The sequence below is a fragment of the Ramlibacter sp. G4-7 genome, from assembly GCF_057784995.1.
Map to the genome: position 1 here is coordinate 1 of NZ_JBYNTT010000002.1, position 57,671 is coordinate 57,671.

Consider the following 57,671-nt stretch of genomic DNA (forward strand, 5'->3'; position numbering starts at 1 on the left):
GCGCTGAACACGGGTTGCCCCCCGCGGCGAGCGTTCGTCGCCAGCGACGCCCGTCGCCGTGGACAACCCTGCGCAGCGGCACGCCTACGCAGACGAATGTCAGGAGGGTAGTCCAGTGAGCGCCCCCCGTTTCGTCGCGGTCGGCGCCGGGCGCATGGGCCGCGGCATCGCGATCAGCTTCGCGTACGCCGGTCACCGCATCGCGCTGGTCGACCTGCGCCAGCGCACGCCCGAAGCCTGGCAGAAGCTGCGCGACGAGGCCTCGGCCGAGGTCCGCGGCGCGCTGCTGGGTCTGGCGAAGCTGGGAGCGATCGCGGAAGGGCAGATCCCCGCGATCGCCGCCCGCGTGGAGATGGTCGATGCCGCCGGCGCGGCTGACGCGCTCGCGGCCGCCGAGCTCGTGTTCGAAGGCGTGCCCGAGACCATGGAGGCCAAGCGGGAAGCCTTCGCCCAGATCAACCGCCACTGCCGGCCCGACGCGATCCTGACCTCGACGACCAGCAGCATCCTGGTGACGCAGCTGGCGGAGATCGTCGACAAGCCCGAGCGCTTCCTCAACATGCACTGGCTCAATCCCGCCTACGTGATCCCGGTGGTGGAGCTGAGCACGCACCCGGGCACCAGCGCGCAGGTGCTGGCGCGCACGCGCGCGCTGATGGAAGGCATAGGCAAGCTGCCCGTCGTGTGCGGGGCCGCCCCGGGCTACATCGTGCCGCGGCTGCAGGCGCTGGTCATGAACGAGGCCGCGCGCATGGTGGAAGAGGGCGTGGCGACGGCGGAAGAGATCGACAAGGCCACGCGCTACGGCATGGGCCTGCGCTTCGCCGCGCTGGGCGTTGTCGAATTCATCGACTTCGGCGGCTGCGACATCCTCCACCACGCGAGCCGGGAGATGGCCGGCAGCATCGACCCGCACCGCTACCAGGCGCCGGCGATCGTGGACCGCATGATGCAAGAGGGCAGGCTGGGCCTCAAGACCGGCAGCGGCTTCTACCAGTACGAAGGCCGCGACGTGGGCGCCTATCGCCTGGACGTGCTGTCGCGCACCCTGGGCATGCTCAAGCATGCTGGCTTGTGGAAGCCGCCGGCGGAGCGCACCCTCCCATGACGATCCGCCGCGCGTACGCGGAGCTGCCGCACGGGCAGGTGCACTATGCGGAATGCGGGCCACGCGACGCGCCGGCGGTGCTGCTGCTGCACCAGACCCCGCGCAGCTGGACCGAGTACCGCGAGGTGCTGCCGCTGCTGGGCGGGCGTTACCGCGCCATCGCCATGGACACGGCGGGCTTCGGTGCGTCCGATCCGCCCGCGGGCGCCGCTTCCATCGAAGCGTGGGCGGCAGTGGCGGCACAGCTGCTCGACCAGCTCGGTGTCGGCCGCGCACACGTCGTCGGCCACCACACCGGCGGCGTGATCGCCGTCGAACTGGCGGCGCGGCAGGGGGCGCGCGTGCGCTCGCTGGTCCTTTCGTCCACGCCCTACACCGACGCGGAGTTCCGCCGCGTGCGCGCGCAGCGGCCCCCGATCGATGCCGTCGACGCGAGCGAGGATGGCAGCCACCTGGCGGCGCTCTGGCGCAAGCGCCAGGGCTTCTATCCGGCCGGCCGGCCCGATCTCCTGCAGGCCTTCGTCGCGGATGCATTGAAGGTCAGCGGCGATGTCGAAGGCGGCCACCGCGCCGTCGCGTCCTACCGGATGGAGGAGTGCATCGCTTCGGTGACGCAGCCGGTGCTGGTGATCCGCGCCGGCGCCGATCCCTTCGCCGCACCGCACGCGCAGCAGTGGCTGCAGTTGCTGCCGCAAGCACAGCTCGCCGAGATCCCCGAAGGCATGGTGCCCTTGCCGGACCAGTTGCCCCAGGTCTTCGCGCAGGCCGTGCTGCGCTTTCTGGAGGCGCAGCGATGAGGGCGGTGCGCGTACACGCCTGGGGCGAGCCGCCCCGCGTCGAGGAACTGCCGCCGCCGCAGGGCGGGCCGGGCCGCACGCTGGTGCGCATGCATGCCGCCACCGTGGGCCACATCGATCGCACGGTGTGGAGCGGTGCCTTCCTGCGCCATCCGCCGCTGCCTTACGTGCCCGGCGTCGAGGCGGCCGGCGTGGTCGTGGCGGGTGATCGCTTCGCGCCCGGCACGCGCGTGTGGATGCGCGGCGCCGGCCTCGGCATCGCCCGGGACGGCACCTGGCGTGAGCTGATCGAGGTCGCCGACGACGCGCTGGGCGAACTGCCCGCGGGCGTGTCCTTCGCGCTTGGCTCTGCCTTCTTCTCGCCCTGCACCTCCGCCTGGGTGGCGCTGCACGAGGTCGCGAAGCTGCGCGCCGGCGAGCGCGTGCTGGTCAGCGGCGCTTCCGGTGCGGTCGGCTCCATCGCGGTGCAGCTCGCGCGCGAAGCCGGTGCGCAGGTGGAGGCTTTCGATGCCGCGCGGGAAACGAAACCCGAGGCGGACGTGCTGCTGGACATGGTGGGCGGCAGCGTGCTGCCGCAAGCCTTGCGCGGGGTGAAGCCCGGCGGGCGCGCCGTGCTGGTGGGTTATGCCGGCGGGACGCAGACGCTCCTGGACCTGCCCGAGCTCCTGCAGCGGGACATCGCCCTGCTGCCGCTGAACATCATCCGGCGCGAAGCTGCCGCGCGGGCGGCGGCGCCGCAGTTGCTGCAGCGGATTGCGGACGGGCGCTTGCAGCTGGCGGTGCGCGAGTTTGCGCTGGCGCAGGCGCACGAGGCGATGCAGTGGATCGCGACGCGCGGGCATGGCGGGCGGGCGGTGCTCGTCGCGTAGTCGAGGGGGCCAGCGGTGGGGTTCGCGTCGCTCACCTGCCGTCGCTGGCGCGACGCCACCCTACATTCCGATCAGCTGGAGCAAGGACTGCTTGAGCGCATTCGCGCGCTGCGCGCCGAACGGTGCCAGCACGCGCGCCTCGTGTTCGCGTGCCAGGGGAACGAGCTTGTCGGTGAGCGCCTGGCCGCGCGGCGTGATGGTGACCAAAGTGATGCGCCGGTCCCCGTCATGGGGCACGCGCTGCACTTGTCCGGTGGCTTCCATGCGATCGAGCAGGCGCGTGACGGTCGGCTGCTTCATCACGACGATGCGCGCGAGCTGCCCGATGCTGGTGGGTGTGCCGCCCGCCAGCGTGGCCAGCACCCGCCACTCGGAAGAGGTCAGCCCGTGCTGTGCGGCAATGGCGTGGAACTCGCTCGCGACCAGCTCGTGCGCCTGCGCCAGCAGGGCCGGCAGGTAGGCGTCGACGAAGGGTGCGGGCGCGCTTGCCGTGCTCGGCCGCGCACCCCGAACCGTCCTGCGCGTGCCGTGCAAATCCGGGTATTCCCTAGGCACAGAAACTGCATGACTTTTCATATGTTCCAGCTTAAACTAATCCGCAGACAAGTGCAGCTGGCGTGTCACGACGCCACGACACCGGAGACATAGATGGCCGAGAGATCGTTCGTCGAGGAAGTGAAGAAGTTGCGCCTGGGAGCGGGCGAGACATTCCGTGGTGAAGGCATCCTGGCCGTCACCAAGGCGCTGCTGGAATCCGGCGTCGCCTACGTGGCCGGCTACCAGGGCGCGCCCATCTCGCACCTGATGGACGTGCTGGCCGACGCGCAGGACATCCTGGCCGAGCAAGGCATCCGCTTCGAGAACAGCGCCAGCGAGGCCACCGCGGCCGCGACGCTCGCCGCCTCCGTCAACTACCCGCTGCGCGGGGCGGTGACCTTCAAGGCCACGGTCGGCACCAACGTCGCCTCGGATGCGCTCGCGAACCTGGCGTCCGGCGGCGTGACCGGCGGCGCGCTGGTCGTCGTCGGCGAGGACTACGGCGAGGGCTCCTCCATCATGCAGGAGCGCAGCCACGCCTTCGCGATGAAGTCGCAGATCTGGCTGCTGGACCCGCGGCCCAACCTGCCTTCCATCGTGCGGGCCGTCAAGGAAGGCTTCGAGCTTTCCGAGGCGAGCCACACGCCCGTGATGCTGCAGCTGCGCATCCGCGCCTGCCACGTGCACGGCGAGTTCACCGCCTCCGAGAACAAGCGCCCCGACTTCACCATCGGCCAGGCGCTGGACAATCCGCAGCGCGACGTCAGCCGCATCGTGCTGCCGCCGGCGAGCTTCGTGCACGAGCAGGAGAAGGTGCGCGAGCGCTGGCCGGCCGCCGTGAAGTTCATCGAGGAGCGCGGGCTCAACGAGTTCTTCGCCGAAGGCGCCGACGACATCGGCATCATCATCCAGGGCGGCAACTACAACACCGCGCTGCGCGTGCTGGAGCGCCTGGGCTTTGCCGACGTCTACGGCAACAGCCGCATCCCGCTCTACTGCATGAACGTGGCCTACCCGGTGGTGGACAACGAAGTGCTGCGCTTCTGCCGCGGCAAGCGGGCGGTGCTGATGGTGGAGGAGGGCCAGCCCAACTTCATCGAGCAGAACGTCGCCACCATCCTGCGCCGCGCGAACGTGGACACGGCACTGCACGGCAAGGACCTGCTGCCGGTGGCGGGCGAATACACGGCGGCCGAGACGCTCAAGGGCGTGCGAGCCTTCCTCGAGAAGGTCGGCCGCCTGCAGCCGGAGCCCGTGGCCGCCAGGCCGCCCAAGGTGATCCCGCTCAAGCCGCTGGCCGACAGCGTCGCCGCCCGCCCGCCGGGCTTTTGCACCGGCTGCCCGGAGCGCCCGATCTTCACGGCGATGAAGCTGGTCGAACGCGAGCTGGGCCCGCACCACGTCAGCGCTGACATCGGCTGCCACCTGTTCTCCATCCTGCCGCCTTTCAACCTCGGCAATACGACCATGGGCTACGGCCTGGGCAGCGCCGGCGCGGCGGCGCTCAACACCGAAGACGGCCACAAGCGCGCGATCAGCGTGATGGGCGACGGCGGCTTCTGGCACAACGGCCTGACCAGCGGCGTCGCCAACGCGGTGTTCAACCGCAGCGACAACCTGACCATCGTCGTCGACAACAGCTACACCTCGGCCACCGGCGGCCAGGACATCCTGTCGTCGACCGCCGAGAACAAGACGCGCAGCACCGGCCATGCGATCGAGAAGGCGGCGCGCGGCGTCGGCGTGAACTGGGTCAGGACGATCAGGAACACCTACGACCTCGCCGGCATGCGCGACGCGCTGCGCGAGGCCCTGACCACCAGGGAGAAGGGCCCCAAGGTGCTGGTGGCCCAGTCCGAGTGCATGTTGAACCGGCAGCGGCGCGAGAAGCCGCTGGCGCGCAAGGCCGTCGCCGAAGGCAAGCGCGTGGTGCGCGAGCGCTTCGGCATCGATGCCGACACCTGCACGGGCGACCACTCCTGCATCCGCCTGTCCGGCTGCCCCTCGCTGTCGATCAAGCCGAACCCGGACCCGCTGCGCAGCGACCCGATCGCCACGGTGCTCGATTCCTGCGTGGGCTGCGGCCTGTGCGGCGAGGTCTCGCATGCCGCCGTGCTGTGCCCCTCCTTCTACAAGGCGCAGATCGTCACCAACCCCAGCCGCTGGGACCGCCTGCGCCAGCGCGTGAGCCGTACCGTGATCGCCGCGCTGCAGCGCCGCGATGCGCGCACCCGCGAACGCTACGCCTTCTGAGGAGCGCATGAACGCCAAGCAGCCGATCAAGATCGCCGTCCTCGCCATGGGCGGCGAAGGGGGCGGTGTCCTTGCCGACTGGATCGTGGACCTGGGCGAGGCCAACGGCTACATCGCCCAGACCACCTCCGTGCCGGGCGTGGCCCAGCGCACCGGCGCGACCATCTACTACGTCGAGATGTACCCGCGCGAGCAGGCCGACCGCGACGGCGGCCATCCGGTGCTGGCGCTGATGCCCCTGCCGGGCGACGTGGACGTCGTGCTCGCCTCCGAGCTGATGGAAGCCGGCCGCGCGGTGCAGCGCGGCCTGGTCACGCCGGACCGCACCACGCTGGTGGCCTCCACCCACCGTGTCTATGCCATCGCCGAGAAGATCGCCATGGGCGACGGCCGCACGGACAGCAAGAACCTGCTGGCCCACGCGCAGTCGGCCGCGCGCCGCTTCGTGCGCTTCGACATGGCGCAGGTGGCCGAGGAGAACGGCAGCGTGATCAGCGCCGTGCTGTTCGGCGCGCTCGCCGGCACCGGCGTGCTGCCCTTCAGCCGCGAGCAGTTCGAGGCGACCATCGAGCGCGGCGGCGTCGGCGTCAAGGCCAGCCTGCGCGCCTTCGCGGCCGGCTTCGTCCAGGCGGACGCACCGGTGCGCGAGGAGGCGAGCCCGCCGGCCGCACTCCGTCCGGCCGGCACGCCGCACGATCCGCAGGTGCGCGCACTGCTGGCGCGCATCGCCAGCGATTTTCCGCTTGCCGCCCAGCCGGTGCTGGTCGAAGGCACGCGCCGCCTGGTCGACTACCAGGATCCGGCCTATGCCGGCCTGTACCTCGATCGCCTGCAGCGCGTGCAGCAGCTGCCCGGCGGCGACCAGCAGTTGCTGCTGGACACGGCGCGCCATCTCGCGCTGTGGATGTCCTACGAGGACACGGTGCGCGTGGCCGAACTGAAGACCCGCGCCAGCCGTTTCGAGCGCGTCGGCAGCGAGGTGCGCGTGCAGGATGACCAGGTGCTGGCGATCAACGAATTCATGCACCCGCGCCTGCAGGAGATCTGCGACACGCTGCCGGCGGGCCTGGGCCGCTGGCTGGCCGGCTCCGGCTGGCCGCGCGCGCTGGTGGAGCGCGCCACGCGCAAGGGCAGGGTGGTGCAGACCAGTTCGCTCGGCGGCTTCCTGCTGCTGTACACGCTGGCCGGGTTGAAACGGTGGCGGCGCGGCAGCCTGCGCTACCAAGTGGAGAACCGCCGCATCGAGGACTGGCTGGAGCGCATCGCCGCGGCCGCCGCCATCAATCCGCAGCTCGCCGCGGAAGTCGCCCAGTGCCAGCGCCTGGTCAAGGGCTACGGCGACACCCACGAGCGCGGCGTGAGCAACTACGAGACGCTGATGGACGTCGTGCGCCGCGCCGGTGCCCGCCTGGCCCCCGCCACCTTGCGGGAGTTGCGCGACGCGGCCCTCGCGGACGAGGCGGGCACGCAACTGGGCGCGGCGCTGGTGCGCCTGTCGCTGGGTGGCCCGTTGAAGGAGGCCGCATGACCCTCGCGCTGCGTGTCGTCGAGGCCCGCGACCTCAACCCGCTGATCCGTCTGTTGCGCCTGCGTGCCGACGACGGCGCGGTGCTGCCCGGCTACGACGCCGGCGCCCACGTGCGCGTGCAGGTCACGCTGGCCGGGGGTGCGACGGACTGGCGCCACTATTCGCTGGTGAACCTGCAGGCCGGTGCGGACCTGGGCGCGCCCCGCGACTACGTGATCGCGATCCGGCGCGAGGACAGCGGCCGCGGCGGCTCTCGCTTCATGCACAAGGTGCAGGCCGGCGACCTGCTCACGATCGAGCCGCCGAAGAACGACTTCCCCCTGGGCGCCGGCCGGGCCGTGCTGGTGGCCGGCGGCATCGGCATCACGCCGCTGGCCAGCATGGCCGTGCAATGCCGCGCGACCGGCCAGCCGGTGCGCCTGCACTACGCCGGCCGCAGCCGCGCGCTGCTGGCCTTCCTGCCGCAACTGCAGGACCTGCTGCGCGAGGACCTGCGCGTGCATGCCGACGACGAGGCCGGCGCGCCGCTGGACGTCGGCGCGCTGCTGGACGCCTGCGCCTGGAACGACACGCTGTACGTGTGCGGACCGCAGCTGCTGCTGGACGCGGTGCTGGCCGGCGCCCAGGCGCGCGGCTGGCCGCGCGAGCGCGTGCATTTCGAGCTGTTCTCCGCGCCGCCCGCTTCCGAGGGCGAGCCGGGCTACGAGGTGGTGCTGTCGCAGTCCGGCCGGACCCTGCAGGTCGCGGCAGGCCAGAGCCTGCTGGAATGCCTGGAGCAGAACGGCTGCGACCCGATGTTCGACTGCCGGCGCGGCGAATGCGGCGTCTGCAGCGTGGCGGTGCTGGAAGGTGAGGTCACGCACCGCGACTACTTCCTGAGCGATGCCGAGAAGGCCTCGGGCAAGGTGATGCAGATCTGCGTGTCGCGCGCCCGCGGGCCGCGGCTGGTGCTGGACTTGTGAGGAGCGAGCTTCGATGACGACCACGAGCTACCGCGGCAACCCGGAGGCCTTGCGCGCCCTGGTGCAGCCGGATCGCGTGCACCGCGACCTGTACATCAGCCAGGAAGTGTTCGAGCTGGAGCAGGAACACTTCTTCGCCAACACCTGGAACTACGTCGGCCACGACAGCCAGCTGCCCAAACCGGGCGACTACATCACCAACGAGATCGGCGGCCGGCCGTTGATCGTCGTGCGCCACACCGACAACTCGGTGCGGGTGATGATGAACCGCTGCGCGCACAAAGGTTCGCGCCTGGTCAACGAGGGCTGCGGCAACACCGGCAAGTTCTTTCGCTGCCCCTACCACGCCTGGACCTTCAAGACCGACGGCTCGCTGCTGGCCATCCCGCTGAAGAACGGCTACGAAGGCACGAAGCTGTCCGAGTGCGAGTCGGCCAAGGGCCTGGTGGCGGTGAAGAACGTGCGCGTCTACCGCGGCTTCATCTTCGTGAAGCTCAACGAAGCTGGCCCGGAGTTCGAGGAGTACTTCGGCGAGTCGCTGAGCTCCATCGACAACATGGCCGACCGTTCGCCCGAAGGCGAGCTGGAGATCGCCGGCGGGTGCCTGCGCTTCGTGCACCAGTGCAACTGGAAGATGTTCATCGAGAACCTCAACGACACCATGCACCCCATGGTGGCGCACGAGTCCTCGGCGGGCACGGCCAAGAAGATGTGGGCGGACAAGCCGGCCGATGCGCCCAAGCCGATGGCGATCGAGCAGTTCGTGCCCTTCATGTCCGACTACAAGTTCTTCGAGGACATGGGCGTGCGCGTGTACGACAACGGGCACAGCTTCTCGGGCGTCAACTTCAGCATCCACAGCAAGTACTCCGGCATCCCGGCGTACGAGGAGGCCATGCACAAGGCCTACGGGGAGGAGAAGGCGCACGCGATCCTGGGCCTCACGCGGCACAACACCGTGTACTACCCGAACCTCACCATCAAGGGCGCGATCCAGGCGATCCGCGTGGTCAAGCCGATCGCCGCCGACAAGTGCCTGGTGGAGAGCTGGACCTTCCGCCTGAAGGGGGCGCCGCCGGAGCTGCTGCAGCGCACGACCATGTACAGCCGCCTGATCAATTCGCCCTTCTCGGTGGTGGGCCACGACGACCTGCAGGCCTACCGCGGGATCCAGGCCGGCCTGCACGGCAGCGGCAACGAATGGGTCAGCCTGCACCGCAATTTCCACGAGAACGAGATCGGCAAGCGCGAGCTGACGGCCAACGGCACCAGCGAGATCTCCATGCGCAACCAGTACCGCGCCTGGGCGAAGTACATGACGCTGACCATGGGAGGCGAGGCATGAGCGACCCGACCCGCCAGGACCTGATCGACTTCGTCGTGCGCGAGGCGCGCCTTCTCGACGAGAAGAAGTACGAGGAGTGGAACCGCCTGTTCACGGACGACGCCTTCTACTGGGTGCCGCTGGTGCCTGACCAGGAGGACGGCATCAACCACACCTCGCACATGTACGAGGACAAGCTGCTGCGCGAGCTGCGCATCGAGCGCCTGAAGAGCCCGCGCGCCTTTTCGCAGCAGCCGCGCAGCCGCTCGCACCACCTGCTGCAGACGCCCACGGTGGAGACCTTCGAGCCGCACGCCAACCGTTATGTCGTGCGCACGGAGTTCCACTACACCGAGTCGCAGGGCGACGAGCTGCAGTTCTACGTGGGCCACTTCCTGCACCACCTCACGGTGCAGGAAGGCGCGCTGCGCATGACGCTCAAGCGCGTGAACCTGCTCAATCCCGACGCCGCCCTGCCGGCCGTGCAGCTGTTCATCTGAACATGATGATGGTCTCCACCGTCCACCAGCGCTTCGCCGCCACGGCCGCCCGCGCGCCGGGCAACGAATTCCTGTACCTCGACGCCGTCACCGCGCAGGTCTACGGTATCCCGGCGCAGCCCGTGAGCTGGGCCCAGGCCACGCAGGAGGTGGAACGCCTGCGCCAGGCCTATGCGGCCGCCGGCTACGGCCACGGACACCGCGTCGGCCTCCTGCTGGAGAACCGCCCGGCTTTCCTGTTCCACTGGTTCGCGCTCAATGCCCTGGGCGCCAGCGTGGTGCCGGTCAACGCGGAGATGCGCTCGGCCGAACTGCAATACCTCATCGGCCACAGCGAGATCGTTCTCGCGGTGACCTTGCCGCAACGCGCGGCCGACCTGCGCGCCGCCGCGGCGGCCGCCGGCGTGCGCATGCGCGTCTGGGACCCGGCGGCCGAGGGCAGCGTGCCCGCAGCGCCAGCGCCCGCTCCGCAGGCGGCGGACGCCCCGGGCCTCGCGACCGAGTGCGCCTTGCTGTACACCTCCGGCACGACCGGCCGTCCCAAGGGCTGCCGCCTGTCCAACGCGTACTTCCTGCGCGCCGGCGACTGGTACGCGGGCCTGGACGGCGTGTGCTCCGTGCGTCCCGACACGGAACGCATCATCACGCCGCTGCCGCTGAACCACGTGAACGCCATGGCCTTCTCCACGATGGTGGTGGTCACGGCCGGCGGCTGCCTGATCCAGCTCGATCGCTTCCATCCGAAAAGCTGGTGGCAGAGCGTGCGCGACAGCCGCGCGAGCATCGTCCACTACCTGGGGGTCATGCCCGCCATGCTGCTGTCGGCGCCGGCCTCGCCGGCCGACCGCCAGCACCAGGTGCGCTGGGGTTTCGGCGCCGGCGTGGACAAGAAGAACCATGCGGTCTTCGAGGAGCGCTTCGGCTTCCCGCTGGTGGAAGCCTGGGCCATGACCGAGACCGGCGCGGCCGCCTGCATCATGGCCAACCACGAGCCGCGCCACGTGGGCACCAGCTGCTTCGGCCAGGTCGAGTCCTTCGTCGAGGTGCGGCTGGTGGACGACGAGGGGCAGGATGTTCCCGCGGGGGTGCCTGGCGAACTGCTGGTGCGCTCCAGCGGCCCCGATCCCCGCCGCTACTTCTTCGCCGGGTACCTCAAGGACCCGGAAGCGACCGATGAAGCGTGGGCCGGTGGCTGGTTCCACACGGGCGACATGGTCAGGCGCGACGAAGCCGGCCACATGTTCTTCATCGACCGCAAGAAGAACGTGATCCGCCGCAGCGGCGAGAACATCTCCGCGGTGGAAGTCGAAAGCGTGCTGAACCAGCATCCCGCCGTGAAGAGTTCCGCGGTGGCCGCCACTCCCGACGACGTGCGCGGCGACGAGGTGCTGGCCTGCATCATCGCGCGCGATCCCGTGCCCGCTGCCGAACGCGAAGCCATCGCCGCGAGCATCGTGCAGCACGCGCTCGCGCAGCTGGCCTACTACAAGGCGCCCGGCTACGTGGCCTTCGTCGACGAAGTGCCGCTGACGCCCTCGCAGAAGATCCAGCGCGGCCAGTTGCGCGAGCTGGCGCGTTCCTTGCCTGGCATGGCGTGTTGCATCGATACGCGCACCATGAAGAAAAGGCAGGAACGATGAGCCGTCGCATGTCCTACGAAGGCGTGGCGGTCGCCGTCCCGGTGACCGTGCCGTACGTGCGCTACTCCACGCACAACGCGCACTGGTTCATCGGCCAGGCGCTGCAGGCCCTGGTGCGCGAGTCCGGCATTGCCAAGGAGCAGATCGACGGCCTCACGGTCAGCAGCTTCTCGCTGTCGCCCGACACGGCGGTGGGCGTGACGCAGCACATGGGCGTGTCGCCGCGCTGGCTGGACCACATCCCCACGGGTGGCGCATCGGGCGTGATGTCGCTGCGGCGCGCCGCGCGTGCCGTGCAGGCCGGCGACGCGGACATCGTGGCCTGTGTCGCCGCCGACACCAACCACGTCGACTCCTTCCGCCTGACGCTGGGTGCCTTCAGCAACTTCGCGCGCGACGCCAGCTACCCGTACGGCTCGGGCGGCCCGAACTCGATCTTCGCGATGATCACCGCGAACTACATGCGCACCTACGGCGCGCGGCGCGAGGACTTCGGCCGCATCGCGGTGGACCAGCGCACCAACGCGCTGCGCAACCCGAACGCGCTGTTCAAGAAGTCGCTGACGCTGGACGAGTACATGGCGGCGCGGCCGATCTCCGACCCCATCCACCTGTTCGACTGCGTGATGCCTTGCGCCGGCGCCGAAGCCTTCCTCGTGATGCGCGAGGAGAAGGCACGGGAGCTGGGCCTGCAGCACGTGCTGGTGCGCGGCGCCATCGAGCGGCACAACGCCTACTCCGACGATCCCGTCATGGTGCGTGGCGGCTGGCGCATGGACCGCGACGATCTCTATGCCCAGGCCGGCGCGAAGCCCGCCGACGTGGACTTCGTGCAGACCTACGACGACTACCCGGTGATCGTGATGATCCAGTTCGAGGACCTGGGCTTCTGCGGCAAGGGCGAAGGCGCGGCCTTCGTGCGCGAGCACGGCACCACCTTCGACGGCAGCTTCCCCAACAACACCAGCGGCGGCCAGCTCTCGGTGGGCCAGGCGGGCGCCGCGGGCGGCTTCCTGGGCATGACCGAAAGCATCCGCCAGCTCACGGGCCAGGCCGGCGAGCGCGCCGTCAAGGATGCGCAGCTGGGCCTGGTCACCGGCTTCGGCATGGTCACCTACGACCGCTGCCTGTGCACGGGCGCCGTGCTGCTCGGGAGGTCCGCATGACGATGCCGCTGATGAAGCCCAAGCGCAAGAACCCCGTCCTGCGCACGCGGCAGATGAACCTGCCGCCCTGGGCGCGCGGGCGCGTCGCGTTGGGCATGACGGCCGCTGCAGCCGAAGGCCGCTTCGAGCTGCAGGTGTGCAAGGACTGCAGCGCGGTGCAGTACCCGCCGCGCGAGGCGTGCCACCAGTGCCTGTCGCCGCGGCTGCAGTGGAAGCCGCAAACCGGCCAGGGCACGCTGCTGGCCACCACAACGCTGCACCACAGCAACGACCTTTTCTTCCGCGAGCGCCTGCCCTGGCGCATGGGCCTGGTGCACCTGGATGCGGGCCCGTCGGTCATCGTGCACCTGCACGGTGAAGTGGGCGAGGCCCCCGCGCGGGTGCACGTGGGCGCGCGCCTCGACCGCGCGGGCCAGGCGGTGCTGATCGGTTTTCCCGAGCAGGGGAGTGAACACATGGCAGACGACAGGATGCTGAGAGAAATGACGAGCGACCCCAAGTTCCGCAAGATCCTGGTGACCGACGGCAAGACCGCGGTCGGCCAGGCCCTGGTGCAGGCGCTGGTGAAGGCCGGCGCCGAGATCGTCTGGGTGGGCCACGCCGAACCCTGGAAGAAGCTGCCCGGCTTCGAGGACATCTCGAAGATGAAGGAGGTCACCCTGGTGCCGCTGGACGTGACCAACGGCCGCTCGGTGACCGAGCTGGCCGGCGAGATCGGCGGCAAGGTCGACATCGTCGTCAACAACGCGGAGCTGCACCGCGCGTTCGGCATCGCCAACCGGCGCGGCACCGATGTCGCCAAGTCGGAGATGGAGATCAACTACTTCGGCCTGCTGCGCCTGGCGCAGGAGTTCGGTCCCGCGCTGCGCGCGCGCTCGGCCGACGGGGTGACGCATGCGGCGGCCTGGGTGAACCTGCTGTCGGTGTACGCGCTCTCGAACTTCCCGTCGCACGGAACGTTCTCCGCGTCCAAGGCGGCGGCGCTGTCGCTGGCGCAATGCCTGCGCGCCGAGATGCGCCCGGCCGGCATCCGGGTGCTGAACGTGTTCCCCGGGCCCATCGACGACGAGTGGAACCAGAACCTGCCGCCGCCCAAGCTCGCGCCCTCGGCGCTGGCCAGCAGCATCGTCAAGGCGCTCAAGGAGGGCATCGAGGACGTGTACCCCGGCGACGTGGCGCAGGAATGGCTGGAGCGCTGGCGCGACAACCCCAAGGTGCTCGAGCGCGAGCTCGCGGCGGGAGGTTCCTGATGGCCGACACTTCCGCACTCGCCAGCCTGGCGACCGCCCTGGTCTCCGGCCGCATCCGGGTCGTCGACCTCACGCAGACGCTGACGCCCGACTTCCCGCAGATCGCGCTGCCGCCCGAGATGGGCCAGTGCTGGCCCTTCCGCATCGAGGAGGTCTCGCACTACGACGAGCGTGGCCCGGGCTGGTACTGGAACAACTTCTCCTGCGGCGAGCACACCGGCACCCACTTCGACGCGCCGATCCACTGGATCTCGGGCAAGGACCTGCCGAACAACTCCGTCGACACCATCCCGGTGCAGGACTTCGTCGCGCCGGCCTTCGTGATCGACTGCTCGGAGCAGGTGAAGAAGGACCCGGACTACCTGCTGACCGTCGACGACATCGAGCGCTTCGAGCAGCAGCACGGCCGCATCACGGCCGGCGCCTGGGTCCTGATGCGCACCGACTGGTCCAAGCGCACCGACCCCGAGGCCTACCAGAACTTCGACGAGGCCGGCCAGCACACGCCTGGCCCGAGCTCGGAAGCGGTGCAGTTCCTGGTGGAGCAGCGCCAGGTGCTGGGCTTCGGCTCCGAGGCGATCGGCACCGACGCGGGGCAGGGCTACCACCTGCGCCCGCCGTATCCCTGCCACTACTTCATGCACGGCGCCGGCAAGTACGGCCTGCAGTGCCTGGCCAACCTGGACCTGCTGCCGCCCACCGGCTCCGTCCTGATCTGCCCGCCGCTGAAGATCCAGAAGGGCAGCGGCAGCCCCTTGCGCGTGCTGGCGCTGGTGGAGGACAGGCCATGAACCCGAACAAGGTCGCGGTCGTCACCGGCGGCAGCGCCGGCATCGGCAAGGCCATCTGCGAATCGCTGCTGGCCGACGGCTACGAAGTGATCTCGCTGGCGCGCCGCAAGAGCGGGATTGCGCACCCGAAGATGCACGACGTCGAGGTGGACCTGATGGACCGCGTGGCCACGGCCGCGGCGGCGAAGGACCTGGCCACGCGCTTCGAGGTCACCACGATCATCCACAACGCCGGCGTGATCCGCCCCGCGCTGCTGCCCGAAGTGCAGCTCACCGACGTCGACGCGCTGGTGAACCTGCACTGGGGCGCCGCCTTGCTGCTGGTGCAGGCCTGCCTGCCGGCCATGCGCGAGCGCAGGTTCGGCCGCATCCTGCTGATGTCCTCCCGCGCCGCCCTCGGTGCGCAGACCCGCACGGCCTATTCCGCGACCAAGTCGGGCATGCTGGGCCTGGCCCGCACCTGGGCGCTGGAACTGGCGCCGCACGGCATCACGGTCAACGTGGTCGCGCCCGGCCCCGTGCACACGGAGATGTTCTACGACGTGATCCCTTCGGGCAGCGAACGCGAGCAGAAGCTGGCCGCGTCCATCCCGGTGGGGCGCATCGGCGAATCGGCGGACGTGGCGCGCGCCGTGTCCTTCTTCATCCACCCCGATGCCGGCTTCATCACCGGCCAGTCGCTCTACGTCTGCGGCGGCGCCAGCATCGGCAGCATTTCCCTCTAGAGGAGACAAAGTGAGAAAACTCAAGACCATCGCCGCTGCCATCGTGGGCGCCGGCCTCGCCCTGAACACCCTGGCCGCCGACCTCAAGGTGGGCTTCATCACCTCGCTGTCCGGGCCGGTGTCCTCGCTGGGCATCCCTTACGAGAAGGGCATCAAGGCCGCGGCCGCCTACAAGTCGGTGATCGGCGGCCACAAGGTGCAGCTGGTCGCGCTGGACGACACCTCCGACCCCGCCACCGCCGCGCGCAATGCCCGCAAGCTGATCGAGGAGGACAAGGTCGACGTGGTGATCGGCACGGCCGGCTCGCCGGGCGCGCTGGCCATCGCCGCGGTCGCGCGCGAGACCAGGACCCCGCTGATCTCCATCGCCAACGCCAACCTGCCCGGCGAGGACGGCGCCTGGATGGTCACCCTGCCGCAGCCCGCGCCCCTGATGGTCAACGCCGTCGTCGAACGCATGAAGAAGAGCGGCGTCAAGACGGTGGGCTACATCGGCTTCTCCGACGCCTGGGGCGACCTGGTGTACGACTCGCTGGTGCCCGCCGCCAAGGCCGCCGGCATCCAGGTGGTGACCAACGAGCGCTTCGCCCGGGCCGACACCTCGGTCACCGGCCAGGTGCTGAAGATCGTGGCGGCCAAGCCCGACGCCGTGCTGACCGGTACTTCCGGGACGCCCGGCGCACTGCCTTACCGCGCGCTCGCCGAGCGCGGCTGGAAGGGCCAGATCTATGGCACCCACGCCCTGATCAACCCGGACTTCGTGCGGGTGGGCGGTGCGTCCGTCGAAGGCCTGCTGGCGCCCACCGGCCCGGTGATCGTCGCGGAGCAGCTGCCCGAGAGCAACCCGATCCGCAAGGTCGCGATGGACTTCCGCGCGGCCTACCAGAAGGCCAACGGCGCGGTGCCCACCGACGCCTTCTCCGCCTATTCCTTCGACGCCTGGCTGCTGTTCGCCGATGCCGCGCAGCGCGCGCTGGCCACGAAGGCGGAACCGGGCACGCCGCAGTTCCGCCTCGCCCTGCGCGATGCCATCGTGAACACCAAGGAGCTGGTGGGCACGCACGGCGTCTACAACTTCAAGCCCGACAACCGCTACGGCTCCGACGAGCGCTCGCGCGTCATGGTCAAGCTGGAAAAGGGCGAGTGGAAGCTGGTGAATTGACCCACCCCCGAAGCGCCTTGGGCGCCTCCCCCTCGAGGGGGCGCCACCTGCGGCCCGGCGAAGCCGGTTCCGCGGTGGCACTGGGTTCGGCAACGCGCTGTCGAAGAGAAGCTGCAAAGAGAAGATGACTGAGAAGACCATGACCAAAACGAAGTTCGCATTCCGCATGGGCACGCTCGCCGCGGGCCTGGTGCTCGCCGCGCCGCTGCTGGCCGCCGACCTCAAGGTGGGCTTCATCACCTCCCTGTCGGGCCCGGCGTCGGCGCTGGGCATTCCCTACAACAAGGGCCTGCAGGTCGCCGAGTCGTACAAGGGCACCATCGCCGGCCACAAGGTGCAGGTCATCGTGCTGGACGACGCCTCCGATCCCGCCACCGCCGCGCGCAACGCGCGCAAGCTGGTGAACGAAGACAAGGTGGACGTGCTGATCGGCACCTCCGGCGTTCCCGGCGCGATGGCCATCGCCGCCGTCGCGCGCGAAACGAAGACGCCGCTGATCTCGCCCACGCCGGTGAGCGTGCCGGCGGACGACGGCGGCTGGACCGTCACCGTCTCGCAGTCCTTCCCGCTCGTGGTCTCGGCCGTCGTCGACAAGATGAAGGCCAACGGCGTAAAGACGGTGGGCTTCATCGGCTTCTCGGACGCCCTGGGCGACCAGACGCTGGCGGCGCTGGAGAAGGCGGCGGGACCCGCCGGCATCAAGATCGTGGCGCAGGAGCGTTATGGCCGCTCCGACTCCTCCGTCGCCGGCCAGGTGCTGAAGCTCATGGCGGCGCGCCCCGATGCGATCTTCGCCGGCAACTCGGGCACGCCCGGCGCGCTGCCCTTCCTCACGCTCGCCGAGCGCGGCTACAAGGGCGGGCTCTACGGCACGCACGGCCTGGTGAACGCCGAGTTCGTGCGCGTGGTCGGCAAGGCGGGCGACGGCATCCTGCTGCCCAGCGGGCCGGTCCAAGTCGCGGACCAGTTGCCCGCCAGCAATCCGTCGCGCAAGATCGGCATCGAGTACCGCGAGGCGTACAAGAAGAAGCACGGCGAGTATCCCGCCGACGCCTTCTCCGCCTACACCTTCGACGCCTGGCTGGTGTTCGCCGACGCCGCGACCCGCGTGGGCAACAAGGCCGAGCCGGGCACGGCGGCTTATCGCCAGGCGCTGCACGACGCGATCGGCCAGACCAAGGAACTGGTCGGCACGCACGGCGTCTTCAACTTCAACGGCGACGACCCGAACGGCCTGGACCGCCGGGGCGCCGTGATGATCCGGCTCGAGAAGGGCCAATGGAAGCTGGCCCAGTAAGGGAGCACGACGATGGCGCCGACCCGCAACGACATCCTCGCCCTGGTGCAGGAAGATCGCGTCCACCGCGACCTGTACCTGAGCGAGGAACTGTTCCGCCTGGAGCAGCGCCATTTCTTTGCCAACACCTGGAACTTCGTCGGCCACGCGAGCCAGGTGCCCAACGCCGGTGACTACGTGAGCGTGGAGATCGCCGGCCAGCCGCTGCTGATGGTGCGGCAGGCCGACGGCGGCATCCGCGTGCTGAACAACCGCTGCGCCCACAAGGGCATGCCGCTCGCCACCGACGCCTGCGGCAGCACCGGCAAGTTCTTCCGCTGCCCTTACCACGCCTGGACCTACAAGCTGGACGGCTCGCCGCTGGCCATCCCGATCAAGAACGGCTACGAAGGCACGCGCCTGAAGGAGTGCGAGTCGGGGCAGGGCATGGGCGCGCTGAAGAACGTGGAGGTCTACCGCGACTTCGTGTTCGCCAAGGTGAACGAGGGCGGCCCCGATTTCCGCTCCTATTTCGGCGACGTGCTGGGCGCGATCGACAACCTGGTCGACCGCTCGCCCACCGGCAAGCTGAAGGTCGAGGGCGGCATCCTGCGCAACATCGTCCACTGCAACTGGAAGATGTACCTGGAGAACATCAACGACACCGTGCACCCGCAGTCGGCGCACGAGTCGGCGACGGCCGCCGCCAACATCCTGTGGCAGGGCAAGCCTGCCGACGAACCCAAGCCGATGGCCATGGAGCAGATCCTGCCCTTCGGCGCCGGCTACGACTTCTTCGACCGCATGGGCGGCCGCGTCTACCCCAACGGACACAGCATGCTCGGGGTGAACTTCAGCATCCATTCCGGCTACGCGCAGGTGCCCGAGTACGAGGAGGCGCTGCGCGCCGCCCATGGCGCCGAGCGCACGACCGAGATCCTGCAGCGCTCGCCGCAGAACTCGGTGTGCTTCCCCAGCCTGTCGGTGAAGAGCTCGCCCCAGGCGATCCGCGTGATCCGTCCGCTGGCGGCCGACCGCACCTTGATCGAGGCCTGGAGCTTGCGTGCCGAAGGCGCGCCCGACGTGCTGTTCGAGCGCGCGATGACCTACAACCGCCTGGTGTTCTCGCCCATGTCGGTGGTGGCCCACGACGACGTGCACCTGTTCGAGAGCATCCAGCAAGGCCTCAAGGCCGGGCGCAACGACTGGGTGAGCCTGCACCGCGATTTCGACCGCGCCGAGCTCGAAGGCGGCAAGCGCGAGGTCAACGGCACCAACGAGCTGCTGATGCGCAACCAGTTCCGCGCCTGGGCGCAGTACATGACGGTGGACATGGAATGAACGCGCTCGACTTCATCGCCCACGAAGCGCGGCTGATCGACGAGCAGCGTTTCGACGACTGGCTGGCCCTGTTCGCCGACGACGGCCGCTACTGGGTGCCGCTGCTTGGCGCCGCGCAGGCGGAGGACGCGGCGCATGTCTCGCTGGCCGACGAGGACCACCTGCTGCTGTCCCTGCGGGTGCAGCGGCTGAAGAACCCCAAGGCGCATTCGCAGCATCCGCGCAGCCGCTGCCAGCACGTGCTGCAGCCTTCGCAGCTGGTGGCCGCCGACGATGCGGCCGGCACCTGCGAGCTGCGCACGCCTTTCCTCTACATCGAATCCCGCGGTGCGCGCCAGCTGCAGCTCGCGGGAACGGCCACGCACCGCCTCGTGCGGTCGGGCGACGCATGGCGCATCCGCCTCAAGCGGGTCGACCTGCTGGACGCGGGGGAGCCCCTGCCCGCGATCCAGCTCTTTCCCTGAGCAAGCCCTTGACCTGGAGACCACCTAGATGAACGCTCTCTCCCGCCGTGCCCTCGTGGCCGCCTCGCTCGCCCTCGGCCTCACCGGCCTCGCCTCCGCCGCCGACCTCAAGGTGGGGCTGAGCGTCTCGCTTTCCGGGCCCAACTCTTCGCTGGGCGTGCCCTACGCGAAAGGCATGCAGGCCGCCATCGCCTACAAGCCGGAGATCGCCGGCCGCAAGGTGCAGCTGATCGTCCTGGACGACAACTCCGACCCGACCACCGCCGGCCGCAACGCCCGCAAGCTGATCGAGGAAGACAAGGTCGACGTGATCATGGGCACCTCGGGCGTGCCCGCCGCGATCGCCATGGCGCAGGTGGCGGCCGATACCAGCACGCCCTTCATCGGCCTCACGCCGATCGCGCTCAAGGGCAAGGAGCTGGACTGGACGGTCACCGTCGCCCAGCCCACGCAGTTGATGGTGGACGCGGTGGTCGAGCGGATGAAGAAGGCCAACACCAAGACCGTGGCCTACATCGGCTTCTCCGATGCCTGGGGCGACCTGGTGTACGACGCGCTGATGAAGGCCACCGAGAAGGCCGGCATCAAGGTCGTGACCAACGAGCGCTATGCGCGCGCCGACCAGTCCGTCACCGGCCAGGTGCTCAAGATCATCGCCGCGCGTCCCGATGCCGTGATGACCGGCGGCGCCGGCACGCCGGGCGCGCTGCCCTACCTGACGCTGGCCGAGCGCGGCTTCAAGGGCCCCATCTACGGCCAGCACGGCCTGATCAACGCGGACTTCGTGCGCGTTGGCGGCGCCGCCGCTTCCGGCACGCAGGTCCCCACCGGCCCGATCATCGTCGCCGAGCAACTGCCGGACGGCTATCCGACCAAGAAGATCAGCCTGGACTTCCGCAACACCTTCCAGAAGGTGAATGGCGCGCCGACCACCGACGCGTTCTCCGCCTATTCCTTCGACGGCTACCTCGTGTTCGCCGATGCGGCGGCGCGCGCCCTGAAGACCGCCGAACCCGGCACGCCGGCCTTCCGCGTGGCCCTGCGCGACGCGATCATGACCACCAAGGAAGTGGTGGGCGTGCACGGCGTCTACAACTTCAAGAAGGGCGAGCTGTACGGCGTGGACGAGCGCGCTCGCGTGATCGTCAAGCTCGACAACGGGCAGTGGAAGCTGGTGCCTTGACCCCCGCGAAGCGCCTGCGGCGCCTCCCCCCGAGGGGGCGCCCCCAGCGGCCCGGCCAAGCCGGTTCCGCGGCGGCACTCGGTTCGGCCGCGCGTGATCGCGAGCCGAGCCCGATTTTGAGTTCTGGAGATTGCTGAAATGACTTGGGACGTAGCACTCATCCTGGGCATCGACGGCCTGGCGAACGGGGCGGTGTACCTGTTGGCCGGGCTGGGTCTGGTGCTGATCTTTTCCGTCACGCGGGTGGTGTTCGTCCCGTTCGGCGATGTCGCGGCCTTCTCGGCCCTGACCCTCGCGGCGTTCGAGGCGGGCCGCCGTCCCGCCACCATCGGCCTGGTGCTGACGCTGGCCGCGCTGGCGGTCGTGGTGGAAGTCGTGTCGCTCGCCCGGCGCGGTGACTACGCGCGCATCCCGCGCGCCCTTCTGGGCTGGGGCGTGCTGCCGATCCTGCCCTGCCTGCTCGCGTGGGCGGTGGGGGGCCAGCAGCTGCCGCATGCCGTGTTCATCGCCAGCGCGATCCTGCTGGTCGTGCCGATCACCCCGCTGGTGGCGCGCATCGCCCTGCAGCCCATCGCCGACGCGTCCACGCTGGTGCTGCTGATCGCCTCGCTGGCGCTGCACTTCCTGCTGTCCGGCCTCGGCCTGCTGTTCTTCGGGCCGGAAGGCTCGCGCACGGCGCCGCTCGCCGACGGCGCGCTGGCGCTGCCCGGGGGCTTCTCCGTCAGCGGCCAGGTGCTGCTGATGATGACGGCGGCCATCGTGCTCAGCGGCATGTTCTTCCTGGCCTTCGAGCGCACGGCCATCGGCAAGGCGCTGCGCGCGACAGCGGTCAACCGCGTGGGCGCGCGCCTGGTGGCCATCCGTCCCGCCCGCACGGCGCTGCTCGCCTACACCTTCGCTGGCGTGCTGGCCGGCCTCATCGGCGTGCTGGTCGCGCCGGTGACGACCATGTACTACGACTCGGGCTTCCTGATCGGCCTCAAGGCCTTCGTCGCCGCCATCATCGGCGGCCTGGTGAGCTATCCGCTCACCGCGCTCGGCGCGCTGGCGGTGGGCGTGGTGGAGAGCTTCGGCTCCTTCTGGAGCGGCGCGCTGAAGGACGTGATCGTGTTCAGCCTGCTGATCCCGGTGCTGATGATGCGCTCGGCGATGACGCGGCATCCGGAGGAAGAGGTGGAGGAGATCGACCAATGAACCGCTCCCGCATCCTCCTGCTGGCCGCCGTCGTTGCCATCCTGGGCCTCCTGCCCCTGGTCCTGGGCAACTTCGGGGTCAGCCTGCTGAACGACATCGGCATCAGCGCGCTCGTCGCCCTGGGCCTGGTGCTGCTGACGGGCGTCGGCGGCGCGACCTCCTTCGGCCAGGCCGCCTTCGTGGGCATCGCCGCCTATGCGACGGCTTGGCTGACGACGGTGCAGGGTTACTCGCCCTGGGTCGGCCTCCTGTTCGCGCTGCTGCTCACCGGCGTCGCCGCGCTGGCCATCGGCCTGCTGACGCTGCGCCTGGGCGGGCACTTCCTGCCGCTGTCCACCATCGCCTGGGGCCTGTCGATCGCACTGCTGTTCGGCAACATGCAGGCGCTGGGCAGCCACACGGGCCTGTCCAAGATCCCGGCCCTGATGCTGGGCGGTCTGTCGCTGGCCGATCCCCGCGCGATGTACTACCTGATCTGGCTGGTGGTCGGACTGGGCGTGCTGTTCTCGTACAACGTGCTGCAGTCGCGGTCCGGCCGCGCCATCCGCAGCCTGCGCGGCGGCGCGATCCTGCTGGCGAGCGTGGGCGCGGATGCGTTCCGCGTGCGCCTGACGCTGTTCGTGCTGGCGGCGCTGCTCGCGGGCGTGGCCGGCTGGCTCTACGCGCACACCAACCGCTTCGTGAGCCCTTCGCCGTTCGACGTGCGGGCCAGCATCGAGTACCTGCTGATGGCGGTCGCGGGTGGCCTGGGCCAATTGAGCGGCGCGCTGGTGGGCGCCGCGCTGGTGCTGGTGATGAAGAACGCGCTGCAGGACGTGCTGCCCCTGTTCACCCAGCGCGGCGGCGAGCTGCAGGCGGTGGGCTTCGCCATCCTGTTCCTGCTGCTGCTGCACTATGCGCGCGCCGGCCTCATGGGCTTCGTGACGCGCTGGACCCGCGGCCGCTTCGCGCACGCGCAAGCGACGCAGCCGCCCGCGGCGCCGCCGCTGGCGCGTCGCCAGCTGCCGGCGCGCGGCGCCAAGGTGCTCGCGGTGCGTGATGCGGTCAAGCGCTTCGGCGGCCTGGTGGCGGTCAACAACGTCAGCTTCGAGGTCGCCGCCGGCGAGATCGTCGGCCTGATCGGCCCCAACGGCGCGGGCAAGTCCACCATGTTCAACCTGCTCACGGGCACGGCGCCCATGACCAGCGGCAGCGTGGAGTTCCTGGGCGAGAGCGTCGGCGGCCTGCCGCAGCGCGTGATCGCCAACCGCGGCATGGCGCGCACCTTCCAGCACGTGAAGCTGCGCCCGCACATGACCCTCCTGGACAACGTCGCGCTCGGCGCGCATGGCCGCACGCATGCGGGCCTGCTGTCCGCGGGCCTGCGCCTGGACCGGCGCGAGGAAGCCCAGATCATGGCCGAGGCCTGGCGCCAGCTCGATCGCATCGGCCTGGCGCAGCGGGCGCACGAACTGGCCGGCAGCCTGCCGCTGGGCACGCAGCGCATCCTGGAAATCGCCCGCGCGCTCGCTGCGGACCCCGTGCTGCTGGTGCTGGACGAGCCGGCCGCCGGCCTGCGCCGCAAGGAGAAGCAGGAACTGGGCGAACTGCTGCGCAAGCTGCGCGCCGAGGGCGTGACCATCCTGATCGTCGAACACGACATGGACTTCGTGATGAAACTGGTGGACCGCCTGGTCGTGATGAACTTCGGCTCCAAGCTGACCGAGGGCGTGCCCGCCGCCGTGCGCGCCAACCCCGACGTGCAGGCTGCCTATCTGGGCGGGCCGGTGGCGACGCCGCCGGCCGGGTCCGTCGGGGATGCGCCGCGCAAGGCCGCGGTGGGAGCTGCAGCATGACCGCGATGCTGGAAGTCGAAGACCTGCACGTCTCCTACGGGCAGGTGGATGCCGTGCGCGGCGTCACCCTGACGCTGGAGCCTGGCCAGATCGTGTCCGTGATCGGCCCCAACGGCGCCGGCAAGACCACGCTGCTGGCCGCGGCCATGGGGCTGCTGCCCTCCAAGGGCAAGCTGCGCTTCGAGGGCCAGGACCTGCACAGCCTGGACGTCGAGGCGCGCGTCGAGCGCGGCCTGTGCCTGGTGCCCGAGAAGCGCGAGCTGTTCGGCGAGCTGACGGTGCTGGACAACCTGATGCTGGGCGCCTTCCCGCGCAAGCTGCGCGGCGGCGCCCTCAGGCGCCAGATCGACTTCGTCTGCGAACGCTTTCCCCGCCTGGGCGAGCGCCGGGCGCAGCGGGCCGACACGCTCTCCGGCGGCGAGCGCCAGATGCTGGCCCTGGGCCGGGCGCTGATGTCCTCGCCGCGCCTGCTGATGCTGGACGAGCCCAGCCTGGGCCTGGCGCCCCTGATCGTGCAGGAGATCCTGAGCTTCGTGCGCGGCCTGCGCAGCGAAGGCGTGTCCATCCTGCTCGTGGAGCAGAACGCCCGCGCGGCCCTCGACAGCTCGGACCAGGCCTACGTGCTGGAGACCGGCGAGGTCGCGCTCAGCGGCCCCTCGCAGGACCTGGCCGTGGACCCGCGGGTGCAGGCCACCTACCTGGGCGGCGCGACCGATGAAGACTGAGTGGCTGCTGCCGCCCGGCGAGCGCACGCTGCCCGGCCTGCTGCAACGCCAGGCGCGGCTGTTCGGCGCGCGCCCCTTCCTCGCGATGCCCGGGGCGGAATGGCGGCACCAGGACGCGGCGTCGGCCGCGGCCCGGCGCGCTGGCGCGCTGCGCGCGGTGGGCGTGGAGCAGGGCGACCGCGTGGCCGTCATGTGTTCCAACCGCGCCGAGTTCCTGGAGACCGTGCTCGGATGCGGCTGGATGGGCGCGGCTTCGGTGCCGATCAACAGCGCCTCCATGGGTCCCCAGATCCAGTACCTGCTGGCCGACAGCGGCGCGAGGCTGCTGGTGATAGAGCAGGCCTTCCTGGAGCGCCTGCGCACCGCCGACCTCGCCGCCACCGGCTTGCAGCAGGTGTGGGTGGTCGGGGCGCAGGGCGCAAAGGCGGACATCGGCGCGGTGCGCGTCAATCCCTGGCCGGCGCCCGCCGAAGCGGTCGCGCCGGCCGCGGTGCAGCCCTCCGATACCTTCGCGATCCTCTACACCTCGGGCACCACCGGCCCGTCCAAGGGCGTGCTGTGCCCGCATGCCCAGTACTTCTGGTGGGGCGCCAACAGCGCCGACGTGCTGGGCGTGGGCGCGGACGACGTGCTGTGCACGACCCTGCCGCTGTTCCACGTCAATGCGCTGAACACCTTCGCGCAGGCCGCCGTCGCCGGCTGCCGCGTGCATTTCCTGGAGCGCTTCTCGGCCTCCGGCTTCTGGCCGGCCATGGCCCGCACGGGCGCCACGGTGGTCTACCTGCTCGGTGCCATGGTGCCCATCCTGCTGGCGCAGCCGGTGGCTGCGGCGGAGCGCGACCACCGCGTGCGCATCGGGCTCGGTCCTGGCGTGCCGGAAGCGGCGGGCGCCGCCTTCCGCGAGCGCACCGGCGTGCTGCTGCTGGAAGGCTACGGCTCGACGGAGACGAACTTCGTGATCGCCACCGCCCCCGATTCGCCCCGCCGCGGCGTCATGGGCTGGCTGCGTCCCGGCTTCGACGCCCGCGTGGTCGACGACGCCGACAACGAACTGCCCGCGGGCGAGGCCGGCGAACTGGTGCTGCGCGCCAGCGAGCCCTTCGCCTTCGCCAGCGGCTATTTCGGCAAGCCGGACAAGACCGTGGAGGCCTGGCGCAACCTCTGGTTCCACACGGGGGACCGGGTGGTGCGCGAGGGCGACGGCGCCTTCCGCTTCGTCGACCGCATCAAGGACGCGATCCGGCGGCGCGGGGAGAACATCTCGTCCTGGGAAGTCGAGCAGGTGCTGATGGCGCATGCCGCGGTCGCCTCGGTGGCGGTGTACCCCGTACGCTCGGAGCTGGCGGAAGACGAGGTCATGGCCGCCGTCGTGCTGCGCGAAGGCGCGCTCGCCCTGCCGGCGGAGCTCGCCGACTTCTGCACGGCGCGGCTGCCGAAGTTCGCCATCCCGCGCTACATCGCCGTCCTGCCCGAACTCCCCCGCACCGAGAACGGCAAGGTCCAGAAATACAAGCTGCGCGAGCTCGGCGTCCTGCCTGGCTGCTGGGACCGCAGCGCCCCCTGAAGCCAACCCGTCTTCCCCGGGCAGTCCGGGACCCGGGACGCCCTGGATCTCCCTGCGCGGGGAGGACGACGACACGGAGAACCCCATGACCTCATCCCTGCAAGGCCGACACGCCCTGGTCACCGGCGCGGCGCGCGGCATAGGCGCGGCCATCGCCCGCATGCTCGCCGCCGAGGGCGCGCGCGTGACCCTGCTCGGACGCAAGGCAGAGGCGCTGGCCGCGCTGGCGCGCGAGCTGCCCGGCGAGCACGGCTTCGTCGTCGCCGATGTCGCCGACGAGGCGCAGGTGCACGCCGCGTTCGCGCAGGCGCGCGCCGCCCGCGGGCCGGTCACCCTCCTCGTGAACAACGCGGGCCAGGCGGAGAGCGCCCCGTTCGCCCGGACCACGCTGCAACTCTGGCAGCAGATGCTGGACGTGAACCTCACCGGCACCTTCCTGTGCACCCAGGCGGTGCTGCCGGACCTGCTGGCCGCCGGCGGCGGGCGCATCGTCAACATCGCCAGCACGGCCGCCCAGAAAGGCTATGCCTACGTCAGCGCCTATGTCGCGGCCAAGCACGGGGTGCTGGGGCTCACGCGCTCGCTCGCCCTGGAACTCGCCCGCAGGAACATCACCGTCAACGCCGTCTGCCCCGGCTACACCGAAACGGACATCCTGCGCGAGAGCATCGCCAACGTGGTGGCCAAGACCGGGCGCAGCCAGGAGGAGGCGCGCGCGCAGTTCGCCGCCGGCAACCCGCAGCAGCGCATCGTCCAGCCGCAGGAAGTGGCCGACGCGGTGCGCTGGTTGTGCGGGCAGGGCGCATCGGCCGTCACGGGTCAGGCGATCTCGGTGTCCGGCGGGGAGGTGATGTGAGCGCCTTCCAGCAGCCCCGCCGCATCCGCTTTTCCGACTGCGACCCCGCCGGGATCGTCTTCTATCCCCAGTACTTCGTGATGTTCAACGGCCTGCTGGAGGACTGGGTCGACGGGCCGCTGGGCATAGGCTTCGCCGACCTGGTGAGCCGCCGCCGCATCGGCCTGCCCACGGTGCGCCTGGAGGCCGATTTCCGCGCCGTGAGCCGCTTCGGCGACGACGTGGTGCTGTCCCTGCAGGTGGAGCGCCTGGGCGGCAAGTCCCTGACCCTGGCGCTGCGCTGCGAAGCGGCGGCAGGGGAGCTGCGCATGGCCATGCGCCAGGTGGTCGTGGCCACCTCGCTGGAAACGCATGCGGCCATCGCCGTTCCCGGGGACCTGCGGGACGCGATCGCGCGGCAGGCGGGCTAGCAGCCTCGGCGGCAGGGTCGGCCCCACCCGCGGTGCCGGGGCCTGGGGCGGCGCCATGCTTTGTTGCAGTCTCCTGCTACTCCATGGGCCCAAAGGCCGTACGACCCCCTCGCGCCACTATCCCACGGCCGCGCTCCCCCGTATCATCGGGCCGGAAAGCAGGAGGAAAGGATTAAGTGCCCGAGCAATCGCCTTCGATGGGGCTACGTGCGGCGGCCGGCGAGGCGCCCGGCCGCTTCCATCCGGAGGGCTTCGTCGAGGCCCACCGCGAGAAGATCTTCATGGGCCTGTCGATCACCGGGACGGTGCTGCTCGGGCCCTTCGCGATCAACAACTTCTTCCAGGGCCGCCTGATCCTGGGGGTCGTCACCACCGCCTTCGTCCTCTGCCTCCTGATCAACGCGTTCGCCATCGCCCGGGGGCGTCACGCGCTGGTGCCGCCCGAAGCCATCTTCATCGCCTCGCTCCTGGGCCTGGGTGCCGCGATGTACCGCAACGGCCTGATCGGCGTGCTGTGGGTCTACCCGGGCATCCTGCTGTTCCACTTCATGCTGCCCCGGCGGCGGGCGAACCTGGCCAATATCACCCTGATCCTGGTCACGGTGCCCTTCGCCTGGATGCAGCTGGGGCCGGAACTGACGGCGCGCGTGGCCGTCACGCTGGCACTGCTGGTGGTCTTCACCAACATCTTTTCCTACATCGCGGACACCCAGCATGCCAAGGAAGCCGAGCAGCGCGAGCGGCTGGACGCCCTGGTGCACCAGCTGGAGGACCAGAACCAGGCGCTGCGCGAGGCCTTCCGCCTGCGCGAGGAGGTCGAGCGCATCGCCCGCCACGACCTCAAGACGCCGCTGGCCAGCATCGCCACGGTGCCCCGGCTGCTGCGGGAGCGCCGCACCCTCGCCCCGGAGGACGATGAACTCCTGGGGACCGTGGAGCGCGCCGCGCTGCGGGTCCTGAGCATGGTCAACCTGTCGCTGGACCTGTTCCGCATGGAGGAGGGCACCTACCGGCTGCGCGCCCAGGCCGTGGACCTGGCGGCGCTGGTCCAGACGGTCACGCGCGAGCTGGGCGCGCACGCCCGCTCCAAGGACCTGCGCATCGTCCTGGACCTGCCCGCCCAGCCGGTCTACGCCCAGGGCGAGGAGCTCCTGTGCTATTCGACGCTCGCCAACCTCCTGAAGAACGCGCTGGAAGCTTCGCCCGACGGCGCCGAGGTCCGCGTGGCGCTGCGCCGCCTGAGCGACGAGAACGGGGACGCCGTCGCCCTGGACATCCACAACGCGGGCGAGGTGCCGCGCGAGGTGCGCGACCGGTTCTTCGAGAAGTACGCCAGCCACGGCAAGGGCGACGGCACCGGCCTGGGGGCGTATTCGGCGCGCCTGATGGCCCGGGTGCAGCGCGGGTCGCTGCGAATGACCTCGGACCCCGAGGGCACGACACTGGCGCTGCGGCTGCCGCTGTGGCATGCCGCGCCGCCGCTGCAGGCGCACCCCGGGCGCGCCAGCCCGCACGGCGCCCCCGCCCCCAGGGAACTGCCGGCCTTGTCGGTGCTGGTCGTGGACGACGACGAATACAACAGCGTGGTCCTCAAGAGCCTGCTGCCCAGCCCGCCCTTGACCGTGCGCACGGCGCTGAACGGGCGCATCGCCCTGCAACTGGCGCGCGAGTCCCGCCCCGACGTGATTTTCATGGACCTGGAAATGCCGGTGATGGGCGGCCAGGAGGCCGTGCGGCAGATCCGGGCGCTGCAGCGCGAACGCGGCCAGGCGCCCAGCCTCATCGCCGCCTTCTCCGCCCACGATGACGAGCCCACGCGCAAGCAGTGCCTGGAGCAGGGGTTCGATCTCTATCTCGCCAAGCCCTCGTCGCGCGAGGAGGTGTTCGCCGTGCTGCGCGGCCAGGACCCGGCGGCGGCGGTGGCGCGCGCGAGCGAGGCGGCCGGCGACGATGGATACATCCTGGTGGAACCGGGCCTGATGGCGCTGATGCCGGAATTCCTGTCCTCGCGCCGCCAGATCGCCGAGGAACTGGCGGCCGCCGTCGCGGCCGGCCGCCGCGATGCGATCCGCACCAACGCGCACAAGCTCGCGGGCAGCCTGGCCATGTACGGCTTCAAGGCGGCCAGCAGCGCCAGCCGCGACCTGGAACAGGCGGCGGCGACCGAGGACCTCCCGGTGCTGCAGGCGCGCTGCGCCGCCCTGGCGGACATGCTGGCGCAGGCGCAGCCGGTGGCGCGTCCGACCGTGGCGCGGCCGACGGTGGGGTGAGGTCTCCATGCGCGCGGCCCTTGCAGCCTTCGCCGCCATGGCGCTGCTTGCGGGCTGCGCCGCCTCGCCAAAGTCCGGCGGGGTGGAGGGGGTGAGCGAAGAACTGGTGCGCCTGTCCGACCTCGCGCTGGCCACCGCCTCCAGCGGGCAGGACCTGCGCCCGGTGCTGCGGGACGCGCTGGGCGCCGGGCCGCGGACACGCATGGTGCGCATAGGCGGCCATCGCTTCGTGCTCGCTCCCGCCACCCTCGACCCCATGGCCGCGGGCGCCGGGCGCTACCGCTGGCTGCTGGCGCAAAGCCTGGAGCTTGCGGAGCAGACCTGCCTTCCTTTCCGCGCGCAGCCCGGCCCATGGCGCACCCACGCCGATGCCACCGGCGTGGTGACGCTGGCCTCGCAGGCGGAGGCGGTGCAGTGGGTGAACGTGGGCATCGAGCTGCGCCAGGGCTGCATCGTGGCCCTGCACGTGGAGCAGGCGAGCTCCGTGGACCGCGACTAGGGCCTCAAACCGCCGCTTCCAGCCCGTTGCGGAAGTGCTCCTGCATGCGCGCGCGCGCCGCCTCGGGGTCGCGCGCGGCCAGCGCCTGCATGACGGCGGCGTGCTCCGCCCGCGACTCCTCGATCCGGCCCGACTTCAGCAGGGAGTGCTGGCGATTGAGCTTCATCACCTTGCGCAGGTCCGCCACCATCTGGTTGCGCCAGCGGTTGCCGGCGATGTCCAGCAGCCGCATGTGGAAGCGCTCGTTGATGGCGAAGAAGCGGTCGCGGTCGCCGGTGGCGGCCGCCAGTTCGGCGTGCAGCGCCTGCAGTTCCTTCAGCTCGGCGGCGGTCGCGCGCTCCGCGACCACGGCGGCGGCATCGCTTTCCAGCAGGGCAAGGAGGTGGTACACCTCGGCCAGGTCGCGCTCGGACACCTCGGTGACGTAGGCGCCGCGCCGGACCTTCATGGTCACCAGGCCTTCGGCGGCCAGGACCTTGAGGGCCTCGCGCAGCGGGGTGCGGCTGATCCCGTATTCCTGCGCCAGCTTCACCTCGTCGATCCAGCTGCCGGGCTCGAGCTCGCGGCCGAAGATGCGCTGGCGGATGAGCTCGGCGACTTCCTCGTAGAGGGCGCGCGGGGCGAGGGAGATGGCGGACATGGCCCCCCCATTCTAGGGTGGGCAGAATTCTTTATCAATAATTATGAATCCGCTAGACTAGCGAGCACGGGGCCGGATGCCCGGCCCGTGCCAGGAACCCAAGCGATGACCGCACCCGATCCCAAGCCCGTCTCCCTGCAGGAGTGGCAGAAAGCCGCCGCCAAGTCGGCACCCGGCGGCAACGTCGACGCGCTCAACTGGGTGACGCCGGACGGCATCACGGTCAAGCCGCTCTACACGGCCGCCGACCTCGCGGGCCTCGCCCACGCCGACACGCTGCCCGGCTTCGCGCCCTTCCTGCGTGGGCCGCAAGCCACGATGTATGCGGCGCGGCCGTGGACCATCCGCCAGTACGCGGGTTTCTCCACGGCGGAGGAATCCAATGCCTTCTACCGCAAGGGGCTGGCCGCCGGCGGCCAGGGCGTGAGCGTCGCCTTCGACCTGGCCACCCACCGCGGCTACGACAGCGACCATCCGCGCGTGGTGGGCGACGTCGGCAAGGCCGGCGTGGCGATCGACTCGGTGGAGGACATGAAGATCCTGTTCGACGGCATTCCGCTGGACAAGGTCTCCGTCTCCATGACCATGAACGGCGCCGTGCTGCCGGTGCTGGCGGGCTACGTGGTCGCCGCCGAGGAACAGGGCGTGCGGCAGGAGCAGCTTTCCGGGACCATCCAGAACGACATTCTCAAGGAGTTCATGGTCCGCAACACCTACATCTACCCGCCGGAGCCCTCGATGCGCATCGTGGGCGACATCATCGAGTACACGGCGCGGAACATGCCGAAGTTCAACTCGATCTCGATCTCCGGCTACCACATGCAGGAAGCCGGTGCGAACCAGGCGCTGGAACTGGCCTTCACCCTGGCCGACGGCAAGGAGTACGTGAAGACGGCGCTGGCCAAGGGCCTGGACGTGGACGAATTCGCCGGGCGCCTGTCCTTCTTCTGGGCGATCGGGATGAACTTCTACCTGGAGATCGCCAAGATGCGGGCGGCGCGCCTGCTGTGGCACCGCATCATGAGCGGCTTCGGCGCGAAGAACCCCAAGAGCCTGATGCTGCGCACGCACTGCCAGACCTCGGGCTGGTCGCTCACCGAGCAGGACCCGTACAACAACGTCGTGCGCACCACGATCGAGGCGATGGCCGCGGTGTTCGGCGGCACGCAGTCCCTGCACACCAACAGCTTCGACGAGGCGATCGCGCTGCCCACCGAATTCTCGGCACGGATCGCGCGCAACACCCAGCTGATCATCCAGGAAGAAACCCACATCACCAACGTGATCGATCCCTGGGCCGGCAGCTACATGATGGAGAAGCTGACGCAGGACATGGCCGATGCCGCCTGGAAGATCATCGAGGAGGTCGAGGCCATGGGCGGCATGACCCGGGCGGTCGATTCCGGCTGGGCCAAGCTGAAGATCGAGGCCGCGGCGGCCGAGAAGCAGGCCCGCATCGACTCCGGCAAGGACGTCATCGTCGGCGTCAACAAGTACAAGCTGGCCAAGGAAGACCACCTGGAGATCCTCGAGGTGGACAACGTGAAGGTGCGCGAGCAGCAGCTCACGCGCCTGGCGCAGGTCAAGGGCTCGCGCGACGGCGGCAAGGTGCACGCCGCGCTGGAGGCGCTGACCACGGCCGCGCGCACGGGCAAGGGCAACCTGCTGGAGCTGAGCATCCAGGCGATCCGCCTGCGCGCGACGGTGGGCGAGGTGAGCGAAGCCCTGGAGAAGATTTTCGGGCGCCATCGCGCCGATACGCAAAAGGTGACCGGTGTGTATGCAGCTGCCTATGACTCGGCCGAGGGCTGGGAAAACCTGAAGAAGGAAATCGCGCAATTCGCCGAGGAGCAGGGCCGGCGCCCGCGCGTGATGGTCGCCAAGCTGGGCCAGGACGGCCACGACCGCGGCGCCAAGGTGGTCGCCACCGCCTACGCCGACCTCGGCTTCGACGTCGACATGGGCCCGCTGTTCCAGACGCCCGAGGAGTGCGCGCGCCAGGCCATCGAGAACGACGTGCACGCCGTGGGCATCAGCACGCTCGCGGCCGGCCACAAGACCCTGGTGCCGGCGATCATCGCGGAGCTGGAGAAGCAGGGCGCCGAGGACATCATCGTCTTCGTCGGCGGCGTGATCCCGCAGCAGGACTACGAATTCCTGTACAACGCCGGCGTCAAGGGCATCTATGGCCCGGGCACGCCGATCCCCGCCAGTGCGAAGGACGTGCTGGAGCAGATCAGGAAAGTGACGCAGTGAGCTGCGTCGTCCCGGCGCAGGCCTGGGCCCCTGGGGTTCGCCCATCGTGAATCTCGCGCAGGCCATCGTCGGGGCCGGCGGGGCGCAACAGCGCCGTGCCATCGCCAAGGCCATCACCCTGCTGGAATCGACCCGCGCGGACCACCGGGCGCAGGGCGACGCCTTGCTGACGGAACTGCTGCCGCATACCGGCCGCGCCTTCCGCCTGGGCATCAGCGGGGTGCCGGGGGTGGGCAAGAGCACCTTCATCGAGGCGCTGGGGCTGTTCCTGGTCGGCCAGGGCCACCGCGTCGCGGTGCTGACGATCGACCCCTCGTCGACGGTCTCCGGTGGGTCCATCCTCGGCGACAAGACGCGCATGGAACACCTGTCCGTGCATCCGCAGGCCTACATCCGTCCGAGTCCGTCCAGCGGCACGCTCGGCGGCGTCGCCGCCAAGACCCGGGAGGCCATGCTGGTGTGCGAGGCCGCGGGCTACGACGTCGTGATCGTCGAGACCGTGGGCGTCGGCCAGAGCGAGACCGCGGTCGCGGGCATGACCGACATGTTTGCGCTGCTGCAGCTTCCCAACGCGGGCGACGACCTGCAGGCGATCAAGAAGGGCGTGATGGAGCTGGCCGACCTGGTGGTGATCAACAAGGCGGACCTGGACCGCGACGCGGCCACACGCGCGCAGGCGCAGGTCACCAGCGCCTTGCGCATCCTCGGCCAGCACGGCAACCCGGACCACATGCACCACGACGCCAGGCAGTGGCACCCGCAGGTGATCCAGCTCAGCGCGCTGAAGGCCCAGGGCGTGGACGGCTTCTGGCAGGCCGTCCTGCGCTTTCGCTCGCTGCAGGAAGCCAACGGCAGGCTGCAGTCGCGCCGCAAGCACCAGGCGCTGGCCTGGATGTGGGAGCGCATCGAGAACGGCCTGAAGCAGGCCTTCCGGCAGGACACGGCGGTGAAGGCGCTGCTGCCGCAACTGACCAAAGAAGTCGAGCAGGGAACGCTGGCTGCCTCCACGGCGGCGCGGCAACTGCTCGAGGCGATGAAATCCAACGGAGAAAGAAATGCACGACATCCTGGCGCAGCTTGAGAGCAAGCGCGAAGCCGCACGCCTGGGCGGCGGCGAGCGGCGCATCGAGTCCCAGCACAAGAAGGGCAAGCTGACGGCGCGCGAACGCCTGGAGCTGCTGCTCGACGAAGGCACCTTCGAGGAATGGGACATGTTCGTGGAGCACCGCTGCACGGACTTCGGCATGGCCGACAACAAGATCCCGGGCGACGGCGTGGTGACCGGCTACGGCATGATCAACGGCCGCCTGGTGTTCGTCTTCAGCCAGGACTTCACCGTCTTCGGCGGCGCGCTCTCCGAGGCGCACGCCGAGAAGATCTGCAAGGTGATGGACCAGGCCATGAAGGTCGGCGCGCCGGTGATCGGCCTGAACGATTCCGGCGGCGCGCGCATCCAGGAAGGCGTGGCCTCGCTGGGCGGCTATGCCGACGTCTTCCAGCGCAACGTGATGGCCTCGGGCGTCGTGCCGCAGATCTCGATGATCATGGGGCCGTGCGCCGGCGGCGCCGTGTATTCGCCGGCCATGACCGACTTCATCTTCATGGTCAAGGACAGCTCCTACATGTTCGTGACCGGGCCCGAGGTGGTCAAGACGGTCACCCACGAGGAGGTGACCGCGGAGGAGCTCGGCGGCGCCAGCACCCACACGGGCAAGAGCGGCGTGGCGGACCTGGCCTTCGAGAACGACGTGGAGGCGCTGATCATGCTGCGCCGCCTCTACAACTACCTGCCGCTGAACAACCGCGAGAAGCCGCCGATCCGCGCCAGCAACGATCCCGCGGACCGCATGGACTTCTCGCTCGACACGCTGGTGCCGGACAACCCGAACAAGCCCTATGACATGAAGGAGCTGATCGCCAAGACGGTGGACGACGGCGACTTCTTCGAGCTGCAGCCGGACTACGCCAAGAACATCGTGATCGGCTTCGCCCGCATGGAAGGCCAGACGGTGGGCATCGTCGCGAACAACCCGCTGGTGCTGGCCGGCTGCCTGGACATCAAGAGCTCGATCAAGGCAGCGCGCTTCGTCCGGTTCTGCGATGCCTTCAACATTCCCGTGATCACCTTCGTGGACGTGCCCGGCTTCATGCCCGGCACCGCGCAGGAGTACGGCGGCATCATCAAGCACGGCGCCAAGCTGCTGTATGCCTATGCCGAGTGCACGGTGCCCAAGGTCACGGTCATCACGCGCAAGGCCTATGGCGGCGCCTACGACGTGATGAGCTCCAAGCACTTGCGCGGCGACGTGAATTTTGCGTGGCCGAACGCCGAGATCGCGGTCATGGGCGCCAAGGGCGCGGTGGAGATCATCTTCCGCGAGGACAAGGGCGACCCGGCCAAGCTGGCGGCGCGCGAGTCCGAGTACAAGGCCCGCTTCGCCAACCCCTTCGTCGCCGGCGCCCGCGGCTTCATCGACGACGTGATCCTGCCGCACGAAACCCGCAAGCGCATCTGCCGCTCCCTGGTCATGCTGCGCGACAAGAAACTCGAGAACCCGTGGCGCAAGCACGGGAACATCCCCCTTTGAGAAAGACATTCACCGCACGGGCGCAACGAACGCACAGGGGCACGGAGATGAGCCGTTCGACGGGATCCTCCTCCTTCCCTGCGCGCTCCGCGCCCCTGCGGTGAAGGAGTTCAACATGTTCACCAAGATCCTCATCGCCAACCGCGGCGAAATCGCCTGCCGGGTCATCGTCACGGCCCGCAAGATGGGCATCCGGACGGTTGCCGTGTACTCCGACGCCGACCGCGATGCCCGGCACGTGGCGCTCGCCGACGAAGCCGTGCACATCGGACCGGCGGCTTCGCGCGAGAGCTACCTCGTTGCCGACAAGATCATCGCGGCGTGCAAGAAGACCGGCGCGCAGGCCGTGCATCCCGGCTACGGTTTCCTGTCGGAGAACGAAGGGTTCGCCAAGCGCGTGGAGGAAGAAGGCATCACCTTCATCGGGCCGAAGCACTATTCCATCGCGGCCATGGGCGACAAGATCGCCTCCAAGAAGCTGGCCAAGGAAGCGAAAGTCAGCACGATCCCGGGCTACAACGATGCCATCGAGACCGCGGAGCAGGCCGTCGCCATCGCCAAGGACATCGGCTACCCCGTGATGATCAAGGCCTCGGCCGGCGGCGGCGGCAAGGGCCTGCGCGTCGCCTTCAACGACAAGGAAGCCTTCGAAGGCTTCACGTCCTGCCGCAACGAGGCGCGCAACAGCTTCGGCGACGACCGCGTGTTCATCGAGAAGTTCGTCGAGGAGCCGCGGCACATCGAGATCCAGGTGCTCGGCGACAGCCACGGCAACGTGATCTACCTGAACGAGCGCGAGTGCTCCATCCAGCGCCGCCACCAGAAGGTGATCGAGGAGGCGCCGTCGCCCTTCATCAGCGACAGGACGCGCCAGGCGATGGGCGAGCAGGCGGTGGCGCTGGCCAAGGCGGTGAACTACCAGAGCGCCGGCACCGTGGAGTTCGTGGTCGGCAAGGACCAGTCCTTCTACTTCCTGGAGATGAACACGCGCCTGCAGGTGGAGCACCCGGTCACCGAGTGCATCACCGGGCTGGACCTGGTGGAGTTGATGATCCGCGTGGCCGCCGGCGAGAAACTGCCGCTGGCGCAGGCCGACGTGAAGCGCGACGGCTGGGCGATCGAGTGCCGCATCAACGCGGAGGACCCCTTCCGCAACTTCCTGCCCTCCACGGGCCGGCTGGTGCGCTTCCAGCCGCCCAAGCCCTCCATGTGGGCCTCGGACACGGAGCACCTGCAGGGCGTGCGCGTGGACACCGGCGTCGGGGAGGGCGGCGAGATCCCGATGTACTACGACTCGATGATCGCCAAGCTGATCGTGCACGGCAAGGACCGCAACGACGCGATCGCGAAGATGCGCGACGCGCTGGACGGCTTCGTCATCCGCGGCGTCTCCAGCAACATCCCCTTCCAGGCGGCGCTGCTGGCGCATCCGCGCTTCGTCGCGGGCGACTTCAACACCGGCTTCATTGCGGAACACTATTCGGGCGGCTTCAAGGCCGAAGACGTGCCGCACGACGACCCCGATTTCCTCGTGGCCGTGGCCGCCTTCGCCAACCGGCGCGCCCTGGAGCGCGCGGCCGGCATCAGCGGCCAGATGCGCGGGCACGAGTTCAAGGTGGGCGAAGACTACGTCGTGGTGAAGCTGGACGCGCAGGGCAGACACGCGCACCAGCCGGTCAAGGTGGGCCAGTTCGACGACGAGGCGGGCTCCTGCGTGATCGAGACCAACGGCAAGCGCTATGCCCTCGCGAGCAAGTGGCACCTGGGCGGCGCCCGCATCCGGGGCACCGTCAACGGCAAGGCCTTCACCGCGCAGGTGGAGCGCGGCGCCAACAAGAACCCCATCGCCCTGCGCATCGCCCACCACGGCACGCGCCTGGACGCGCTGGTGCTCACGCCGCGCATGGCGGAACTGCACGCGCTGATGCCTTTCAAGGCGCCGCCCGACATGAGCAGGTTCCTGCTCTCACCCATGCCCGGTTTGCTGGTCGACGTGGCGGTGCAGCCGGGACAGAAGGTGCAGGCGGGCGAGCGCCTCGCGGTGATCGAGGCGATGAAGATGGAGAACGTGCTCTTCGCGTCGGCCGACGGGGTGGTCGGCAAGGTGCTGGCCGCCAAGGGCGAGTCGCTGGCGGTCGACCAGCCGATCGTGGAGTTCGAGCGATGAGCGCGGCGCGTCCCTTCAAGGTCCTGGGCATCCAGCAGATCGCCATCGGCGGGCCGGACAAGCTGAGGCTGCAGAAACTCTGGGTCGACCTGTTCGGCCTGCAGGTGACGGGCACCTTCCGCAGCGAGCGCGAGAACGTCGACGAGGACATCTGCGCCCTCGGCGAAGGGCCGCTGAAGGTCGAAGTGGACCTGATGCAGCCGCTGGACCCCGGGAAGAAGCCCGCGGTGCATGCCACGCCCTTGAACCACGTGGGCCTGTGGATCGACGACCTGCCCAAGGCCGTCGACTGGCTGCAGGCGCAGGGCCTGCGCTTCGCCCCGGGCGGCATCCGCCGCGGCGGCGCCGGCTTCGACATCTGCTTCGTCCATCCCAAGGGCAACGAGGAGTTCCCCGTGGGCGGGGAGGGCGTGCTGATCGAACTGGTGCAGGCGCCGCCCGAGGTCGTGCAGGCTTTCCGGGCGCTCGCCGCGTCCCCCGTGTAGCGGCGTTCCAACCGTTCGCTGCCGCAAAGCGGCCGTCCGGGCATTTGTACTTTCGTGCGCGGGGACGGACCGTGACAATTGTGCTTGGTTGTAACAATGGACCAGGCCACTTCCGTCCTCCCTCCCGTCCGCGCAGCGGCGACAGCTGCGAGCGCGGAGGCCTTGCTGCGTCCGCTGGCCGCCGCCTTGTCGCGCACCGGCCTGGAGGACGCGGCGACCGCGTTCTGCGCCGAACTCGGTGAATTGCTGCAATGCGCCCGGGCGAGCGTGGGCGTGCTGGAAGACGGCAACGTCCGCCTGGCCGGCAGCTCGCATCCGGCGGAGCTCCAGAGCGGACAGGCCGCCGCCATCGCCTTGCGCGATGCCATGCAGGAGGCGCTGGACCAGGCCGACGCGGTCGCGTGGCCGCCGCTGCCCGGAACCGACCCGATCACGCTGGCGCAGCGGCAGCTGGCCGGCTCGGGTGCCGCCTGCACCGTGCCGCTGGTGGACGGCACCCGCGTCGTCGGCGCGATCACGCTGGAGCGCTCGGCGCGTGCCTTCACCGTGGCGGAGCTGCAGTTGCTGCACGACGTCTCGCGCCTGGCCGGTCCCGTCATCGAATTGAAGCGGCAGCTGGGGCTGCCCTGGCGCGCCCGCCTGCGGCAAAGCGTGCAGGACCTGCTGGCCGCGCCGGGCCGCCGCACGCAGGTCGCCGCCGGCGCGGTGCTGGCGCTCGTGGTGCTGCTGGCGGTCCCGGTTCCGTGGCGCGTGTCCGCTCCCGCGCGCCTCGAAGGCTCGGTGCAGCGCGCGGTCGTCGCCGCCACCGACGGCTACCTGCAGCAGGCGAACGCCAGGCCTGGCGACCGCGTGAAGGCGGGCGACGTGCTGGCCGAACTGGCCTCGCAGGACCTGGACCTGGAGCGGCGCCGGCGCGAGAGCGAACTGCGCCAGCACGAAAGCGCCTACCGCGCCGCGCAGGCCCGCGCCGACCGCGCGCAGATGGTCACCCACCAGGCCAAGGCAGCGGAGGTCCAGGCCATGCTGTCGCTGGTGGAGACGCAGCTGCAGCGCGCGCGCATCGAGGCGCCTTTCGACGGCATGGTGATCAAGGGCGACCTGAGCCAGCAGCTCGGCGCGCCGGTGCAGCGCGGCGAGGTGCTGATGGTGCTCGCGCCCAACGACAGCTTCCGGCTGATCCTGGAAATCGACGAAGGCGACATCGCCGCCGTGCGCCCGGGACAGAAGGGCGAACTCGCCCTGGCCGCCCAGCCGGAGAGCAGCCTGTCCTTCGTCACGCGCCGCGTGGTGCCGGTGGCCACCAGCGCCGAAGGCCGCAACTTCTTCGAGGTCGAAGCGGCGCTGGACCAGGCTCCCGCGCAGCTGCGGCCCGGCCTCAGCGGCGTCGCCAAGGTCGACGCCGGCTGGCGGCCCCTGGGCTGGCTGTTCGCGCACCGCGCGCTCGACTGGCTGCGCCTGGCCTGGTGGAAGGTGACGCCCTGGTGAGCGAGCCGCTGGTCAGCGGCGCCTGGCACCGCGTGGCCGGACTGCGCGCCAGCCTCGTCGCCGGCCTGCGCATCGTGCGCCAGGAGGTGCGCGGGCAGCTGTGGCACCTGCTGGTCGAGCCCGCCTCGGGCCGCCAGGTGCGGCTGAATCCCTCCGCCTATGCCGTGGTCGCGCGCTTCGATGGCCGTGCCTCGGTGGAACAGGTGTGGCAGCGGCAGCTGGCGCGCCTGCGGGACGAGGCGCCGACGCAGGACGAGGTGCTGCAGCTGCTGTCGCAGCTGTTCCAGGCGGGCATGGTGCGCTTCGACGCGGCCCCGCACCTCTCGCTGCTGTTCGCCCGGCGCTCGGAAGAGGCGGGCCGGCGCCGGCGCGGCATGATGAATCCGCTGGCGCTGCGCATGCCGCTCGCGGACCCCGGCAAGGTGCTGGACCGGCTCGCGCCGCTCGGGCGGCTGCTGTTCCATCCCTGGACCTTCGCGGCCTGGTGCGTGGCGCTGCTGTTCGCACTGCTTGCGGCCGGCGCGCAGTTCAACGAACTGGCGGCCGACAGCCGCCGCCTCTTTGCCAGCCCTTCGAGCTACCTGCTGGCCTGGTTGTGCTATCCCGCCGTCAAGCTGCTGCACGAAGCCGGCCACGCACTCGCCGTGCGCCGTTACGGCGGCGAAGTGCTCGAGCTGGGGCTGTCGATGATGCTGCTCACGCCGGCGCCCTACGTGGATGCGAGCGCCGCGAACGCGTTTCCTTCCGTCCGGCAGCGCCTCGTGGTCAGTGCGGCGGGCATCGTGGTGGAACTGGGGATCGCCTGCGTTGCGCTCGCAATGTGGACGCTGCTGGCGCCCGGTCTGCTGCGGGATGTCGCGCTCGTCGTCGCGCTGGTCTGCTCGGTGTCGACCGTGCTGTTCAACGCCAACCCGCTGATGCGGCTGGACGGCTACTACGCCCTCACCGACGCCCTGCAGTTGCCCAACCTCGCGCTGCGCAGCCAGGCCTGGTGGAGCCGGCGCTGGCGGGCGTGGATCGGCGCGCCGGCCGGCGGCCCGCCGCCGCTGCTGGCGCCCGGCGAGGCGAAGTGGCTGGCGTTCTACGCACCCGCAACCGTGGCGTACCGTGCCGTGCTGATGGCGACGCTGGTGTTCTGGGTCGGGGCGCATTCCTGGCTGCTCGGCTGGCTGGTCGCGCTCGTCGTGCTCGGGTGGGCGGCACGCACGGCCTGGCGCTGGGCCAGCGGTGGCGGCGGCGACCCGGCGCTGCGCATGCGTTCCTTGCGCGCGGCGGCGATCGTCGCCGCCGGGGTGCTGCTGGTGCTGTTCGTGATCCCGGCGCCGCACCAGGTCGTCACCCAGGCCGTCGTCTGGCCCGCGGACAAGGCGCAGCTGCGCGCCGGCGCCGCCGGTTTCGTGGAGCGCCTGGAACGGCCGCAGGGCGCGCACGCGCGCGCCGGCGACATGCTCGTCGCGCTGGCCGACCCGGTGCTGGTGGCCTCGCGCGAGCGCGTCGCCTCCGAACGCACCGGCCTGCTCGCGCAGCAGTACGGCGCGCTGCTGGCCGAGCCGGTGCGTGCCGCGGGGCTCGCCGAGGACCTGGAGCGCAACGCGGCGGAACTGGAGCGCGTGGACGAACAGCTCGCGCAGCTCGACGTGCGTGCGCAGGCGGACGGCGAAGTCGTGTGGGCGCGCCCGCAGGACCTGCCCGGAAGCTTCGTCAAGCGCGGCGCCATGCTGGGGCACGTGCTGGCGGGCGGGCCGGCGCACGTGCGCATCGCGCTGCTGGAAGACGATTTCCTGCGCACGCGCGGCCAGGTGCGCGGCGTGGAAGTGCGCCTGGCCGAGTCGCCGCAGCGCGTTCACGCCGCGCGGCTCGCAGCCGCCCTGCCCGGCGCGACGCTGGACCTGCCCGCGGCGGCCCTGGGCGACCGCTTCGGCGGTCCGGTGCCGGTGGATCCGGCGGACAGCAGCGGCCTGCGTGCGCGCGTGCCCGTGTTCCTGCTGGATGCCGAAGTGCCCGCGCTGCAGGCCGGTGCGGTCGGCGGCCGGGCCTGGGTCAAGCTCGTGCTGCCGCCGCAGCCCATCGGCCTGCAGGCCCTCGCGCAATTGCGGCGCCTGCTGATCAAGCAGTTCAATCCGAACGGCCAGGCATGAACGCGCAGGCCGCCTGGCCTTTCCCCGGCCTTGTCTGGGGCACGTATCCGCAGCAGGCACTGCCCGTGCGTTCGAAGCGCCGGGGCGCAACGCTGGGGCCGGCCGCACTCGAGCGCGCGGCCGCCGGACTCGATGCGTCCTGGCGTGCCATCGAGGATGTCGACGCGGCGCTCGCCGCGCTGCGCCGGCAGCCGCACGCGCGCCGCGATGCGGCGTGGCTGCATCAGGCGATTGCCATCGCCGCCGCCGCGATGGCGCAGGTCCTGGGCCTGCGTCCCCATCGCCAGCAGCTGATGGCGGCGCGCGCGCTGGCCGACCAGCGCCTGGTGGAAATGGACACGGGCGAAGGCAAGACGGCCGCCGTGGCGCTTGCGGCCGCGGCCGCGGCGCTGGCAGGAACCCCCGTCCACGTCGTGACGGCCAACGATTACCTCGCGCAGCGGGACGCGGAGGAACTCGCCTGCTTCTACCGGCGGCTCGGCCTCTCGGTGGGCGCGGTCACGCAGGCCATGGACCTGCAGGCGCGGCGCGGCGCCTATGCGGCCGACGTCACCTATTGCACGGCCAAGGAGCTGGCCTTCGACTACCTGCGCGACGGCCTGCTGCAACCCGGCGACCTGTCGCCGCTGGAGCGCCGCGTGCGCGAAGCGGCCGCGCCCCAGGGCCCGGCGCTGCGCGGCCTGTGCATGGCCATCCTGGACGAGGCCGACACGCTGCTGATCGACGAGGCGCGCGTGCCGCTGGTGCTCTCGCAGCCGGCTGCGGCGCTGGCCGAAGGGGCCTTCCTGCGCCACGCACTGCAGCTCGCGCAGCGCCTGCGCGAAGGCGTGCACTTCCGCCGTGACGCCGGCACCGTCCAACTGCTGCCCGCGGGCGAAGAGGCGCTGGCGGGGTGGCCAGCCGACCCGCATCCGCTGCTGGGACATCCGCAGCACCGCGCGAGCACGCTCGCGGTCGCCATCACGGCCTGGCACGTGCTGCGGCGCGACCACGACTACGTCGTGCGCGATGGCGAGGTGGTGCTGGTCGACGAGACCACCGGCCGCACCTCGCCGGGCCGCGCCTGGTCGCGCGGGCTGCACCAGCTGGTGGAATTGAAGGAAGGCGTGCCCGCCACGCGCCGCAACGTGACCGTGACGCAGATCACCTACCAGCGCTTCTTCGTGCGCTACCTGCGGCTCGCGGGCATCAGCGGCACCCTGCGTGGCGCCGGCGGCGAGCTGCGGGCGGTGTACGGCCTGCGCCTGCTGCGGGTGCCGCCCCGCACGCCGCGGCGGGTGGAGCACCAGGGCACGCGCTTGCTGGCCGACAGCGCGAGCCTCTGGCAGGCGGTCGCGGACCGGATCGCGCAGCTGCATGCGCAGGGACGGCCCGTGCTGGCGGGAACGGAAACCGTGCTGGATTCGGAAGCCCTGTCGCGCGTGCTGCAGGCCCGCGGCCTGCCGCATGTGGTGTTGAACGCACGCCAGGACCGCGAGGAAAGCGACATCGTCGGCGCCGCGGGTGCGCCGGGACGCATCACCGTGGCCACCAGCATGGCCGGACGCGGCGCCCACATCCCGCTGGGCGCCGAGGTGCTTGCCACCGGGGGGCTGCACGTGATCCTGTGCCAACTGAATGCATCGGCACGCATCGACCGGCAGTTCCTCGGGCGGGCCGGCCGCCAGGGCCAGCCCGGTAGCTGCGAAGTGATGGTGGCCCTCGACTTCCCGCTGTTGCGGCGCTGGCTTCCCGCACCCTGGCAGAAATTGTTGCGGGTCGCGGGCGTGCCGGCGTGGCTTGCACGCACCAGCCTCCGGTCCGCCCAGGCCCTCGAGGGCTTCACGCGGATGCAACAACGTGTGACACTGGCGCGGCACGCCGAACACGAAGAGCGTGTCCTGAATTTCAGTCGTTGGGGGACGGGATGAACTGGATCCGAGCATCGGTCAGCATGGCTGCCTGCGCCCTGGCGCAGCTCGCGCATGCCGTGCCGCCGGCCCAACCCCTGGGTTGCCTGATCGAGCCTTTCAGCGTGTCCGACATCGGCAGCCCCGTCGTCGGCGTGATCGAAAGCATCCACGTGGAGCGCGGCGACACCGTCCGCGCCGGCCAGCCCCTTGCCACCCTGCGTGCCGACGTCGAGCGCGTCTCGGTCACCGTCGCCGAAGGCCGCGCCGCGGGGCAGGGCGAGCTCAAGGCGGCCGAGGCCAACGCGGAACTCGCGCGCCAGAAACTGGTGCGCGCCGCGGACCTGGCGCGGCAGAACTTCATCTCCAGCCAGGCGCTGGAGCAGGCCCGCGCCGAATCGCTCGTGGCCGAGAACCGCCTGACGCAGGCCCGCGAGCAGCGCGACATCTATGCGCGCGAGCACGAGCTTGCCCGCGCGCAACTGGGCCTGCGCACCATCCGCAGCCCGTCCAACGGGGTGGTCGCCGACCGCTACCTGTCGGTGGGCGAACGCGTGGAGGAAAAGCCCATGTTCCGCATCGCCGTGGTCGATCCGCTGCGGGTGGAAGTGGTGCTGCCTGCCAGCCTCTACCCGGTGGTCCGCAAGGGGACGCAGATGCGCATCACGCCCGATTTCCCCGGTGCGTCGGCGCGCATTGCGCAGGTGGCGGTGGTGGACCGCGTGATCGAAGGGGCCAGCAACACCTTCCGCGCCCGCCTGTCCCTGCCGAACGCCAGGGATCCGCTGCCGGCGGGCCTGCGTTGCCGCGCCGAACTCGGGGACAGGGAAGTGCCCGCCGCCGCGCCGCGTCCGGCCATCCGCCCGGCCGCCGTCCCGGACCTGAAGCTGCAATCGAGTCCCGCGCTGCCGGGCGCGCCGCGCGCCTGATTCGACCATGCTGATGCAGTGGCTGCGCCGCAACCGGCCACGACCGTCCAGGCGGCGGCAGGTGCCGCAAGCCGAGTGGATGGAGCCGCGCCTGCTGTATTCGGCGGACGCGACCAGTCTTCTCGGGCTCGCACCGGTCACGACCACCGCGGCCGAAGAGCGCACGCTGGGCGCTGACTTCAATTACGTCGACACCGCGCAGACGCTGGCGCCGGCCGACGTGCGCGCGGCCTATGCGCTCACGCCCTTGCTGTTCGAGGCGAACGCAGGCCAGCTGGGGCAGGGCGTCGACTTCGCCGCCAGCGGGCTGGGCTACGCCGTGCGCCTGGGCGGCGGCCAGGCGGAGTTCCTGCTCGATGGCGCGCAGGACCCGGTGCGCCTGGAACTGGTCGGCGCCACCGGTGGGCAGGCCGAGGGCGAGGCCCTGCAGGCGGCGCGCAGCAATTCCCTGCTGGGACAGGACCCGGCCAAGTGGGTCACGGACATCGCCAACTACGGCAGCGTGCTGTATCGCGGCGTGTACGAAGGCATAGACATCCGCTACTACGGCAACCAGGACCAGCTCGAATACGACTTCGTGGTCGGGCCGGGTGCCGACGCGTCCCGGCTGCAACTGCGCTTCCACGGCATCGACCAGGTGCAGGTGAGCGAATCCGGCGACCTGCTGCTGCGCGTGGCGGGCACGGAACGCGAGCTGCGCTTCGCGGCGCCGGTGAGCTACCAGCAGGGCGTCAACGGCCGCGAAACGGTGCAGAGCCACTACGAGGTGCAGGCCGACGGCAGCGTGCGCATCGTCGTGGGTGCCTACGACACCGGCCGCGAACTGGTCGTCGACCCCGTGCTGCTGCACGCCACCTACTTCGGCGAGGACGGCAACGAGACGGCCCTGGGTGTTGCCGTCGGCGCGGACGGTTCGGTCTACGTGACGGGCCGCACGAGCTCCAGTTCGGGTGACTTCGGCATGCACATCGGTGCAGGCGACACGAACGAGATCTACGTTGCCAAGTTCAACGCGGACCTGAGTGCGCGCCAGTACATCACGCGCATCGGCGGCTCGGGGGACGAGCAGGGCCAGGCGATCGCCGTGGACGCGAACGGCAACGTGGCGGTGACCGGCTGGACCAAATCCGGCGACTTCCCGCTGCTGAACGCGGACCAGGCCAGCCGCAGCGGCTCGCAGGATGCGGTGGTCTTCAAGCTCAACGCCGCCGGCAACGCGCTCGTCTTCAGTACGTACTTCGGTTCCACCGGCGCCACGGACGAAGGGCGGGGCGTCGCTTTCGACGGCGCCGGCAACGTGTATGCGTCGGGTACGGTGTCGGCGAACAGGTGGGTCCTGGACCCCATCCTGTCGCTGCTCCTGGGCAGCTCGGACAATGCCTTCGTCAACAAGTACGGCGCGACGGGCACTGCGCTGATGGAGGTGCAGTTCGGCGGCGGCGCCGACGATGGCGCCACCGACCTCGCGCTCGACCCTTCCGGGAACATCTACATCGTCGGCAGCACGCGCTCGAACGACATGACGGTGCGCAATGGCGCGCAGTCCGGCCGTCCCGGGGGGGACGACCTGTTCCTGGCCCGCTTCGACGCGTCCGGCAACGCGGTCTATTCGACCTATGTCGGCGACAGCAAGGACGACCGGGGCGCCAGCGTGGCGGTGGACGCGAGCGGCCGCGCGTACATCGTCGGCCGCACGAAGGACCCGGCGTCCACGGCGTTCGCCGTGACCGGCAGCGCTTTTTCCACCACCGCGCGCGGCCACGAAGCGGGCTTCCTGCGCATCTACAACACCAACGCGAGCGGCGCCGGCTCGATGGTGTATTCCACCTTCCTCGGCACCTCGCGCAATGCCGGCGGCTCGATTTCCAATGGGCTGACCGACACCCCGACCGATGTGGCACTGGTCAACGGCAAGGTCGTGATCGTCGGGACGACGGATGCGTCCGACCTGCCACTGACCGGCGACGCCATCGGCACCTATCCCGGCGGCACCGCGGGCTTCATCCTCGTGCTCAATCCCGCGGGCGGCGGCAGCGCGGACCTGGTCTACGGCAGCTACTACGGTTCCGGCTTCGTGCCGGGTGGCGTCGCGGCCACCGGCGCCACGGTCTACCTGGCCGGCTCCACGTCGGGGACGGTCAGCGGCACCACCGGTTCGTACCGTGCCACGCCGGGCGGCGCCCTCGACGGCGTGGTCGCCTCGATCGGCGGCTTCAACAACGCGCCGGTGCTCACGGGAACCAGCAACCTGCCGGGCCTGATGGAGGACGCGGCGGCCACCACCGGCGTCCTGGTGTCCAGCCTCGTCACCTCCACCGATACGGACGCCGACGCCGTCCGCGGCGTCGCCATCACCGCCGCCGATTCCGCGAACGGCACCTGGCAATACGCGCTGGACGGGACCAGCTGGGTGACCTTCAGCTCGCCGGCGGCCGGCAGCGCGCTGCTGCTCGCCGCCGATGCGACCACGCGGGTGCGCTTCCTGCCCGCCGGCAACTTCGCGGGCAGCAGTTCGATCAGCTTGCGCGCATGGGACCGCACGAGCGGCAGCGCGGGAACCGTCGGATCGCTCGCGTCCACTGGCGGCACCACGGCTTTCAGCAGCCTCCTGGGCACCGCGAGCGTGTCCGTGACGGGCGTGAACGATGCGCCCGTGCTGACGGCGGGCAGTCTGGGCCCGGTCACGGTGGCACAAGGGGCCCCGGTGTCGCTGGGTTTCGGCGGGCTGGTCTTTGGAGCGGGCGGCGGCGCGGACGAGGCGGGCCAGGTGCTCACCGTCAGGGTGACGGCCTTGCCCACGGCCGTGGGCAGCGTGCAACTCGGCGACGGGACGGCGGTTGTCGTGGGCGGCAACTACACCCTGGCCGCCCTGCAGAACATGCGGATCGCGCCCACCGCGCTGGGAAGCGGCACGTTCGGCTTCACGGTGCGCGACAGCGGTGGCATCGCCGACGGCGGGCAGGACACCATGGCCGCGCAGTCCGTCACGGTCACCGTCACCAACGCGGCGCCCGTGCTCAACGGCGCCAACTCTCCGCTGACCGTCTTCGAGGACTACGACTGGACCGGCAACACGCCCCAGGGCAACCCGCCACCCTGGGCGTCGGCCGCGCAGCGGGCCGGCGTGAGCGTGTCCGACATCGTGGCCGGGCAGGTCGTGGACACGACGGGCAGCGCGAGCGGCATCGCGATCGTGGGCCTGAGCGGCAACGGCACCTGGCAGTACACGCTGGACGGCAGCGCGTGGATCACGATCACGGGGGTGAGCAACGCGGGCGCCCTGCAACTGGCGGCCGATGGGCAGACCCGCCTGCGTTTCCTGCCCTCGACCGACTGGAACAGCAGCATAGGCACGGCGGGCATCACTTTCCGCGCCTGGGACCGGACCGTGGGCACCGCGGGCACGCTGGGTGACGCGAGCTCCAACGGTGGCGCCACCGCCTACAGCGCGGCCACTGCGATCTCCGTCATCACGGTCACCCCCCGCAACGATGCGCCGGTCGCGGTCGGTGCCACGGGGGGCAGCGTGCAGGAGGGTGCACCGCCAGCGGCCATGCTCGCCGGCGGCACGTATGCGGCGGGGCCAGCGACCGCCACCGACGAGACGGCCCAGACGCTCGGCTTCCGGTTCACGGCCATCTCCTCGAAGGTGCAGATCCTGCTGGCGGACGGCGTGACTGCAGTAAGCCTGGGCACCGTCTACACCCAGGCGCAGTTCCAGGCGATGGTGTTCCGCTCCGCCCCCAACGCGATTCCCGGCACGGCGATCGTGAGCTTCGACGTGACGGACAGCGGTGGCACGGCCGACGGCGGCACCGACACCGCGAGCCACAGCCTCACGCTCACCGTCACGAACAAGTCCCCCGTGCTGGCCGGCGCCAACCCCATGGCGTCGCTGCAGGAGGACACGGTCGACAACGGAACGCTCGTGTCCGCCCTCGTCGCCGGGCAGGTCGCGGACCCGACCGGCAGCGGCGGCATCGCCGTGACGGCGGTGGACAACGCCCACGGGACCTGGCAATACACGCGCAACGGCGGCACGACCTGGAGCAATTTCGGCACGCCGGCCACGGGCAGCGCCCGCCTGCTGCTGGCCGACGCCAACACCCGCATCCGATTCGTTCCTGCCGCCGACTGGAACGGCACCGCGACGCTCACCTTCGCGGCATGGGACGGCACGACGGGCCTGGCGGGCGGTGTCGCCAATGCCGGCGCGGGGGGCAGCACGACGGCGTTCAGCACGGTCAGGGCCACGACGGCCATCACGGTCACCGCGGTCAACGACCGCCCCGTGGGCGGGACCGTGGCCAACCTCACGGTGGCCGAGGACAGCGGCAGCACCAGCCTGGGGCTGGGCAGCGTGAACTACGGGCCCGGGGGCGGCGCCGACGAAACCGGGCAGAGCCTGCGCTTCACGGTGACCGCCGTTCCGCCCGCAGCGCTGGGGCGCATCACGCTTGCCGATGGCACGGACGTGGGCCTGGGGACATACACCCTGGCGGAGCTGCAGGGCATGCGCTTCGTGACGACGCCCGACGCGGTGGGGAGCGCAAGCTTCAGCTTCTCGGTGAAGGACGACGGCGGCGGCGACGACACGCTGGTGCAGACCCTTGCCATCAACGTCACCGCTGTGGACGACCCCTGGCCGGTGGCGCTCGACGACACCGCCACGACCGCCGAGGACCAGCCGACCACCCTCCTGGCGACGGCATTGCTGGCCAACGACCACGATCCCGACGGCGGCGTGCTCACGGTGGCGTCGGTGCAGGACGCCGTCGGCGGCACCGTCGTCCTCTCCGGCACCGACATCCTCTTCACGCCGGATGCGGAATTCAACGGCACGGGCAGCTTCACCTACACCGTGTCGGACGGCAACGGCGGATCGGCGATGGCCACGGTCCGGGTGACCGTCACGCCGGTGAACGACAACCCCGTGGCCGCGGGCGATGCGTTCACGGTGGCCGAGGACACGGCGCTCACGATCGATCCCGCCGTCCTGCTTGCCAACGACACGGACGCCGATCACGAGGCGCTCGCCATCACGGACGTGACGCCAGGCGTCGGGGGCTCGGTGGTGCTGGCAGGCGGCAACCTGGTGTTCACGCCCGACGCCAACTTCCACGGCACGGCGAGCTTCAGCTACACCGCGTCGGACGGCCATGGTGGAACAGCGACGGGTACGGTCACCGTGGCCGTGACGTCCGTGAACGACGCGCCGGTGGGCGTCGCCGACGTGGTGGCCGGCACGGAAGACACGCCCCTCGTGATCGATCCGGCGATGCTGACGGGCAACGACACCGACGCGGACGGCGACACGCTGGCGATCATCGGGCTCGTCGACGGCGCCGGCGGCACCGTCGCCTTCTCGGGCGGCAACATCGTGTTCACGCCCGACGCGAACTTCAGCGGCGCTGGAAGCTTCAGCTATTCGGTCAGCGACGGCAACGGGGGCACGATGACGGTCACGGTGCGCGTCGACGTCGCCGCGACCAACGACGCGCCGCTGGCGCACTCCGATGGGCTCACTGGCGCCGAGGACACGCCGCTCGTGATCGATCCTTCGATCCTGGTCGGCAACGACGAGGACGTGGAGCACGACACGCTGACCGTCACCGCCGTGGGCAATGCGAGCAACGGCTCCGTCGCCATCGTCGGCGGCAGCATCGTGTTCACCCCGGATGCCGGCTTCATCGGCGCCGCCAGCTTCTCCTACACGGTGGCCGATGGCAACGGCGGCACCTCGACGGCCTCCGTCGCGGTCGACGTGCTGCCGGTCAACGATGCGCCCGTAGCCACCGGAGAGACGGCATCGACCAACGAGGACACGGCGCTGACCTTCGCGGCGGCCGACCTCCTGGCGAACGACACGGACGTGGAGGGCGATCTCCTGGCCATCACCGGTGTCGCCGACGGCACCGGTGGGCAGGTGAGCCTGTCCGGGGGCAACATCGTCTTCACGCCGGACGCGGATTTCAACGGCACGGCCAGCTTCTACTACACGGTGTCGGACGGCAACGGCGGCAGCGCGACCGCCATGGTGACCGTGACGGTCGTGTCCGTGAACGACGCACCGGCCGTCCTGGGCGAGGTGTTCGCGGGGACCGAGGATACGCAGGTCGTGCTCGCGGCGGCGGACCTGCTGGCCAACGACAGCGACGTCGAGGGCGACACGCTGGCGCTGACCTCGGTCAAGGCGCTCAGCGGCGGCAGTGTGGTCCTCTCGTCGGGCGTCGTCACCTTCACCCCCGCGCCCAACTACAACGGGCCCGCCGTGTTCGAATACACGGTGTCCGACGGCGCGGGCGGCACCACCACCGGCACGGTGACGATTCAGCTCGCGCCGGTGGACGACGCTTCGGTGGCCAATGCCGACACGGCGGATGCCATCGAGGACCAGGCGCTCACCATCCCTGCCGCCACGCTGCTCGCGAACGACCAGGCGTTCGATGGCGAAACGCTCGCCGTGACCTCGGTGTTCGGCGCCAGCGGCGGCACCGTGAGCTACGACGGCACGAACATCGTCTTCACGCCGGACGCGGACTTCCACGGCTTGGCGAGCTTCAGCTACACGCTCGCGGACAGCGACGGCGGGACGGCGACGGCGGTGGTGACCGTCGCGGTCGCCCCCGTGGAAGATGCGCCCATCGCGGCCAACCAGACGCTGCCCGGCACCGAAGACCTGGTGCTCAGCTTCCCCGCCGCCGACCTGCTCGCGGGAGCAAGCGATGTCGATGGCGATGCACTGACCGTTACGAGCGTCACCGGCCTGACGGGCGGCACCGTGGCCCTCGTCGGCGGCAACGTCGTCTTCACGCCGACGGCGAACTTCAACGGTGACGCCAGCTTCAGCTACAGCGTCAGCGACGGCCAGGGTGGGACGGCAACCGCGGTGGTGACGGTCCAGGTTGCCGCGGTGAACGACGCTCCGACCGCCGTCGCCCAGACGAAGGCTGCAACGGAGGACGTCGTGCTGACGTTCGCCGCAGCGGACCTGCTGGCGGGGGCCGGCGACGTCGACGGGGATGCATTGACGGTCACGGGCGTGACCAGCGGCTCCGGCGGCACGGTGGCGCTCGTCGGCAGCAACGTCGTGTTCACGCCGGCGGCCAACTTCAACGGCGCCGCGAGCTTCAGCTACACGGTCAGCGATGGCCAGGGCGGGACTTCGACCGCGGTGGTGACGGTCAACGTGGCCGCGGTCAACGATGCTCCCGCCGCCACCGCCCACACCAGGACTGCAACGGAGGACGTCTCGCTGACGTTCCCGGCGGCGGACCTCCTCGTTGGCTCGAGCGATGTCGATGGGGATGCGTTGACGGTCACGAGCGTGACCGGGGGCTCGGGTGGAACGGTGGCGCTCATCGGCGGGAACGTCGTGTTCACGCCGACGCCCAATTTCAACGGCGCCGCGAGCTTCAGCTACACGGTCAGCGACGGGCAGGGCGGCACGGCGACTGCGTTGGTGACCGTCAACGTCGCGGCGGCGAACGACGCGCCGACCGCGGTGGCGCAGGCGAAGGCCGGCACGGAGGACGTGACGCTGTCCTTCCCCGCCGCGGACCTGCTGTCGGGTGCCGGCGACGTCGATGGCGATGCGCTGACGGTCACGGGCGTGACCAGCGGATCCGGTGGAACCGTAGCGCTCGTCGGCGGCAACGTCGTGTTCACGCCGGCGTCCAACTTCAACGGCGCCGCCACCTTCAGCTACACGGTGAGCGATGGGCAGGGTGGGACTTCGACCGCAGTAGTGACGGTCAACGTGGCCGCGGTCAACGACGCCCCTTCCGCCGTCGCCCGAACCAAGGCTGCAACCGAGGACGTCTCGCTGACGTTCCCCGCGACGGACCTGCTCGCGGGTTCGAGCGATGTCGATGGCGATGCGCTGAGCGTGACGAGCGTCACCGGTCTCACCGGCGGCACGGTGGCGCTCGTGGGCAGCAACGTCGTGTTCACGCCGGCCGCCAACTTCAACGGCGCCGCCACCTTCAGCTACACCATCCGCGACGGCCAGGGCGGAACCGCCACCGCCCTGGTCACCGTCAACGTGGCCGCCGTGGACGACCCCACCACGGCCGCGACGGACGCGGTCGCCGTGAACGAGGACAGCGCCGCCACCGGCAACGTCCTCGCCAACGACAGCGACCTGGACGATCCGCTCGCCGTGGCCAGCTTCACGGTCGGCGGCATCACGTATGCGGCCGGGACCACGACCGTCCTGCCTGGCGTGGGCAGCCTCGGCATCGCCGCCGACGGCAGCTTCAGCTTCACGCCCGTCGCGAACTGGAACGGCTCCGTGTCCGGCGTGAGCTACACCACCACCACGGGCGCCACGGGTACCCTGGCGATCACGGTGAACCCGGTCGACGACGCGGCGATCGCGCGCCCCGACGTCGCGACCGGCCCCGAGGATGTCGCCCTGGGCGGCAACGTGCTCGCGAACGACACCGACGTCGACAGCCCGCTCGTCATCGCGGGGTTCAGCATGGGCGGGACGGCCCATGCCGCCGGCGACACCGTGGTGCTGGCGGGCGTCGGCACTTTCACGCTGGCGATGGATGGCAGCTTCCTGTTCACGCCGGCGGCCAACTGGAACGGTTCGCTGCCGCAGGTCGTCTACACCACGACGACGGGCGCCAGCAGCACGCTCGACATCACGCTGGCGGCCGTGGACGACGCCACGGTCGCCGTGGCCGATGCGGCGAGCGGCAACGAAGACGCCGTGGTCACCGGCAACGTGCTGGCGAACGACGGCGATGTCGACAGCCCGCTGGCAGTGGCGCAGTTCAGCGTGGCCGGCGTCACGTACGCGGCAGGCGCGACGGCAACGCTCGCCGGCATCGGCAGCTTCACGCTGGCCGCCGACGGCAGCTTTGCCTTCGTTCCGGCCGCCGACTGGTACGGCGCAGCACCGCTGGTCACCTACGGCACCGGCTCCGGCGTGACGAGCACGCTGGCCGTGGTCGTGCTGCCGGTCAACGACGCACCCGTGCTGGCCGGCGCGCCGCAGTTCCCGGACCTGCTGGAGGACGACCGAGGCTCCGCCGGCATGGCGGTCTCGGACCTCATCGCCGGTCGGGCAAGCGACGTGGATGCAGCGGCCTTGGGCATCGCGGTGACCTCCGCGAGCACTGCCGGCGGACGCTGGCAGTACTCGCTGGACGGCGTGCAGTGGCAGGACTTCGGCAACGTCTCCGATGCGGCCGCGCAGTTGCTGGGGGGGGCCGCGCGCCTGCGCTTCGTGCCCGACGCGGACTGGAGCGGCACGGCCACGGGGCTGATGTTCCGCGCCTGGGACGGTTCGGCTGCGGGCAGCGACACGCGCGGCGCCGGCGGCAGCAGCGCGTTCAGCGCCCAGGCGTCGAACGCTTCGATCCGCGTCCAGGCGGTGAACGACGCCCCCACCGCCTCGGGTGCCGCGCCCGCCCCGGTGGCGCTGGGCGCGGCCGGTACGCCGCTGTCGCTCGGCCTCGGGTCGCTGGCCTACGGGCCCGGCGGCGGCGCGGACGAGTCCGCGCAGGTCCTGGGCGTCACCTTCGCCGTGCTGCCGCCGTCTGCGCTGGGCACCCTGGTGCTCGCGGACGGCAGCACGCCGGTGGTCGCCGGCCGCACGTATTCCGTCGCCGACCTGCAGGGCCTGCGCTTCGCCGCCGCGTCGGGCAGCACCGGGACCTTCACGCTGGCCTGGACGGTGCAGGACGACGGCGGCAGCGCCAGCGGCGGTAGCGACCGGCGCAGCGACAGCGTGGCGGTCACGGTCTCCACGCCGGCTCCCGCGCCTGCACCGGCTCCCGCCCCCGCGCCGGCACCGGCTCCCATCCCCGCACCCGCACCTGTGCCCCCGCAGCCGCAACCCGAACCGCCGGTCGACGTGCGTCCCGCGCCGGCGCCGGCGCCGGCACCTGCGCCCGCACCGGCCGCGCAGGCGCCGGCCCCTGCGCCTGCACCGGCCCCCGCGGTGGCCGCAACCCCGCCGCAGGATCCCCGCTCGCGCAACATCGTCGCGGGCGATGCGCTGGTCGCGATCGCAGGCGGCCTGCCGCAGGAGGCCGCGCTGCTGGATCCCGCGCCCACGCTGCAGCGCCACGTGTTCAACATGGACCTCTCGGTCATCACTGTCGGCGGCGCGGCCCTGCTGGAGCGGCGCGGCGTGGAGCTGATCCACTTCGCGCCGGCGGGCTTCGACTTCGACGTGGTCGGCTTCGCCGGCATGGAGCGCCTTTCGGGCCGCATCTCCGTGGAGGACATCAAGCAGACCCTGCGCTCCGGCGCCTTCGTCGACGAGCTGAACCAGCTGCGCCGGCAGCTGCGCCAGGAGTTCGACCTGGACAAGACGGTGAGCATCTCGGTGGCCGGACTCTCGCTCGGCGCCTCGGTGGTCTACATCCTGTGGCTGGTGCGCGGTGGGGTGCTCCTGGGCAGCTACCTGTCGGCGCTGCCGGCGTGGCGCCTGCTCGATCCCTTGCCCGTGCTGGCCAAGGTGGGCGACGACGAAGACGAGGAAGACGAGGCGCTGCCTCACTCAGGCGGCGCGGCGCCCGATCCGCTGCGGGGATTCTCTTGAAGCTGCTGAACACGCGGACCTACATCGTCTTCGGCCTGGTGTCCATCGTCACCACGGCCCTGCTGGCGGCATCCTTCCTCGGGCTGGTCCCGGACCGCGAGGCGGCGCTGCGGACCGGGCGGCTCGCGCTGGCCGAGTCCCTCGCGGCGAGCAGCGCCACCATCCTGAGCGGCAGCGAGCCGGGGCGCCTGGAGGAGGTGCTGCGCTTCGTGCAGCGGCGCAACCCCGAGATCCTGTCCATCGGCTTGCGCACGCGCGAAGGGCGGCTGGTCATGTCGGCCGGCGAACACGCCCGCCAGTGGGTCAGCGACAACGCAGGCCACGCCGGCGACGCGCAGCTGCAGGTCATGCTGTACGCGGGCTCGCAGCCCTGGGGCCAGCTGGAGATGCGCTTCGTGCCGGCCGTGCCGCCCGGGCTGGCCGGCATCGTCCACACGCCGCTGGTGCAGCTGGTCGCGTTCTGCGGCGCGCTCACCTTCCTGGCGTTCTTCATCTATCTCGCGCGGGTGCTGCGCCACCTCGATCCGTCGCAGGCCATCCCCTCGCGCGTGCGCTCGGCGCTGGACTCGCTCACCGAGGGCCTGCTGGTGGTCGACCAGAAGCACAACATCGTCCTGGGCAACGAGGCGCTCACGCGGCTCCTGGGCCGCAGCAACGAGCAGCTGATGGGAACGGCGGTCGGCGCCATCGGCTGGCTCGACGCGCAAGGCGACCCGCTCGCGCCCGCGGCGATGCCGTGGGTGCCCGCGCTCGCGAGCGGGGAGGTGCAGCGCGACGTGCACATGAAGCTGGTGGACAGCCAAGGGCGGCAGCGCAGCTTCGTCGTCAACTGCTCGCCGGTGATGGCCACCGGCGGCAAGGCCTCCGGCGTCCTCATCAGCCTGGAAGACATCACGCTGCTGGAACGCAGCCGCGAGGAACTGCGCGAAGCGAAGGACGAGGCCGAGGCCGCCAACCGTGCGAAGAGCGAGTTCCTCGCGAACATGAGCCACGAGATCCGCACCCCGATGAACTCGATCCTGGGTTTCACGGAGCTGCTGCGGCGCGGCTTCGGCAAGAGCGAGCGCGAGTCCTCGCGCTACCTGGACACCATCCACCACAGCGGCAAGCACCTGCTGGGACTGATCAACGACATCCTGGACCTGTCCAAGGTCGAGGCCGGCCAGCTCACGGTGGAGAAGATCGCCTGCGCGCCGCACGAGGTGGTGCAGGGCGCGCTGGGAGAACTGGCGCTCAAGGCGAAGGAGAAGGGCATCGCGCTGTCCCTGCGCCTGCTCACGCCGGTGCCGCAGCAGGTGCGTTCGGACCCGGCGCGCATCCGGCAAGTGGCGCTGAACCTGCTGTCCAACGCGGTCAAGTTCACGCAGGCCGGCGGCGTGGAAGTGGTGCTCGCCTGCCAGGGGACGACCTACACGGTGGAAGTGAACGACACCGGCATCGGCATGGACCCGGCGAACGTGGAGACCATGTTCGATCCCTTCACGCAGGCGGATGCCTCCATCACCCGGCGCTTCGGGGGCACGGGCCTGGGCCTGGCGATCAGCCGCAAGCTCGCGCGGGCCCTGGGCGGCGACCTCACGGCCACCAGCCAGCCAGGCGTGGGGACGACGATGATGTTCACGTTCGAGACCGGTGCGCTGGAAGGCGTCCCCTTGCTGGACGCGGGCGACCTGGCCGAAGCGGCGGCAGCGGGCCCGGTGGCGCGCCGGCGCTGGCGCATCCCGTCGGCCCGGGTGCTGGTCGTGGACGACGGTCCGGAAAACCGCGAGCTGATCGCGCTGGTGCTCACCGAGCAGGGCCTGTGGGTGGACGAGGCCGAGAACGGCCAGGTGGCGCTCGACCGCCTTGCCGCCCACAGGTACGACCTGGTGCTCATGGACATGCAGATGCCCGTCCTGGACGGCTTCGCGGCCACGCGCGCCCTGCGCCAGCGCGGGCAGGACCTGCCGGTGGTGGCGCTCACCGCCCATGCCATGAAGGGTTACGAGGAAGAAGTGCTGCGGGCGGGCTGCACCGCCTACCTCACCAAGCCCGTGGACATCGACGCACTGCTGCAGCACGTGGCGCAACTCCTGGGCGGGGCGGCCGAAGAGGCGTCCGCCACGCGACCGGCGTCCATCTTCGGCGACCTGCCGGCGGCCCCCGCGGTCGCGGACGGGCCGATCCGCTCGCGTTTCGCGGGGCAGGCGCGCCTCGTGCCCATCGTGCGCAAGTTCGCGGCGCGATTGCACGAGCAGCTCGATCGCACGCGCGAGGCCTGGGGCGCCGGCGACCTGCCGGAGGTGGAACGGCTGGCGCACTGGC

The 57,671-nt window shown here is 70.6% G+C and carries 39 protein-coding genes (1 of these 39 running past the window's edge); 37 read left to right on the forward strand and 2 right to left on the reverse strand.

Annotated features, from left to right (window positions below; all coding sequences use genetic code 11):
• Positions 1–115: 115 nt before the first annotated feature.
• The 3 genes from AC3EGR_RS03030 to AC3EGR_RS03040 are packed head-to-tail and all read left to right on the forward strand — an operon-like array spanning position 116 to position 2,774.
• Positions 116–1,108, forward strand: coding sequence for a 3-hydroxybutyryl-CoA dehydrogenase (locus AC3EGR_RS03030; RefSeq protein ID WP_488544959.1), 993 nt, complete (start codon positions 116–118; stop codon positions 1,106–1,108).
• Complete coding sequence (locus AC3EGR_RS03035) at positions 1,105–1,905, forward strand: alpha/beta fold hydrolase (RefSeq protein ID WP_488544960.1); 801 nt, start codon at positions 1,105–1,107, stop codon at positions 1,903–1,905. The genes AC3EGR_RS03030 and AC3EGR_RS03035 overlap by 4 nt, the downstream gene beginning before the upstream one ends.
• Positions 1,902–2,774 (forward strand): quinone oxidoreductase family protein, encoded by an 873-nt coding sequence (locus tag AC3EGR_RS03040; protein ID WP_488544961.1) that lies wholly within the window; start codon positions 1,902–1,904, stop codon positions 2,772–2,774. The genes AC3EGR_RS03035 and AC3EGR_RS03040 overlap by 4 nt, the downstream gene beginning before the upstream one ends.
• 60 nt (positions 2,775–2,834) lie before the next feature.
• Here AC3EGR_RS03040 and AC3EGR_RS03045 read toward each other — a convergent pair whose 3' ends face one another.
• On the reverse strand, positions 2,835–3,308 hold the full coding sequence (locus AC3EGR_RS03045) for a MarR family winged helix-turn-helix transcriptional regulator (protein ID WP_488544962.1): 474 nt from the start codon (positions 3,306–3,308) through the stop codon (positions 2,835–2,837).
• Positions 3,309–3,422: 114 nt separating this feature from the next.
• Here AC3EGR_RS03045 and AC3EGR_RS03050 point away from each other — a divergent pair, with 114 nt between their 5' ends.
• The 23 genes from AC3EGR_RS03050 (at position 3,423) to AC3EGR_RS03160 (ending at position 30,229) form a co-directional block, all read left to right on the forward strand.
• Positions 3,423–5,564, forward strand: coding sequence for a thiamine pyrophosphate-dependent enzyme (locus AC3EGR_RS03050; RefSeq protein WP_488544963.1), 2,142 nt, complete (start codon positions 3,423–3,425; stop codon positions 5,562–5,564).
• Between the two features lie 7 nt (positions 5,565–5,571).
• Positions 5,572–7,092 (forward strand): indolepyruvate oxidoreductase subunit beta family protein, encoded by a 1,521-nt coding sequence (locus tag AC3EGR_RS03055; protein WP_488544964.1) that lies wholly within the window; start codon positions 5,572–5,574, stop codon positions 7,090–7,092.
• Positions 7,089–8,054, forward strand: a complete 966-nt coding sequence (locus AC3EGR_RS03060; protein WP_488544965.1) for a PDR/VanB family oxidoreductase — start codon at positions 7,089–7,091, stop codon at positions 8,052–8,054. The genes AC3EGR_RS03055 and AC3EGR_RS03060 overlap by 4 nt, the downstream gene beginning before the upstream one ends.
• Before the next feature lie 13 nt (positions 8,055–8,067).
• Positions 8,068–9,399: an aromatic ring-hydroxylating dioxygenase subunit alpha gene (locus AC3EGR_RS03065; protein ID WP_488544966.1), complete on the forward strand. Its 1,332-nt coding sequence runs from the start codon at positions 8,068–8,070 to the stop codon at positions 9,397–9,399.
• Positions 9,396–9,878 carry an aromatic-ring-hydroxylating dioxygenase subunit beta gene (locus AC3EGR_RS03070; RefSeq protein ID WP_488544967.1) on the forward strand — a complete coding sequence of 161 codons (483 nt, stop codon included), beginning with the start codon at positions 9,396–9,398 and terminating at the stop codon, positions 9,876–9,878. Before AC3EGR_RS03065 ends, AC3EGR_RS03070 begins: the two co-directional genes overlap by 4 nt.
• Positions 9,879–9,886: 8 nt before the next feature.
• Positions 9,887–11,518, forward strand: a complete 1,632-nt coding sequence (locus AC3EGR_RS03075) for an AMP-binding protein (protein ID WP_488545323.1) — start codon at positions 9,887–9,889, stop codon at positions 11,516–11,518.
• On the forward strand, positions 11,515–12,684 hold the full coding sequence (locus tag AC3EGR_RS03080) for a thiolase family protein (protein WP_488544968.1): 1,170 nt from the start codon (positions 11,515–11,517) through the stop codon (positions 12,682–12,684). The genes AC3EGR_RS03075 and AC3EGR_RS03080 overlap by 4 nt, the downstream gene beginning before the upstream one ends.
• On the forward strand, positions 12,681–13,934 hold the full coding sequence (locus AC3EGR_RS03085) for an SDR family NAD(P)-dependent oxidoreductase (RefSeq protein ID WP_488544969.1): 1,254 nt from the start codon (positions 12,681–12,683) through the stop codon (positions 13,932–13,934). Before AC3EGR_RS03080 ends, AC3EGR_RS03085 begins: the two co-directional genes overlap by 4 nt.
• On the forward strand, positions 13,934–14,725 hold the full coding sequence (locus tag AC3EGR_RS03090) for a cyclase family protein (protein WP_488544970.1): 792 nt from the start codon (positions 13,934–13,936) through the stop codon (positions 14,723–14,725). The genes AC3EGR_RS03085 and AC3EGR_RS03090 overlap by 1 nt, the downstream gene beginning before the upstream one ends.
• Positions 14,722–15,450 (forward strand): SDR family oxidoreductase, encoded by a 729-nt coding sequence (locus tag AC3EGR_RS03095; protein WP_488544971.1) that lies wholly within the window; start codon positions 14,722–14,724, stop codon positions 15,448–15,450. Before AC3EGR_RS03090 ends, AC3EGR_RS03095 begins: the two co-directional genes overlap by 4 nt.
• A 10-nt stretch (positions 15,451–15,460) precedes the next feature.
• A complete protein-coding gene (locus tag AC3EGR_RS03100) occupies positions 15,461–16,612 on the forward strand; it encodes an ABC transporter substrate-binding protein (RefSeq protein WP_488544972.1) in 1,152 nt (383 codons plus the stop codon).
• Positions 16,613–16,751: 139 nt separating this feature from the next.
• Positions 16,752–17,909 (forward strand): ABC transporter substrate-binding protein, encoded by a 1,158-nt coding sequence (locus AC3EGR_RS03105; RefSeq protein ID WP_488544973.1) that lies wholly within the window; start codon positions 16,752–16,754, stop codon positions 17,907–17,909.
• Between the two features lie 12 nt (positions 17,910–17,921).
• A complete protein-coding gene (locus AC3EGR_RS03110) occupies positions 17,922–19,229 on the forward strand; it encodes an aromatic ring-hydroxylating dioxygenase subunit alpha (RefSeq protein WP_488544974.1) in 1,308 nt (435 codons plus the stop codon).
• Positions 19,226–19,693 carry an aromatic-ring-hydroxylating dioxygenase subunit beta gene (locus AC3EGR_RS03115; protein WP_488544975.1) on the forward strand — a complete coding sequence of 156 codons (468 nt, stop codon included), beginning with the start codon at positions 19,226–19,228 and terminating at the stop codon, positions 19,691–19,693. Before AC3EGR_RS03110 ends, AC3EGR_RS03115 begins: the two co-directional genes overlap by 4 nt.
• 28 nt (positions 19,694–19,721) lie before the next feature.
• Positions 19,722–20,876 carry an ABC transporter substrate-binding protein gene (locus AC3EGR_RS03120; protein WP_488544976.1) on the forward strand — a complete coding sequence of 385 codons (1,155 nt, stop codon included), beginning with the start codon at positions 19,722–19,724 and terminating at the stop codon, positions 20,874–20,876.
• Positions 20,877–21,014: 138 nt separating this feature from the next.
• Positions 21,015–22,070 (forward strand): branched-chain amino acid ABC transporter permease, encoded by a 1,056-nt coding sequence (locus tag AC3EGR_RS03125; protein WP_488544977.1) that lies wholly within the window; start codon positions 21,015–21,017, stop codon positions 22,068–22,070.
• Positions 22,067–23,905 carry a branched-chain amino acid ABC transporter ATP-binding protein/permease gene (locus AC3EGR_RS03130; RefSeq protein ID WP_488544978.1) on the forward strand — a complete coding sequence of 613 codons (1,839 nt, stop codon included), beginning with the start codon at positions 22,067–22,069 and terminating at the stop codon, positions 23,903–23,905. The genes AC3EGR_RS03125 and AC3EGR_RS03130 overlap by 4 nt, the downstream gene beginning before the upstream one ends.
• Positions 23,902–24,630, forward strand: coding sequence for an ABC transporter ATP-binding protein (locus tag AC3EGR_RS03135; RefSeq protein ID WP_488544979.1), 729 nt, complete (start codon positions 23,902–23,904; stop codon positions 24,628–24,630). Before AC3EGR_RS03130 ends, AC3EGR_RS03135 begins: the two co-directional genes overlap by 4 nt.
• Complete coding sequence (locus tag AC3EGR_RS03140) at positions 24,620–26,194, forward strand: ATP-dependent acyl-CoA ligase (RefSeq protein WP_488544980.1); 1,575 nt, start codon at positions 24,620–24,622, stop codon at positions 26,192–26,194. The genes AC3EGR_RS03135 and AC3EGR_RS03140 overlap by 11 nt, the downstream gene beginning before the upstream one ends.
• 85 nt (positions 26,195–26,279) lie before the next feature.
• On the forward strand, positions 26,280–27,050 hold the full coding sequence (locus AC3EGR_RS03145; RefSeq protein WP_488544981.1) for an SDR family NAD(P)-dependent oxidoreductase: 771 nt from the start codon (positions 26,280–26,282) through the stop codon (positions 27,048–27,050).
• On the forward strand, positions 27,047–27,460 hold the full coding sequence (locus AC3EGR_RS03150; protein WP_488544982.1) for an acyl-CoA thioesterase: 414 nt from the start codon (positions 27,047–27,049) through the stop codon (positions 27,458–27,460). Before AC3EGR_RS03145 ends, AC3EGR_RS03150 begins: the two co-directional genes overlap by 4 nt.
• 176 nt (positions 27,461–27,636) lie before the next feature.
• Positions 27,637–29,730 carry a response regulator gene (locus tag AC3EGR_RS03155; RefSeq protein ID WP_488544983.1) on the forward strand — a complete coding sequence of 698 codons (2,094 nt, stop codon included), beginning with the start codon at positions 27,637–27,639 and terminating at the stop codon, positions 29,728–29,730.
• A gap of 7 nt (positions 29,731–29,737) precedes the next feature.
• On the forward strand, positions 29,738–30,229 hold the full coding sequence (locus AC3EGR_RS03160) for a hypothetical protein (protein WP_488544984.1): 492 nt from the start codon (positions 29,738–29,740) through the stop codon (positions 30,227–30,229).
• 4 nt (positions 30,230–30,233) lie between these two features.
• Here AC3EGR_RS03160 and AC3EGR_RS03165 read toward each other — a convergent pair whose 3' ends face one another.
• Positions 30,234–30,869 carry a GntR family transcriptional regulator gene (locus tag AC3EGR_RS03165; protein ID WP_488544985.1) on the reverse strand — a complete coding sequence of 212 codons (636 nt, stop codon included), beginning with the start codon at positions 30,867–30,869 and terminating at the stop codon, positions 30,234–30,236.
• A 105-nt stretch (positions 30,870–30,974) separates the two neighbouring features.
• Between AC3EGR_RS03165 and scpA the strand changes: the two genes are divergently transcribed.
• The 11 genes from scpA to AC3EGR_RS03220 form a co-directional block, all read left to right on the forward strand.
• A complete protein-coding gene (scpA, locus tag AC3EGR_RS03170; protein WP_488544986.1) occupies positions 30,975–33,125 on the forward strand; it encodes a methylmalonyl-CoA mutase in 2,151 nt (716 codons plus the stop codon).
• Positions 33,126–33,171: 46 nt separating this feature from the next.
• Complete coding sequence (gene meaB, locus AC3EGR_RS03175) at positions 33,172–34,206, forward strand: methylmalonyl Co-A mutase-associated GTPase MeaB (protein ID WP_488544987.1); 1,035 nt, start codon at positions 33,172–33,174, stop codon at positions 34,204–34,206.
• Positions 34,181–35,713: an acyl-CoA carboxylase subunit beta gene (locus AC3EGR_RS03180; protein ID WP_488544988.1), complete on the forward strand. Its 1,533-nt coding sequence runs from the start codon at positions 34,181–34,183 to the stop codon at positions 35,711–35,713. The genes meaB and AC3EGR_RS03180 overlap by 26 nt, the downstream gene beginning before the upstream one ends.
• A 115-nt stretch (positions 35,714–35,828) precedes the next feature.
• Positions 35,829–37,880: an acetyl-CoA carboxylase biotin carboxylase subunit gene (locus tag AC3EGR_RS03185; protein ID WP_488544989.1), complete on the forward strand. Its 2,052-nt coding sequence runs from the start codon at positions 35,829–35,831 to the stop codon at positions 37,878–37,880.
• Positions 37,877–38,365 (forward strand): VOC family protein, encoded by a 489-nt coding sequence (locus AC3EGR_RS03190; protein ID WP_488544990.1) that lies wholly within the window; start codon positions 37,877–37,879, stop codon positions 38,363–38,365. The genes AC3EGR_RS03185 and AC3EGR_RS03190 overlap by 4 nt, the downstream gene beginning before the upstream one ends.
• A gap of 162 nt (positions 38,366–38,527) precedes the next feature.
• Complete coding sequence (locus tag AC3EGR_RS03195; RefSeq protein ID WP_488544991.1) at positions 38,528–39,850, forward strand: GAF domain-containing protein; 1,323 nt, start codon at positions 38,528–38,530, stop codon at positions 39,848–39,850.
• Positions 39,829–41,988 (forward strand): PqqD family peptide modification chaperone, encoded by a 2,160-nt coding sequence (locus tag AC3EGR_RS03200; protein WP_488544992.1) that lies wholly within the window; start codon positions 39,829–39,831, stop codon positions 41,986–41,988. The genes AC3EGR_RS03195 and AC3EGR_RS03200 overlap by 22 nt, the downstream gene beginning before the upstream one ends.
• Positions 41,985–43,898 (forward strand): preprotein translocase subunit SecA, encoded by a 1,914-nt coding sequence (locus tag AC3EGR_RS03205; RefSeq protein ID WP_488544993.1) that lies wholly within the window; start codon positions 41,985–41,987, stop codon positions 43,896–43,898. The genes AC3EGR_RS03200 and AC3EGR_RS03205 overlap by 4 nt, the downstream gene beginning before the upstream one ends.
• A 23-nt stretch (positions 43,899–43,921) precedes the next feature.
• Positions 43,922–44,806 carry an efflux RND transporter periplasmic adaptor subunit gene (locus tag AC3EGR_RS03210; RefSeq protein WP_488544994.1) on the forward strand — a complete coding sequence of 295 codons (885 nt, stop codon included), beginning with the start codon at positions 43,922–43,924 and terminating at the stop codon, positions 44,804–44,806.
• Between the two features lie 7 nt (positions 44,807–44,813).
• Complete coding sequence (locus tag AC3EGR_RS03215) at positions 44,814–55,367, forward strand: tandem-95 repeat protein (RefSeq protein ID WP_488544995.1); 10,554 nt, start codon at positions 44,814–44,816, stop codon at positions 55,365–55,367.
• A protein-coding gene (locus tag AC3EGR_RS03220; RefSeq protein WP_488544996.1) for a hybrid sensor histidine kinase/response regulator crosses the window boundary here: on the forward strand, positions 55,364–57,671 show its 5' portion. The gene runs 164 nt beyond the window's last position; the window shows 2,308 of its 2,472 coding nt (coding positions 1–2,308); it begins with the start codon at positions 55,364–55,366; its stop codon lies beyond the right edge, outside the window. Before AC3EGR_RS03215 ends, AC3EGR_RS03220 begins: the two co-directional genes overlap by 4 nt.

Excerpts from the sequence above, each read along its gene's own strand:
- AC3EGR_RS03210 (WP_488544994.1), top strand. The coding sequence starts at position 43,922 with ATGGCTGCCTGCGCCCTGGCGCAGCTCGCGCATGCCGTGCCGCCGGCC.
- AC3EGR_RS03185 (WP_488544989.1), top strand. The coding sequence starts at position 35,829 with ATGTTCACCAAGATCCTCATCGCCAACCGCGGCGAAATCGCCTGCCGG.
- AC3EGR_RS03060 (WP_488544965.1), top strand. The coding sequence starts at position 7,089 with ATGACCCTCGCGCTGCGTGTCGTCGAGGCCCGCGACCTCAACCCGCTG.
- AC3EGR_RS03145 (WP_488544981.1), top strand. The coding sequence starts at position 26,280 with ATGACCTCATCCCTGCAAGGCCGACACGCCCTGGTCACCGGCGCGGCG.
- AC3EGR_RS03105 (WP_488544973.1), top strand. The coding sequence starts at position 16,752 with ATGACCAAAACGAAGTTCGCATTCCGCATGGGCACGCTCGCCGCGGGC.
- AC3EGR_RS03165 (WP_488544985.1), bottom strand. The coding sequence starts at position 30,869 with ATGTCCGCCATCTCCCTCGCCCCGCGCGCCCTCTACGAGGAAGTCGCC.
- AC3EGR_RS03190 (WP_488544990.1), top strand. The coding sequence starts at position 37,877 with ATGAGCGCGGCGCGTCCCTTCAAGGTCCTGGGCATCCAGCAGATCGCC.
- AC3EGR_RS03120 (WP_488544976.1), top strand. The coding sequence starts at position 19,722 with ATGAACGCTCTCTCCCGCCGTGCCCTCGTGGCCGCCTCGCTCGCCCTC.
- AC3EGR_RS03090 (WP_488544970.1), top strand. The coding sequence starts at position 13,934 with ATGGCCGACACTTCCGCACTCGCCAGCCTGGCGACCGCCCTGGTCTCC.
- AC3EGR_RS03070 (WP_488544967.1), top strand. The coding sequence starts at position 9,396 with ATGAGCGACCCGACCCGCCAGGACCTGATCGACTTCGTCGTGCGCGAG.
- AC3EGR_RS03035 (WP_488544960.1), top strand. The coding sequence starts at position 1,105 with ATGACGATCCGCCGCGCGTACGCGGAGCTGCCGCACGGGCAGGTGCAC.
- AC3EGR_RS03055 (WP_488544964.1), top strand. The coding sequence starts at position 5,572 with ATGAACGCCAAGCAGCCGATCAAGATCGCCGTCCTCGCCATGGGCGGC.
- AC3EGR_RS03040 (WP_488544961.1), top strand. The coding sequence starts at position 1,902 with ATGAGGGCGGTGCGCGTACACGCCTGGGGCGAGCCGCCCCGCGTCGAG.
- AC3EGR_RS03050 (WP_488544963.1), top strand. The coding sequence starts at position 3,423 with ATGGCCGAGAGATCGTTCGTCGAGGAAGTGAAGAAGTTGCGCCTGGGA.
- AC3EGR_RS03215 (WP_488544995.1), top strand. The coding sequence starts at position 44,814 with ATGCTGATGCAGTGGCTGCGCCGCAACCGGCCACGACCGTCCAGGCGG.
- AC3EGR_RS03140 (WP_488544980.1), top strand. The coding sequence starts at position 24,620 with ATGAAGACTGAGTGGCTGCTGCCGCCCGGCGAGCGCACGCTGCCCGGC.
- AC3EGR_RS03180 (WP_488544988.1), top strand. The coding sequence starts at position 34,181 with ATGCACGACATCCTGGCGCAGCTTGAGAGCAAGCGCGAAGCCGCACGC.
- AC3EGR_RS03205 (WP_488544993.1), top strand. The coding sequence starts at position 41,985 with ATGAACGCGCAGGCCGCCTGGCCTTTCCCCGGCCTTGTCTGGGGCACG.
- AC3EGR_RS03160 (WP_488544984.1), top strand. The coding sequence starts at position 29,738 with ATGCGCGCGGCCCTTGCAGCCTTCGCCGCCATGGCGCTGCTTGCGGGC.
- AC3EGR_RS03065 (WP_488544966.1), top strand. The coding sequence starts at position 8,068 with ATGACGACCACGAGCTACCGCGGCAACCCGGAGGCCTTGCGCGCCCTG.
- AC3EGR_RS03125 (WP_488544977.1), top strand. The coding sequence starts at position 21,015 with ATGACTTGGGACGTAGCACTCATCCTGGGCATCGACGGCCTGGCGAAC.
- AC3EGR_RS03115 (WP_488544975.1), top strand. The coding sequence starts at position 19,226 with ATGAACGCGCTCGACTTCATCGCCCACGAAGCGCGGCTGATCGACGAG.
- scpA (WP_488544986.1), top strand. The coding sequence starts at position 30,975 with ATGACCGCACCCGATCCCAAGCCCGTCTCCCTGCAGGAGTGGCAGAAA.
- AC3EGR_RS03095 (WP_488544971.1), top strand. The coding sequence starts at position 14,722 with ATGAACCCGAACAAGGTCGCGGTCGTCACCGGCGGCAGCGCCGGCATC.
- AC3EGR_RS03085 (WP_488544969.1), top strand. The coding sequence starts at position 12,681 with ATGACGATGCCGCTGATGAAGCCCAAGCGCAAGAACCCCGTCCTGCGC.
- AC3EGR_RS03130 (WP_488544978.1), top strand. The coding sequence starts at position 22,067 with ATGAACCGCTCCCGCATCCTCCTGCTGGCCGCCGTCGTTGCCATCCTG.
- AC3EGR_RS03080 (WP_488544968.1), top strand. The coding sequence starts at position 11,515 with ATGAGCCGTCGCATGTCCTACGAAGGCGTGGCGGTCGCCGTCCCGGTG.
- AC3EGR_RS03135 (WP_488544979.1), top strand. The coding sequence starts at position 23,902 with ATGACCGCGATGCTGGAAGTCGAAGACCTGCACGTCTCCTACGGGCAG.
- AC3EGR_RS03110 (WP_488544974.1), top strand. The coding sequence starts at position 17,922 with ATGGCGCCGACCCGCAACGACATCCTCGCCCTGGTGCAGGAAGATCGC.
- AC3EGR_RS03075 (WP_488545323.1), top strand. The coding sequence starts at position 9,887 with ATGGTCTCCACCGTCCACCAGCGCTTCGCCGCCACGGCCGCCCGCGCG.